Here is a 56,955-nt window from a genome sequence, read left to right as displayed (position 1 = left end):
CGCCAGGCGCTTGCGCAGATGGTCCGCCAGGGCCTCGGAGACGGTGATGTCCGGACCGGGGTTGATCTGTACCTGCATGAGCAACTCCCTCGCGCCTTGTGCTCGTGGACCTGCGGGCATTCGCATGCCCGCCGTCTTCTCGGGAAACGCTGAGCCATTCCCTAATGGACATGGCGGGTCCGGGAGCGTGTTTCAAGGGCGGCCGGGGCCCCCGGCGCCGGCGCGCCGGGGGCGAGCTGCTCAGGCGTTCGCGGCGCGCCGGTCGTCGGCCTGCCCGTGGGGCGGCAGGGCGTCCGAGCCGAAGTACTCCTCCGGCGTGAACACGTCCACCTCGATGGCCTCGGCCGCTGCGTCCCGCGCCTGCTGGAGCTGCTGCAGCTCGGATTGCGTGACGATGCCGGCGCGGTGGGCCTCGTCCATGATCTCGTAGGCGTGCCCCCGCGCCAGCGTGCCCTTCTTCTGCGCCCGGCGGATCTTGTCCGCGACGGGCGCCGCTTCCTGGTGTAGCCGGAATGCCCGCAGCAGCCGGCCTGCGCCCGGCGCGTCCTCGTCCGGGCGGACGATGCCGTCGGTGATGCGCCGGTAGGTGTCGCCCAGGCTCTGGATGCTTGCCGCGGTGGGCGCGGTCAGCCGGTCGCCGGGCCCCTGGGACAGCGGGTTGATGCGCAGGAAGAACGCGGCCGGCTTGCGCAGCCACCAGCCCACCACCGGGGCGTCGAAGTTGGCATGGATGCCCTCGAACGCCTCCTGGATCCGGGCCAGCGCGTGCTCGCAGGCATACTGGACCAGCGGCAGGTCCTCCTCGCGGCGGCCTTCCGCCTCGAAGCGGCGCAGCGCCGACAGGGCCAGGACCTGCCAGGTCAGGGCATCGGCGAAGCGGCCGGTGAGATTTCCCCGCGCCTTGAGCTTGCCGCCGATGCAGAACATGGCCAGGTCGGTGAGCAGCGCGAACCGCGACGAGGCCCAGGCCAGGCGCCGGTAGTACGTGGCCGTGGGGCCCGGGACCGGGCTGCCGGCGCTGTAGCCGCGGGTGAGGCCGCGGACTTTGGTGCGCAGCCAGTTGGCCGCCGTGTGACCCAGCCAGCCGGTGAGATGGCGACGGAAGGCGTCGCTGTCGTCGTCCTCCACGGCCCGGATCAACGGCAGGGCGTACGGGTGGCAGCGGGTCGCCCCCTGGCCGAAGATGATCAGCGTCCGGGTCATGATGTTGGCGCCTTCCACGGTGATGCCCACCGGGGCGCCGTGGTAGCCCGAGGCCAGGATGTTGTTGGGCCCCTGCATGACGCCGGCGCCCGAGAAGACGTCCATGCCGTCGATGAGCAGCTTCTGCACGGTCTCGGTGCTGCTGGACTTGAGCAGCGCGGAGACGACCGGCGGCTGCTCGCCGCCGTCGATGGCGGAGCAGGAATATACCCGGGCGCCCTCGAACATGTAGGTGGTGGCGGCGATGCCCGCGACCTTCTCCTGGACGCCTTCCATGAGGCCGATGGGGAAGCCGAACTGCTCGCGGATCATGGAATAGGCGCCGGTGACCGCGGCCGTGGATTTCATGCCGCCGATGGCGCCGGCCGGCAGCGAGATGGCGCGGCCGCCGGCGAGCTGCTCCATGAGCATGCGCCAGCCCTGGCCGGCGTAGTCGCGGCCGCCGATGATCTGCTCCGGCGAGGCGATGACGTCCTCGCCGATGATGGGGCCGTTGTAGAAGCCTTCGCCCACGGGCATGTGGTGGTCGCCGTTGTGCAGGCCGGGGGTGCCCTTGTGCAGCATGATCACGGTGATGCCGGGGTGCTCGCCCTTGCCCAGCAGGTTGTCCGGGTCGTGCATGCGGAAGGCCAGCGAGATCAGGTTGGCCACGGGGGCCAGCGTGATGTAGCGCTTGCGGAAGTTCAGGCGGATCTTCACCTCGCCGTCGTCGTCGCGGAACACCACGCCTTCGGCCTTGATGGACGCGGCGTCGGAGCCGGCGGTGGGCTCCGTCAGGCCGAAGCAGGGCACGTACTCGCCGCTGGCCAGGCGCGGCAGGTAGTGGCTCTTCTGCTCGTCGGTGCCGTAGTGCTTGAGCAGCTCCGCCGCACCCAGGGAGTTGGGGATGACCACGAAGGTGCCCACGGTGGACGAGTAGCTGTTGACCTTGGCCATGACCGCGGAGATGGCCAGGGTGGAGAAGCCCTTGCCGCCGTACTCGCGCGGGATCAGCAGGCCCATGAAGCCGTTGTTCTTGATGAACTCCACCGCCTCGTCCGGCGCCCGGCGCGTGCGCGCGATCTCGTAGGTATCGAGCATGCGGCAGAGCTCGTCCGCCGGGCCGTCGAGGAACGCCTGCTCCTCGTCGGAGAGGCGGTTGTAGGGCTCGCGCAGGAGCTCGCCGAAATCCGGGTTGCCGGAGAAGATCTGGCCGTCGATCCAGACGGTTCCGGCTTCCAGGGCCTGGCGCTCGGTATCGGAAATGCGCGGCAGGAGGTTGTTGGTGCGCATGAAGCGCATGAGGCTCGTAAACATGTCCATTCTCCCTGTCATACGGCGCGGGCCACCGCGCGTGACATGACTGCTGACCCGCGAACCCTTCGCGGTCGGTTCCATGACGTGCGGTGCAGTGACGCAACGCATCACCGCCGTCAGGCCAGGGTCCGCACCGGGTGCGGGCGCCGGGTGCGTGAGCAGACCCTGGTCACACTTGTACCATACTGCACCGTATGGTGGAAGCCTGACGGACGCGGCTAGGCCGCGGCAGGGACGGGCCGTTCGTGCTGCTCACCGACGCGGCCGCGCAGATGATCGCGGAGGGCGTCCAGGGTGGTCGGCGTGCCGACGACGACGGCGGCCGTCTGCCACCGGTCCTGGGCCGCGCGGCTGCGCAGCCATTCGTCCACCAGCGACGCCAGCGGCCCCTCGCGGCAGCCGGGCAACGGCTCGTCGTGGGCGATGCGGCTGGCAACGCCGGCGTCCTCCAGTACGCCGATGCCGGCAATGGCGCCGGCGGCGAGGCCCGGGACCATGTACCGGGACGGCCGCAACCGGAACGGCGCAGGGTCTGCGCCCAGGCCGACCAGCGCCAGGTGGATCGCCAGGTTCCGGCAGGCAAACAGCAGGGCCGGCAGGCCCGCCGTGTCGGCGATGATCACCAGCTCGCGTCCGGCCGGGGCGGCGGGGATCGTGTCACCGAAGGGGCCCGCCGGGCGGCAGCCGGTTCCACGGCCCCAGGCGGCGGTCACGGACGGGGCGCGGAAGGCCAGCCAGCCTTCCGCCGGCGAGTGGTCCAGCACCGGCAGCTCCAGATCCCGGTCCGGCCCCTGCAGCCGATACCACTGCCCGGCTGCGGGGGAGGCGCCGCCGTCCGCCGCCACGCGCAGGAGCCGGCTGGCATCGGGCAGCTCCGTGTTGCCCAGGACTCGGGTCACGCCGGCGCGGTCTCCTCCGGGTAGACCGGGGTGCCGTCCACCAGGGTGTGGCGGACGCGCCCGGTCAGCTCCCATCCCCCGAACGGTGTGTTACGGCCGCGGCTGAACAGCGCTTCCGGCGTAACCCACCAGGGGGCCCGGGGATCGACCAGGCAGATATCCGCCGGGGCACCGGGCCGCAGGGTGCCGCCGGGCAGCCCCAGCAGCGCTGCTGGGCCGCTGGTGACCCGTTCCACGGCGGTGAGCAGGGGCAGGGCCCCCTCGTCCTCCAGGCGCAGCGCCAGGGCCAGCAGGGTGTCCAGGCCCGAGACACCGGGCTCTGCCGCGACGAAGGGGACGGCCTTGGCATCGGCGTCGTGGGGCTGATGGTCCGAGCACACGGCCTGGATCACGCCGTCGGCCACGGCCTGGCGCAGGGCCGCGCGGTCACGCTCGCCGCGCAGCGGCGGCAGGACGTTGGCCGTCGTGCTGTAGCCGCTGGCGTCCATCTCCGTTAGAAACAGCTGGTGCATGGCCACGTCCGCGCTCACCGGCAGGCCGTCCCGCCGGGCCCGGGCCACCAGTTCGGCGCCGCGGGTCGAGGACAGGCGCATGAAATGCACCCGGGCGCCGGTTTCCTCGACCAGGGCCAGGGTGCGTGCCAGGGCCACGGTTTCCGCCGCCACGGGGATGCCCGCGATGCCCAGCCGGGTCGCCATCCAGCCCTCGTGCATGCTGCTGCCCCGGGTGAGATCGGGGTCCTGGGGCGTGACCATCACCGGCAGATCGTGGGTGGCCGCGTACTCCAGCGCACGCCGCAGGACCAGCGTGTTCGCCACCGGCTGGCCGCCGTCGCTGACGGCGACACAGCCGGCCCGCTTGAGGGCGGCCATCTGGCTGAGGTGCTCGCCGTCCAGGCCCGCCGTGAGCGCCCCCAGGGGGACCAGCCGGCTGGCGCCGGCCTTGTGCGCCTGGCCTTGGACCAGCTCCAGGACCGCCGTGTTGTCCACGGCGGGGCGCGTCGCCGGCGACGCACAGACCGTGGTGATGCCGCTCGCCGCGGCGGCGCGGAGCTCGCTGACGATGTCGGCCTTGTGCCGCGCGCCCGGCTCGCGCAGGTTGGTGCCCAGATCCACCAGGCCGGGCAGGACCAGCAGGCCGCGGGCGTCCAGGGTGCGCCCGGCATGGAAACCCTCGGGCGGCTCACCCAGGGCCAGGATGCGGCCGTCGCCGACGAATACGTCGGTGCTGCGGTCGATGCCCTGGGCCGGGCACAGTACGCGCCCGCCCCGGATGTGCACGCTGGCGCTCATTCGTCCTCCTCGGCGCGGCTGCCGCGGCCTTCCAGGCACATGGACATGACCGCCATGCGCACGGCGATGCCGTTGGTGACCTGGTTGAGAATCACGGAATGGGGCCCGTCCGCCACGGCGGACTCGATCTCGACGCCCCGGTTGATGGGGCCCGGGTGCATGACGATGGCGTCCGGGGCCGCCAGCGCCAGCCGCTCCCGGCTGATGCCGTAGAGCTGGTAGTACTCCTGCTCGCTGGGCAGCAGGGCGCCCTGCATGCGCTCGCGCTGCAGCCGCAGGGTGATGACCACGTCCACGTCCCGCAGCCCGGCCTCGATCTCGTGGTAGACGTGCACGCCGAGGCGCTCGACATCCCGCGGCAGCAGCGTGCGCGGCGCCACTACCCGGACCTCGCCGGCGCCCAGGCCGTTGAGTGCGTGGATCTGGGAGCGGGCGACCCGCGAGTGCAGGATGTCGCCGACGATGGCCACGCGCAGGGGCTCGAAGTCGCCCTTGTGGCGGCGGATGGTGTACATGTCCAGCATCGCCTGGGTGGGGTGGGCGTGCCGGCCGTCGCCGGCGTTGACCACGGCCACGTCGTCACCCACGTGCTCGGCGATGAAGTGCGCTGCGCCGCTGTCGGCGTGCCGCACCACGAACATGTCGCACTGCATCGCCTCCAGGTTGCGCAGGGTGTCCAGCAGGCTCTCCCCCTTGACCGCGGACGAGCTGCCCATGTCCAGGTTGAGCACGTCCGCCGACAGGCGCTTGGCGGCGAGCTCGAAGGTGGTGCGGGTGCGCGTGCTGGCCTCGAAGAAGAGGTTCATGACGGTGCGCCCACGCAGCAGCGGGACCGTCTTGATGGACTTCTCGATGACCCCGGTGAACGAGGCCGCGGTGTCGAGAATGCGCTCGAGCAGGTCCCGGGGCAGCCCTTCGGTGGTCAGGAAATGGCGCAGGCGGCCCTGGTCGTCAAGCTGGATGTCCCGTCGGCTCATGCGGCGTCCTGAATGGTCAGCTCCAGGGGGTCCGGGCCGTGCAGCTTGACGCGCTGGCCCTGGTCGAGAGTGATGCGCGTGCCGACGACGTCGGCGGCGATGGGTAGCTCCCGTTCGCCGCGGTCCACCAGCACGGCCAGCAGAACCCGCCGGGGGCGCCCGAAATCGAAGATCTCGTTGAGCGCGGCGCGGACGGTGCGGCCGCTGTAGAGGACGTCGTCCACCAAGACGATGTCGCGGTCGTCCACGGCGAACGGCAGGTTGGACGGCCGGACCTGCGGATGCACGCCGCGCGTGCCCACGTCGTCGCGGTAGAAGGCGATATCCAGCGTGCCCAGGGGGGTGCCGACGTCGAGGCGGCGGTGCAGCTCGTGGGCCACCCAGGCGCCGCCGGAGTGGATGCCGATCATGGCCGGGTCGTGGATGCCGCGCCGGTGCAGCAGGGCCTGCAGGTCGTCGCGCATGCGATCGAGCAGGGAAGGGACCGGGGCGAGCTCACTCATGGGGATCATCCGCTAGCCAGGTTTCCAGAATGACACAAGCGGCCATGCTATCAAGGGCGTCACCGCTGCCGCGAGCCGGCCTGCGCCGGCCGCGCGCGGCCAGCCGCTGCTCCGCCTCGCGGGAGCTGAGGCGCTCGTCCACCAGGTGCACGGTGATACCGAAACGGCCCTCGAGCTGGCGGGCGAAGCGTTCCGCGCCCAGGGTGACCGCGTTCGCCGTGCCGTCGGCGTGTTCCGGGCGGCCGACCACCATCGCCCCGGGCTGCCATTCGCGGATGATCGCCTCGATGGCGTGCCAGTCGGGCTTGCCCTCGGCGGCGCAGGGCAGCGTGGTCAGGGGGCGGGCACCCCCGGTGACAGTCTCGCCGACGGCGACGCCGATCCGGCGACGCCCGTAGTCGAAGCCGAGCAGCGTGCTAGTGTCCCGACTGGCCGTCACGCGTGCCCGGCGTCGGACGACAGCAGGGTCATGTCGACGCCGAGCAGTGCCGCGGCGGCCTGCCAGCGTTCGCCGCTGTCGCGCTCGAAAATGATATCCGGGTCGGCGGGGCCGTTGAGCCAGGCGTTCTGCGCCAGCTCCTGCTCCAGCTGGCCCGCCTCCCAGCCCGCGTAGCCGAGCGCCACCAGGTAGCGCCGGGGGCCTTCGCCGCGGGCGATGGCGGCGAGAATGTCCCGGGACGTCGTGACGCTGACGTGATCCGAGACCTGCAGGCTCGAGTCCCATTCGCTGTCCGGGCTGTGCAGCACGAAGCCGCGCTCGCGCTGCACCGGCCCGCCCATGTAGACGGTCTGGCCGGCGATCGCTGCGGACACCGGCTCGATCTCCAAGTGCTCCAGCAGCTCCCCCAGGGTGACGTCGGTGGGGCGGTTGATGATGATGCCCAGTCCCCCCTCGGCGTTGTGCTCGCACAGGTAGGCCACGGCCTGGTGGAAGTTGGGGTCTTCCAGCGTCGGCATGGCGATGAGGAAATGATTGGTCAGGGAAGCTTGTTCGTCCATGGGTCACAGTATCCGTCAGTGCATGGCGGCGGCTCAATAGCGGTTACTCGACAGCCGCCGCGCCCGGAGGTACGGCGGCGGCGCGCAGGAGCACGCGGGAACCCGTCGTCCTTAACGTGCCTGCAGCTCGCCGTCGCTCTCGAACTGCCAGGTCCGGGTGATGACCAGCTGGTCCTTGCCGTCGAGGACGTCCTCGGGAATGGACGGAAAGGGCCCGGCCAGCTCCACCACGCGCCGGGCCGCCTGATCCAGGACGGCATGGGCGGATTTCTCCAGGATCTTGATCTCGACGACCTCGCCGTCGGGAGCCAGCGTCACCTCCACGATGAGCCGGCCGGAGAGCTGCCGGCGGCGCGCCTCGTCCGGGTAGTTGAGATTGCCCACCTGCTCGATGCGCTCGATCCACCCCTGCATGTAGGCCGCTGCGTCGTGGGCGCGGGTGCGGGCGTTGATGCGGCGCTTGGAGGGGTAGCGCGCGTCCCAGTCGATGCGCTGGCTGGTGTCGGCGATGTCCCGGGCGACTTGCTCGTTCGCCTGGATCATGTCGCGGTTGGGCGAGTGCTCCGGCTGCGGCTCGTTGACCTCCGGATCCGGTACCTGCTCGTCGGCCTCGTCCGTGGTGACGGTGCGACTGTCGTCGGCGGCGGGATCCGGCTGGCGCTCCGGCGCCGCGGAGACGGCATCGCTCATGTCCCGGGGGTCGGGGAGCAGCGAGCTCGGCTCCGACGGGCGCATGGCCTCCTCGGCGGTGCCGCCGCCCTGCTGGTCGTCCGGTGCCAGGAAGTCGTAGTCCTCGGGGGCTTCCTCGGAAGGGGACTGCGCCAGGGTGATCTCGATGAGCGGCGGCGTGTCCGGCCGGCCCGGGGCGATGGTGAAGCCCACGCCCAGGATGACCGCGCCGTGGAGGGCAGCGGCCATGAACAGGGTCATGCCGAGGCGGTCGCCGGGGTTGATGCGCGGCTTGCTCATGTGGGTCGTCGGGGGTCCCTGCCGTCACTGTCGAGCCGCCGCAGCAGACTCGCCGCTATCATACCATTGACACAGCCGGTGGCGATCGCAGCGGTGAGCAGCACCGGCAGAATTACCGGCAGCGACGGGTGGGGCACCAGCCACTGCCAGGCCAGGAGGAACTGGCCGCTGACGTGGGCGAGGCTTGCCAGCAGGCTCAGGCCCACCGTGCCGATCCCCGGGATGCGGCATGCCGCGGCGAGCGTGGCGGCGGCCGCGCCGGCGCCGGTGAGGCTGAGCAGGAACGTGGGCGCGAGAAAGGTGCCCAGCAGCAGCCCCCCGGCCACGACCCGCAGCAGGGCCACCCAGGCCGCGGTGCCTGCGCCGAAGCGCTGCAGCACCACGACCACGACGATGTTGGCCAGCCCCGGGCGGACGCCCGGGATCGGGCTGGGGATGACGGCCTCCGCCACGTGGATGGCCACGGCCAGCGCCGCCAGGTGCGCCACCCGGAGGTCCGAGCGCTCCGGGGTCAGTGTCCGCGACAGCCGCGCGGGCGCTGCCGGATGCCTACCAGGTAATGCCATCCAGTTCCGTCTCCGTGGTGCCGGGGATGGCGACGACGACCCGGTTGGGCAGGCAGACCGTCGCGGCCCCGGGGCGGTCCAGCCAGCCGTCGCGGACACAGATCCTGCGCCGGCCCGGGGAGTCGGTGACGCGGACCCGGCCCTCGCTGACCTGGATGCGTGTGGTGCCCAGGGGGCCCTCCACGGCGTGGACCCCGTCCCGGCGGAGGTCGATGCGCAGCACGGTCTCGTCCTCGACCCGGACCGTGGCGTACCGGGCCGCGCTGCCCCCGGGCTGCCACAGCGCCATGTACAGCGTTGCCGTGCCGGCCATCGCCAGGACCAGGATGGCGATGTCCACGCGGGTCATGGCAGCTCGACGGTCTCGAACGTCATGTCGGCCTCCCGGTCGGGGTCCAGCCGCCGCGCCATGGCTGGTGTCGCCCGGACCCGCTGTTGCGGCGTGATCACCAGCACGTGGTCGAGCTCCAGCTCCGCCGCCACGCGCCGCCAGTCATCGGGGCCGGCCACCATGAGCGCCGTGGCCGCCGCGTCGGCCAGGGCCGGATCCTCGTGGATGACCGTCACCGCCCGCAGCCCCCGCGCCGGCCGCCCGGTGTCCGGATCGAGAATGTGATGGTAGCGATTGCCTTCGTGCTCGAAGCGGCGCTCGTAGTCGCCGGAGGTGAACACTGCCTCGTCGGCGTCGACGCTTAGGGTGCCGACCACGCCCTCGGCCTCGGGATGACGTATGCCGATGCGCCAGCGGCGCTGCCCCGGCTGCCGGATGGTCACCAGGTCGCCCCCGGCATTGACGATGCCGGCATCCACCTCCGTCGCCGCCAGCTGCTCGTGGACCTCCGCCAGGGCGATGCCCTTGGCGACGGCACCGAAATCCAGGCGCATGTCGCGGGTATCGGTGGTCACCATGTCGCCGTCGCGCTCCAGGTCCGCGGCGCTGTGGGGGTGCGCGCGCCAGTCCCGCAGGAACGCATCGGACGGCGGCTGTGCCTCGCCGGAGAGGTCGCCGTGGAACCCCCAGGCCCGGGCCAGTGCGCCGATGCCCGGGTCGAAGCGGTAACCGGTGCGCCGGGCCAGGGGCAGACCCTGGTCGAAAAGCGGGCGCAGGGGGCCGTGGATGCGGGCCCGCCCCTCCTTCCGGAGCTGCTCGTTGAAACGGGTCAGGGCGCTGTCCTCCCACGCGTGCCAGGCGTCATGGCGCTGCCGCAGGTGCGCCTCCATCTCGGCCAGCAGCGGCTCCGCCCGGTCGTCGGGAAGCCCGTAGAGGCTGATGTCCACCATGGTTCCGAACACCAGCATGCGCCGGTGATGGACATCGGGTTCGCCGCTGCACGCCGCCAGGACAGCGGCCGCCAGGCCGAGGGCCAGCAGGCGGCGCCCGGCGCGGCGTATCCGCTGCCCCGGGGTCATGGATCGGCAGCGAGGCGATCCAGGAGATCGCCGCCGATATCGCTTCCGTTCAGGGCATCCAGCTCCCGCACGCAGGTGGGGCTGGTGACGTTGATCTCGGTGAGGAACTCGCCGATGACGTCCAGGCCGACGAAGCGCAGGCCCCGGGCGACCAGCGCCGGAGCGACCTGGCGGCAGATCCACCGGTCACGCTCGCTCAGGGGGACGCTCTCGCCGCGCCCGCCGGCGGCGAGATTGCCCCGGGTCTCCCCGGCGGCGGGGAAGCGCGCCAGCGCGGTGGCCACCGGCTCGCCGTCGATGACCAGGATGCGCTTGTCGCCGTCGCGGATCTCCGGCAGGTAGCGCTGGGCCATGATGTACTGGCTGCCGCCCTCGGTGAGCGTATCGATGATCACCGAGGTGTTGGGGTCGCCGTCGGCCACCACGAAGATGGAACGCCCGCCCATGCCGTCCAGTGGCTTGAGCACGGCCTTGCCCTGCTCGCTGATGAACGCCCGCAGGCGTTGCGGCGCGCTGTCCACCAGGGTCGGTGCACAGCATTCCGGGAAATGGGCGGTGAACAGCTTCTCGTTGGCGTCCCGCAGTGCGGCCGGCCGGTTGACCACGCGTGCGCCGGCGGCCTCGGCACGTTCCAGCAGGTGGGTGGCGTAGGTGAACGCCGCGTCCACCGGCGGGTCCTTGCGCATGAGGATGATGTCCAGATCGCCCAGGGGCAGCGATGCCCCGGGACCGAGCTCGTACCAGTCCGTCCTGCGGTCGCGCACGGTCACCGGGCGCGTATGGCCCCAGGCCTCGCCGTCACGCAGGAACAGGTCGCCCAGCTCCAGGTAGTGGAGTTCCCAGCCGCGGGCCTGGGCGGCGAGCAGCAGCGCGAACGTGGTGTCCTTCCAGGGCTTGATGTGGTCGATGGGGTCCATGACGACCCCGAGGCGAACGCTCATGGGACGGGAGCTCCGTGTCGTGTTTCCGGTGGGCCGTGCGGTACCCGCATGACGGACCAGTGGGCAGCGGTGCGTGAACGCGTGTTCTGCAAGCGACAGTGTTCACAGTTTTGCTCTGTCGGCTCTGGTAGCGTCGACTTCCAGTGGTTCGCCGGACCGGTGCGCAGGGCGGGCTGCAGCCCGTGGCGAATTGCGGGGACGTGCCGCCAGCCGACGATCTGGCGCGCGCCAGGGCCATATGTTACACAGGGCAGTACGGCTATGGAACGGATGCCGCTCGGTGCCGCCACACGCGGCAGGGTACAACGAGTTTGAGTCGGGGGAGCCGGTGGATAACGAAAGCTCACAGGAAGGACTCTCGGGCCTCAAGGTCATGGTCATTGACGACAGCAAGACCATCCGGCGAACGGCCGAAACGCTGCTGAAGAAGGAAGGCTGCGAAGTCATTACCGCCAACGACGGCTTCGAAGCCCTTGCCAAGATTGCCGACCTGAAGCCGAGCATCATTTTCGTGGACATCATGATGCCGCGGCTGGACGGCTATCAGACCTGCGCGCTGATCAAGCACAACCAGATGTTCCGGGATACGCCCGTGATCATGCTCTCGAGCAAGGACGGCCTGTTCGACCGGGCACGGGGGCGGATCGTCGGTTCGCAGCAGTATCTGACCAAGCCGTTCACGCGGGAAGAGCTTCTTGGCGCCATCAAGCGCCACATCAATCAGGCGGCATGACACGCCTGCCAGGAGGGCGGATGCCCCGGTGCGCAATGCAGGCGTGCCCCACGGGGTGCGTGCGCCGGAGCCATCCGGACAGAGAAAGACGGAACGGGAGACAGTCTGAATGACCCGGGTTCTCATTGTTGATGATTCGCCGACGGAAACCCATGTGCTGCGGGAGATGCTGGAAAAGCACGACTACCAGGTCTCGGTGGCCGACAACGGCGAAGACGGTATCAAGCTGGCCCAGAACGCGGCTCCGGACGTCATCCTCATGGATATCGTCATGCCCGGCGTCAACGGCTTTCAGGCCACCCGCAAGCTGACCAAGGATCCGGCCACTGCCGGCATCCCCATCGTGATCATCAGTACCAAGGACCAGGACACCGATCGCATCTGGGGCATGCGCCAGGGGGCGCGGGACTACATCAGCAAGCCGGTGACCGAGCAGGAGCTGCTGGAGAAGATCGAGGGTGCCCTCAAGGGCTGATCACGGGATGGCGGCCTCGGCTTTTGACGCACTGCTGGAACTGGAACGCCTGGGCCGTGAGCACGGCGCGGACCTGCCTGCCCGGGAGGAGCCCGGTGAGGACTGGGTCGGGGTGGGTTTCCGGCTCGGCGGGCAACGCTTTGTCGCACCCATGGCGGAGGTCGCGGAGCTGCTGAAGTATCCGGACCTGGCTCCGATCCCGCGCACGAAGTCGTGGGTTCGCGGCATGGCCAACGTGCGGGGGACGCTGCTGCCGGTGATGGATCTCAACGGCTATCTCGGTGAGCACGTCTCCAGCCTGACCCGTCTCAGCCGGGTACTGGTGATGCCGATCGAGAATGCCTACACGGGGGTCCTGGTGGATGAGGTCTTCGGCATGCGGCATTTCCCGAAAGAGAACGTGGGCGCGGCACCGGAGGGTGTCGAGGCCCGCTACGCCCCGTATGTCACGGGGCAGGTGGAGGATCAGGGGGAGCGCTGGCTGGTGTTCAGCATGCGGGCGCTGGCGGAGGACCCGCAGTTCCTGATGGTGGCCAGCTAACACTCCCGGACGCGGTGCGGCCGCTTGCCCGGGGCAGGATTGCTTTGGAGGGACGATAACCATGAAAGGGGCGCAAAACCCGGCATCGGCCGAGGGGATTCGCAAGGCGGTCACGGCGCTCAGTGCGCTGGTGATCGTGGCCATCATCCTGATGGTGGCGAGCTTCGGCTATTCTGCCTATTACGCGCGGTTCGACGCCGAGTACCTGGAGCGCGCGGAAGCCGTCCGGGTGCTCTCGCAGACACTGGCCAAGAACGCCTCGGAGGCGGCCAACGGCAACACCGACGCGTTCTTCATGCTCGATGACGCCCGCGGCCAGCTGGGCGAGCACATCGCCATCCTCGCGGAGGGCAATCCCGAGACGGGGCTGCCGGCGACCGAGGAGATCAGCGGTGAGGCCGCCGACGCTCTGACCATGGTCCAGCGGCCGTGGAACCTGATCGACGAGGACACGGACGCCATTCTCAACCGCCAGGACATGGTGGTGCGGGTCAACGAGCTCGCCGAGCGGTTCCGTGTGGCCGTGCCCCGGATCCAGCGATCCGCCGAGGGTCTCGCCAGCAGTCTCGCGGAGGCCAACGCCCCCGCCTCCCAGAGCTACCAGGCCGGCCAGATCGCGCTGCACGCCGAGCGTATCGGCCGCAATACCGGCGAGATGCTGCGCGGCGGCATCGGCAACGTGACCGCCGCCGACCGCCTGGAGCGAAGCAAGGAAGACCTGCGCACCGTGCTCAACTCCCTCCAGGGCGACGGAGCGTTGTCGGTGCCCGCGATCAGCGGCGGCCAGGCCGCCGAGACGCTGAGCGAGATCGACGCCCGGTTCAGCGAGCTCGAGGCCCAGGTCGAGGAGATCCTGGCGGGGTCGCCGGACCTCTACGAGGTGCGCGACGCCTCCGAGCGGATCTTCGTCAACTCGGACCGCCTCGAGGCGACCACCGACCATCTCCTGGGTGTGTACCGTGGCCTGTCCGATCAGCGGCCGCTGCAGGAGTGGTACGGGTTCGCCTTCGGCGGCGTGGCCCTTGTCCTGCTCGTGGGCCGCGGCTTCCTCACCCGCGTCCAGGCCCGCCGGGAGCTGGCCGCGGCCGAGGAGGAAAAGCGCCGCACCGACGAGCAGTCCAAGCAGAACCAGCAGGCCATTCTCGATCTCCTGGACGAGATCCAGGGGCTGTCCGAGGGTGACCTTACCGTGCAGGCCTCGGTGGGCGAGGCGTTCACGGGCGCCATCGGGGACGCCTTCAACGACGCCATCGACGCCCTGCGAAGCCTGGTGACCACCATCAACGACACCTCCGTCCAGGTCTCCTCGGCGGCCCAGCAGACCCAGGCGACGGCCATGCACCTGGCCGAGGCCTCGGACCACCAGGCGCACCAGATCACGGCGGCCTCGGCGGCCATCAACGAGATGGCGGTGTCCATCGACCAGGTGTCCAAGAACTCCGAGGAGTCGGCGGAAGTGGCGCAGCGCTCGGTGGAGCTGGCCACCAAGGGCGGCGAGACCGTGCGCCGGACCATCAACGAGATGGACTCCATCCGCGAGCAGATCCAGGAGACCTCCAAGCGCATCAAGCGCCTGGGCGAGTCCTCCCAGGAGATCGGCAACATCGTCGAGCTCATCAACGACATCGCGGACCAGACCAACATCCTGGCCCTGAACGCCTCCATCCAGGCCGCCATGGCCGGCGAGGCCGGCCGCGGCTTCGCGGTGGTGGCCGACGAGGTGCAGCGCCTGGCGGAGCGTTCCGGTAACGCGACCAAGCAGATCGAGGCGCTGGTCAAGACCATCCAGACCGATACCAACGAGGCGGTCATCTCCATGGAGCAGTCCACCGCCGGGGTGGTCAGCGGCGCTCACCAGGCCGAGGAGGCGGGCGAGGCGCTGCGCGAGATCGAGTCCACCTCCCAGCAGCTGGCCGGGCTCATCCAGAACATTTCCGAGGCGGCCCGGCAGCAGGCGGAGGCCGCGTCGAACATCTCGGACACCATGAACGTCATCCAGGAGATCACCTCCCAGACGTCGGCGGGCACCAACGAGACGGCCACCTCCATCGGCAACCTCGCGGATCTCGCCAACGAGCTGCGTGAGTCCGTGGCCGGGTTCAAGCTGCCCGAGCAGCAAAGCTGAGCGGGCGCACTGGCATGGCCGTCGCTGATCAGCAACTTGCACAATCCTGGCAGGGCCTCGGGGCCCTGCCGGAGATGGATGATCAGCAGTTTGCCCGCTGGGTGGACCTCCTGGAGCGGCGCACGGGCATGGCGATGCCCAGCGAGCGCAAGTCGTTCCTGGTCACCAGCGTCGGCCTGCGGATGCGCGAGATCGGGTTCGACGACTTCGACGCCTACTACCGGCACCTGGTCTCCGGGGTCGCCGGCAATCTCGAGTGGGCGGCCCTGGTTGACCGGCTGACGGTGCACGAGACGCGCTTCTTCCGGGATCCGTGCGCCGTGGCGTACGTCGTGGACCAGGTCCTGCCGCGGCTGGTGGCCGCCGGCAGCCGTGAGCTCAACCTCTGGAGCGTGGGCTGCGCCACCGGCGAGGAGGTCTACACGCTGGCCATGGCCGTCGCTGACGCGGTGAGCACCTACCCGGAGCCGCCGCATTTCGGCGTCACCGGCACGGACATCAGCCTGCACGCGCTGAGCGTCGGGCGGCACGGAACCTATGCCAGGCGGCGCATGCATGATATTCCGCAGGACAAGCGGGAGGCGTACTGCGAGGAGCTTCCCGGGGGGAATCGCTTCCGGGTCACGGGGGCGTTGCGGCGGCGCGTCGGGTTCGCGCAGATGAATGTCCTGGATGCGCCGCGTGCGCCCAGCCTGCGCATGGATGTGATCTATTGCCAGAACCTTCTCATCTATTTCGACCAGGAGCGGCGCCGGGCCATCGTGGACGGGCTGGCGCGGCATCTGCGGCCCGAGGGGACGCTTGTTCTGGGTGCCGGCGAGCTTGTTCGCGGGCCGCCCGAAGGGCTTGTACGGGCCCGGGAAGCGGGTGATGTGCTCGCCTTCCGGCGCCCCGTCCAGTGAACGTGGGTGCGACGAATGACCAGTGAGCGGTACAACGACACGAGCACCCTGGGATGGGTCCGCAAGGAGCTGGAGGAGACGCTCCAGCAGTCCGCCCAGGCACTCGAGGAATACGCCGAGGACCGCAGTGATCGCACGCAGCTGCGGTTCTGCATGACCTATCTGCACCAGGTCTACGGCACGTTGCAGATGCTCGAGCTCTACGGGCTGTCCATGCTCGTCGAGGAGATGGAGCACGTCCTCGACGGCCTGGTGAACGGCGATCTGGCGCAGCCGGGCGAGGGTGAAGAGACCCTGATGCGCGGCATTCTGTCCGTGTCCGACTACCTGGAGCGCATCCAGCAGGGCGAGCAGGACAGCGGCCTGCTGGTCCTGCCCCTTCTCAACGACCTGCGCGCCGCGCGCGGCGAGCCCCTGCTCACCGAGAGCACGCTGTTCGCGCCGAACCTCGACGCCGCCCAGCCCCGGCCGCGGCACGAGCGCAGCGAGGCCTCCATCGCGGGGCTGGCACGGCAGCACCGGCACCTGTACCAGCGCGCCCTGCTGGCCTATCTGCGCGGCCAGGCGGTGGAGCGCAGCCTCGAGCGCATGCAGACCGTTCTCGATCAGCTCGACGCCGCGGCCGGGGATGATCGCACCGGCGATCTCTGGTGGATTGCAGCCGGGGTCGTGGACGGTCTGCGCAACGGCGACCTGGAGGCCACGGCGGCGGTGAAGAGCCTGCTTGGCCAGGTGGACCGCCAGCTCAAGCAGGTGATCGATCACGGCGAGCAGGTGCTTGCCGAGAGCCCGCCCCGGGATCTGCTCAAGAACATGCTGTACTACGTCGGGCAGTCCGGGGCGAGTACCGAGCGCCTCGGTGCCATCCAGGAGCGTTTCTCCCTGGGGGCGTTGCTGCCCGATGCCGGCGAGCGGGCCCGCAACCAGGAAAACGGCGGCTACCGGCCGGGCTCGGACATCCTGCGCAGCGTCTCCGATGCCCTGCGCGAGGACATCACCGCGATCAAGGACGCCCTGGATCTCTACGTCCGCAGCGAGCAGCAGGAACCGGAGCGGCTCGGCGGCGTGGGCGACATGCTGCGGCGGGTCGCCGACACGCTGGGCATGCTGGGGCTCGGCGTCCCGCGCCGCGTAGTGCGGGAGCAGGTGGAGCGCGTCGAGCGGCTCGCCGGTGGTGGCGCCGCGGACGAGCAGGAGCTCATGGACTTCGCCCGGGCCCTGCTGTACGTGGAGTCCGCGCTGGAGGGGCTGACGGAGACCAACGAGCCCTCCGTGGGCGAAGCCGGCACCATGGAGCTGGGCGAGGAGACGGTGGCACTCCAGGACGACGACCTGTTCGACCTGGAATACCGGGCCGTCTACCAGACGGCGATCCGGGAGGCCGTCGCCGATATCGGCACCATCAAGGAAGCCCTGGTGGCGCTGATGGAACAGCGCGGCGAGGAGCCGCTCGCCGGCATGGAAACGCTTCTCCGTCGCCTCCAGGGTGCCCTGGAGATGCTGGACCTGCAGCGCGCCGGCGGACTGCTGGAAGCGGCCGGCCGCTGCATCCGCGAAGAGGTCATGGCGTCGCCGGAGCTGCCGGCCGAGGAGCGCATGGATGCCCTGGCGGATGCCATTACCAGCCTCGAGTACTACCTGGAGGCGGTGCTGGAGAACCGCAGCGGCCGCGAGACCATTCTCGATGTCGCCGAGAACAGCGTTCGCGTCCTCGGATATGACGGGGAAACCCCCGCGGAGGACCGGGCATCCACCGCCGACGCGGACGGGAACTCGACGTCGGAGACCGGCGACGGCGATGTCGCCGCCGACGACGCCTCGCGGGATGCCGAAGCCCGGGAACCGGATGCGGAGACGGGTTCGGCGGAGGACGGGCACGGCGGCGAGGCCTCGCCGGCTCCTGCCGCCGCGGAGGGCACGCCCGCTCCCGCCGCGCCGGGGCGCACCGGCGCGAGCGGCGGCGTGGACCTGCAGGTTCCGGTGGCGGCGGACGAGCTGGACCCGGAGATCCTCGAGATCTTCCTGGAAGAAGTCGACGAATGCCTGGAGACCATCCACGACGCGTATCCGCGCTGGCGGGCCAACCCCGAGGAGCAGGAGCCGCTGATCACGGTCCGGCGGATGTTCCACACCCTCAAGGGCAGCGGGCGGCTGGCGGGCGCCCTGTTGCTCGGCGAGCTCGCCTGGTCGGTAGAGCGGCTTCTCAACCGGATCATCGACGGCCACGTGACCCCGGTTTCCGACGTGTTCACCCTCATGGACGACACGCTGGCCGCTATCCCGCAGCTCGTGCGCGAGCTCCAGGGCGGCGAGCCGCCGGTTGCCGACGTGCGCGGGCTCATGCGCGAGGCGGTGCGCCTGGCGGACGGGCAGCCGGCGCCCGATCCGGAGCCTCCCCCGGAACCGGATCAGGACCCGTCCGAGGCCTCCGGAGCCGGGGCGGCGGACGACCACGGCGATGCCGCGACCGAGGCCTCCGGGGGCGAGCCCCCGGAGGCCTCGGTGGACTCGGTGCTCCCGACGGCGGACATGGAAGGGACAACGGAACCCGGCGCCGTGCCGGAGACCGCAGAAGAGGAGATCCCTGACGAGGCGGCGGTAGCGGAGTCCGACACCGGTGCCGAGGCTGCGGACCTCGGGCCCGCCCCGGTCGGTGCGCCGGAAGAAGACGCCGACGATGACGACGGGGAACGATCCTGGCGCGGGGAGACCGCCCAGGACGAGGACGAAGCCGGGGCGCCGTCGCCGGGAATGGATCCCACCCTCTACGAGATCTTCCGCAACGAGACCGACGACCATCTGCGGACGGTGCACGCGTTCCTGGCGCATGCCGAGGCCAGCGGCGACGGCACCGTGACCGACGATCTCCTGCGCGGGCTCCATACCCTGAGCGGCAGCGCACGGATGGCCGATGTCCAGGCCGTGGCCGCACTGGCGCGGGACCTGGAGCTGCTCGCCGCAAGCCGGCGCGACGAGGATCGCCCCCTGGAGGCACGGGAGCGCGATGTCGTCGCCCGCGGCGCCGAGCAGCTGGAGGCCATGGTGCAGGCGCTGGGGGAGGGGACGGCGCTGCCGGATGCCGACGGGCTTCACGGCGAAATTGCCGAGCTGGCGGAGCTCGGCGACAGCGCCCCGGACACCACCTCCGGCGGCGCCGAGCCCGATGCGCCGGAGGATACGGCGGCGGACCGGGGGGCCGGGGAGGCGAGCCAGGAAGCCGAGATCGACCCGGATCTGGTCGAGCTGTTCCTGGAGGAGGCCGACGATATCCTGCGCTTCATGGACGAGACCATGGAGCGCCTGGAGGACGATCCGGCGCACGAAGGGGCGCTGGCCGAGATGCAGCGCTCCCTGCACACCCTGAAGGGCGGTGCCCGGCTGGCGCGCTTCGACGGCGTTGCCGGTGTCTGCCACGCCCTGGAACAGCGGGTGGCCGACCTGGAGCATGGCCAGCTCGCGGCGGACGACGAGGTCCTCGCCGCCGTGCGCGACGGTTACGACCAGCTTCAGGGCATGGTGGCCCTTGCCCGGGAGCAGGGCGACAGCGGCGACGCCGCGGCGACCGTGGAGCGGTTGCAGGCACTGCGGCCGGAATCCGGTCATCCGGCGCCCGCGGCCGCCGAGGCGGACCCCCCGGAAGAGGGCGACAGCGAGCTTCGCGAGGTCTTCGTCGACGAGGCGGCGGAGCTCCTCCAGAACATCGAGGCCGCCCAGCAGGCCTGGGTGGATGCCCCGGAAGAGACCGACCGGATCCATGACCTGGAGCGGGCCCTGCACACGCTCAAGGGCGGCGCCCGCATGGCCGGGTACACGCCGGTGGCCAATCTGAGCCACGCCCTGGAGAGCCTGCTGGTGCAGCTCCGCGATGCCGGCACGGTGCCGGACGCCGGCCTGTTCGAGCTCCTGGAGCGCTGCCACGACCGGCTGCATCTCATGCGCGAGCATGCCGTACAGGGCCAGCGCCTGGCCGAGGCCGAGGACCTGCTGGCAGCGCTGCGGCAATGGCAGCAGGGGGAGGCGCCGGGGGCACCGGATACCGGCGACACGGATTCCGCCCCGGCCGAGCGTCCCGCCGACGGCGCCGCCGGCGACCAGCCGGGCGCGGCCGCGAGCGAGACCGCCTCGCCGAGCGGCGGCGACCAGATCCGGGTGCGGGCCGACCTGCTGGACAACCTCGTCAACTATGCCGGCGAGGTCAGCATCTACCGGGCCCGGCTGGACCAGCAGGTGGGGGCCTTCCGGTTCAACCTCACCGAGCTGGACCAGACCGTGCAGCGACTGCGCGACCAGTTGCGGACCCTGGAGATCGAGACCGAGGCCCAGATTCTCTATCGTCACGAGCGCGCCGCCGAGGACGGCGGGGTCTCCGCAGCGGACGCCCCGGATGGCGACGAGCAGTTCGATCCGCTGGAGCTGGACCGGTATTCCCGCATGCAGGAGCTCTCCCGGGGCCTGGGGGAGTCCGTGAACGACCTGGCCAGCATCGAGTCGCTGCTGGACAACCTGGCGCGGGAGTCGGAGACATTGCTGCTGCAGCAGTCGCGGGTCAACACCGAGCTCCAGGACGGGCTCATGCGCACCCGCATGGTTCCCTTCGCCAGCCTCGTCCCGCGGCTGCGCCGGGTGGTCCGGCAGACGGCCGCCGAGCTCGGCCGCGAGGCGCGTATCCGGGTGCACGGCGCCCAGGGCGAGATGGACCGGACCGTGCTCGACCGCATCGTTGCGCCCCTGGAGCACATGCTGCGCAACGCCGTGGCGCACGGGATCGAGACGCCGGAGCAGCGGCGCGCGGCCGGCAAGCCCGACGCGGGGCAGATCGAGCTGACCCTGGATCGCGAAGGCGCCGACATCGTGCTGCGCGTCTCCGACGACGGCAGCGGCATGGACCTGGATGCCATCCGGCGCAAGGCCCGGGAGCGCGGCCTCCTCCGGGACGAGCGCGAGCCCACGGACCGCGAGGTCATGCAGTTCGTCATGGAGCAGGGCTTCAGCACGGCCCATGAGGTGACCCAGGTCGCCGGCCGCGGCGTGGGCATGGACGTGGTCAACGCCGAGATCAAGCAGCTGGGCGGCTCCCTGGACATCGATTCCGAGCGCGGCCGCGGCACGCGCTTCGTGGTGCGGCTGCCCTTTACGCTGGCCATGAACCAGGCGCTGCTGTGCACCGCCGGCGACCAGGCGTACGCCATCCCCCTGACCAGCATCGACGGCGTGGTCCGCATCACCCGCGACCAGATGGAGACCTACCTGGCGCGGGAGGACGAAGCCCTGTACCACTATGCCGGCCAGGACTACGAGATCACGTCGCTGTCGGTGATCCTCGGCGAGGGCGAGCCCAACCTGGCCGGGCAGGGCACCCGGGTACCCCTGGTGCTGCTGCAGAGCGGCGATCACCGCCTGGCGCTGCAGGTCGACGGCCTGATCGGCTCCCGGGAGATCGTGGTGAAGTCCGTCGGGCCGCAGATCAGCAATGTCCCCGGGATCTACGGCGCCACCATCCTGGCCGACGGGCGCGTGGTGTTCATCCTGGAGATGAGCGCCCTGATGCGCCAGGGCGTCGCGGAGGCCGCCCCGGGCGACGAGGCCCTGCCCGCGGCCGCGGCGGACGAGGACGCCGAGCAGGCCCAGCCCGAGCCCCTGGTCATGGTGGTGGATGACTCCATCACCATGCGCAAGGTCGCCTCGCGGCTGCTGGAGCGCAACCACATGCAGGTCATCACCGCGAACGACGGTGTCGACGCCGTGGCCAAGCTCCAGGAGCATGTCCCGGACGCCATGCTGCTGGATATCGAAATGCCGCGCATGGACGGTTATGAGCTCGCTACGCACATGCGCAACGACGAACGCCTGCAGCATGTGCCGATCATCATGATTACCTCGCGCACGGGCGAGAAGCACCGGGCGCGGGCGCTGGATATCGGCGTGGACCGCTACCTGGGCAAGCCGTACCAGGAGTCGGAGCTGCTGGGCAACCTGGACGAGGTGCTGACGCAGGGTCATGGGGGCCACTGACACATCCGCCCAAACCCGTCGGGCCCCCGTTCGCGTGGGACTGATCGGTACCCCGGGGCCGTCCCGGCAGGCGCTGCGGGACGGCCTGGAGAGGTACGGGCTTGCGGTCGCCGTCGAGGATGACCTGCACGGCTTTCTGGGCGCCGGCGGCCGGGAGCCCGTACAGGTCATGCTCGTGGACCTGCACGCCATGGACGACCACGGGCTGGATGCCCTGCCGGATCTTCTCGCCCTGGAGGGACTGCCCCCGGTGCTGTTCAACGAGGATGCACCGGCGGAGCACGAGAACGTCTGGATGCGGCGCCTGGCGGGCAAGCTGGCCGCCATTGCGACCCCCGATGCCGGCGGTGTCGAGCCCGCGGAGCCGGAGCCGCCGCAGGCGCCCGACTACTGGGTCCTGGGGGCTTCGTTCGGCGGGCCCGAGGCGGTGAAGCGGTTCCTGGAATCGATCCCGGAGGTGCCGGACGCCGCGTTCCTCCTGGTCCAGCATATCGGTGACGGCTTCGTGGATCTGCTCTCGGCGCAGCTCAACCGGTCGACGCCGTTCCAGGTCCTGCCCCTGGTCTCCGGCGCGATCCTGCGCCCGGGGCACGTCCACGTCATGCCCGTTGACCGGAGGCTCCGGCTGACCGAGGATCACCGTGTCATGCTGGAGCCGGATCCGGTGGGCGATCGCTCGTACAGCCCCTGCATCGACGCGGCCATGGCGGAGATGGCCCGGGGGTTCGGGCCGCGCGCGGCGGCGATCGTTTTCAGCGGCATGGGCGACGACGGTGCCGAGGGAGCGCGGGCCATCGCCGACGCCGGCGGCGAGGTCTGGGCCCAGGACGCCGGCAGCTGCGCCATCAGCAGCATGCCGGACAGTGCGGCGGAAACCGGTGTTGTCAGCCGCCGCGGCAGCCCGGAAGAGCTGGCCCGGGCCATGGTGCAGTACCTGCGCGCTGCGGCCCCGCTGTAGAACGGGGCGCGAAGCCCGCCGCGGCGCGGGCGAAGACCATCAACGAGGACGAAGCGGTATGCCGGAACAAGAGGACGCCATCCGTAGCCTGTTGCTGCCCCTGGAGGACGACAATCTCCTCCTGCCCGGGACCGTGGTCGCCGAGGTGGTGGGGTATGTCCCGCCGGAACCGGCGGGTGACGGCGCCCCGGACTGGCTGCTGGGCTCCATCGACTGGCGCGGCCAGCGGGTGCCGTGCGTCGCCTTTGAATCCCTGGACGGACAGTCCCTGCCGGAGGGCGCCGGTGCGCGGGCCCGGCTGGTCGTGCTCAAGGCCGTGGGCGAGGACCCGACCTTGCCGTACATCGCCGTGCGTACCCGGAGTATCCCGCGGCTGATCAATGTCGAGCGGGAAGGGCTGGAGATCAGGGACGAGGAAGCGCCGCCGCAAGGGATCCAGCAGGCGGTTCTGGCCCACGGCGAGCCGGCGCTGATCCCCGATCTGGCCGCGGTGGAGGGCTGGATCCGCGGTGCCCTGCACCACTGACAGCCGCTGTGCGCATCCCCCGCATTCACCTCCCCGGGCCGCTCGCGGAAGGGGCGGAATATACCCTGGAAGGGGCGGCCGCGAACCATCTCCGGGTGCTGCGCCTGCGGCCCGGCCACGAGCTGGTGATCTTCGACGGTGCCGGCACCAGCTACCGCGCCGTGCTGGTGGCGCTGGAGCGGCGCCGCGGGACGGTGCGCCTGGAGGCGCCGGTGAGCGAGGGCGCGGAATCCCCCCTGCGGACGACCCTGGTCCAGGGCATCAGCAAGGGCGACCGCATGGACTGGACCATCCAGAAGGCCGTGGAGCTCGGCGTCCAGGCCATCGTGCCGGTGATCACCGCACGCAGCGTGGTCAATACCGAGCCCGGACGGCTGCGCAAGAAGCTCGGGCACTGGCACGGCGTCGCCGTCAGCGCGTGTGAGCAATGCGGACGCAACGTCATCCCCGAGCTCCGCGAGCCGGTGTCCCTGGGCCAGTGCTGGGCTGCCCTGCCCGAGGGGCCGCGTCTTTTCCTGGACCCGGAGGGCGGCGAGCGCATCCGCGCGCTGCAGTTGCCGGAGGCGGCCGCATGCACGCTGCTGGTCGGCCCGGAAGGCGGTCTCAACAGTGACGAGGTGACGGCCGCGCGTGCACACGGCTTCCAGCCCGTGCGCATGGGGCCGCGCGTGCTGCGCACGGAAACCGCCGGCATTGTCGCCCTGACCGCCCTGCAGACACTCCGGGGCGATCTCGGCTAGAAACGGAATCGCCCCCGGGAGCCGGGCTCCGCGGGGGCGATGGTTGCAACGGCGCGGCGGCTCAGTCCGCCTGCGCCATCTTCTGGCTGAGCCCCAGGTTGTTCCAGATGGCCTCGGACGCCTTGGCCTGGTTCAGCGTATAGAAGTGCAGGCCGGGCGCGCCGGCGTCCAGGAGCTCGGAGCACATCTGCGTGACCACGTCCACGCCGAAGGCCTGCATGGACTCCTTGTCGCCGTTGGCGTCGTAGGCCTCCAGGCGCTTGCGCAGCCAGCGCGGGATGTCGGCCCCGCACATGTCGGAGAAGCGCGCCAGCTGCTGGAAGTTCACGATGGGCATGATGCCCGGCACGATGGGAATGTTTACCCCCATCTTCTCGCAGCTCTCCACGAACCGGTAGTACCCTTCCGGCGCAAAGAAGTACTGGGTCATGGCGCTGTCGGCACCGGCCTCGACCTTGCGCTTGAAGTTCTCCAGATCCGCGAAGGCGTTCCGGGCTTCCGGGTGGATTTCCGGGTAGCAGCCCACCTCGATGTGGAAATGGTCACCGTGCTCCTGGCGGATGAATTCCACCAGCTCGTTGGCGTACTTGAAGTGGCCCGGCCCGCCGCCGGTGCCGGACGGCATGTCGCCGCGCAGCGCGACGATGTTGCGGATGCCGTTGTCGCGGTAGCGGCCCAGCAGCTCGCGGATGCTGTCCGGCGTCGCGTCGATGCAGGACAGGTGCGGCGCGACGTCGATGCCGGAACGCTTCTGGATGTCGACGACGGTCTCGAAGGTCCGCTCGCGCGTGGAACCACCCGCGCCGAACGTCACCGAGAACAGGCGCGGACCCAGCGCCTGCAGGCGCTCCCGGGTCTTGCGCAGCCGCTCCTCCCCCTCCTCGTTCTTGGGCGGGAAGAACTCGAAACTGAAAACCGGCGAGTGTTTCTTCTGGGATTCCATAATCACCCCCGTATCGCGGGAATCGCCGGTGGGCGCGGCCGGTCGCCGGCCCACCGGGACGGGTCGCGCCGGCGGGCCCGGAGGCCCGCCCGTGCAACCCGGGGACTGAAAGGCGTCGCTCAGTACCGGTAGGTATCCGGCTTGAACGGGCCGTTCACGTCCAGGCCGAGATAGTCGGCCTGCTCCTGGGTCAGCTGGGTGAGCTTGGCGCCCAGCTTCTTCAGGTGCAGCTCGGCGACCTTCTCGTCCAGATGCTTCGGCAGTACGTAGACCTTCTTCTCGTACTTGTCGAGGTTCTGGGCGAGCTCGATCTGGGCGAGCACCTGGTTGGTGAACGAGTTGGACATCACGAAGCTCGGATGGCCCGTGGCGCAGCCCAGGTTGATCAGGCGGCCCTCGGCCAGCAGCAGGATCTTGTTGCCGCTGGGCAGGGTGATGTGATCGACCTGGGGCTTGATGTTGTCCCACTCGTACTTGCGCAGGCTGGCGACATCGATCTCGTTGTCGAAGTGGCCGATGTTGCACACGATGGTGTTGTGCTTCATGCGCACCATGTGGTCATGGGTGATGACCTGGTAGTTGCCGGTGGCGGTGACGAAGATGTCCGCCTTGTCGGCCGCATCGTCCATGGTGACCACCTGGTAGCCTTCCATCATGGCCTGCAGGGCGCAGATCGGATCGATCTCGGTGATCCACACCGTGGCGCCCATGGCCTTGAGGCTCTGGGCGGAGCCCTTGCCGACGTCGCCGAAGCCGCAGACCACGGCGATCTTGCCGGCGATCATGACGTCGGTGGCGCGCTTGAGGCCGTCCACCAGGGACTCGCGGCAGCCGTACAGATTGTCGAACTTCGACTTGGTCACCGAGTCGTTGACGTTGATGGCCGGGAACGGCAGCGAGCCTTCCTTTTCCATCTTCAGCAGGCTGGCGACGCCGGTGGTGGTCTCCTCGGAGACGCCACGGATCTGCTCCAGCTGCTTGGTGTACCAGCCGTGGTTGGACTCCAGCCGCGCCTTGATGGCCGTGAACAGCGCCTTTTCCTCCTCGCTGCCCGGGCTGTCCAGGAAGGACGGATCCTTCTCGGCCTTGGAGCCGACGGTCAGCAGCGTGGTCGCGTCGCCGCCGTCATCGAGGATGGTGTTGGCACCGCCGTCGAAATCGAAGATGCGGTGGATGTACTCCCAGTACTCGTCCAGGGTCTCGCCCTTGTAGGCGAACACCGGCACGCCGCGCTTGGCGATGGCCGCGGCGGCATGGTCCTGGGTGGAGTAGATGTTGCAGGAGGCCCAGCGCACCTCGGCGCCCAGCTCCACCAGTGCCTCGATGAGCACGGCGGTCTGGATGGTCATGTGCAGGGAACCCGCGATGCGCATGCCCTTGAGGGGCTGCTTGGCGCGGTATTCCTCGCGCACGGACATCAGGCCCGGCATTTCCGTTTCCGCGATCTCGATCTCCTTGCGACCCCAGTCGGCAAGGCCGATATCACGGACGATATAATCGTTCTGACTCTCTACGACAGCATTCATTGGTGCTGGCTCCGATTGTTTCCATAGCGCCGTTGGTATGAGTAGGCATCCGGCTGAGCCTGGCAGGCGCAGTGCCTGTTGCAGCGCTCCTCAGCCGGACGGCCGGCCGCACGGCGGCCGGCGACCCCTGGCGATGCCTGCCGGGCACCGCCGCATGGCATGGTGCCGATCACGGGGACGCACGCGAGCAGCGTTTCGTTCCCCGCGACCAGCGGACCGCGTCGGCTCAGAGGCCGGCGGCGTCCTTCAGGGCCGCGGCCTTGTCGGTCCGCTCCCAGGTGAAGTCCGCATCCTCGCGGCCGAAGTGGCCGTAGGCCGCGGTCTTGGAGTAGATCGGGCGCAGCAGGTCCAGCGTGTTGACGATGCCGAACGGACGCAGGTCGAACTGGTCGCGCACGATCTTCTCGATCTTGGACTCCTCGATCTTGGCCGTGCCGAAGGTCTCCACCATCACGGAGGTGGGCTCGGCCACGCCGATGGCGTAGGACAGCTGCACCTCGCACTTGCTCGCTAGGCCGGCCGCGACCACGTTCTTGGCCACGTAGCGCGCGGCGTAGGCGGCGGAACGGTCCACCTTGGACGGGTCCTTGCCGGAGAAGGCACCGCCGCCGTGGCGGGCCATGCCGCCGTAGGTGTCGACGATGATCTTGCGCCCGGTCAGGCCGCAGTCGCCCATCGGCCCGCCGACCACGAAGCGCCCGGTCGGGTTGATGTGGAACTTGGTGTTGTTGTCGATCCACTGGCTCGGCAGCACCGGCTTGATGATCTCTTCCATCACCGCCTCGTGGATCTCGTTGTCACTGACGTCGTCGGAGTGCTGGGTGGACAGCACCACGGCATCCACGCCCACGGCGCGGTCGTCCTCGTAGCGCAGGGTGACCTGGCTCTTGGCGTCCGGCCGCAGCCACTTGAGCTTGCCGTTGGCCAGCAGGTTGGCCTGCTGCTCCACCAGGCGGTGGGCATAGTTGATGGCCGCCGGCATGTAGACATCGGTCTCGTCGCAGGCGTAGCCGAACATGATGCCCTGGTCGCCGGCGCCCTGCTCCTCGGGGAGCTTGCGCTCGACGCCCTGGTTGATGTCCGGGGACTGCTTGCCCAGCGCGTTGATGAACGCGCAGGTGTCGGCGTCGAAGCCCATGTCGGAGGACGTGTAGCCGATGCGCTTGGTGGTGGCGCGGGCGATGTCCTCGAACGGCACGTTGGCCGTGGTCTTGAGCTCGCCGGCGAGCATGATCATGCCGGTGGTGGTCAGCGTCTCGCAGGCCACCTTGGCCTTGGGATCCTGCTCCAGGATGGCGTCCAGCACCGCGTCGGAAATCTGGTCCGCCATCTTGTCCGGATGGCCGGCGGAGACGGACTCCGAGGTAAACATGTAGGACTTGCTCATGGGTACTCCTTTTTTCGTGTCGAGATTCAGGAAGCCGGTTGCCGATCGCGTGCCCGCCGTGCCGGCGGCACGCGATCCATCCGGCGCTGATCAGGCCTTGCGGAAGCGGAAGATGCCCCAGGCCAGGTAGCCATTGTTGCCGCCATTGACCCAGTGCTGAAGCCCCTGCTTCATGCGCTCGATGTACTCGCGGGAGATGATGCCTTCAAGGCTGTCCTCGCGCGACTTGGTCTCCTCGAGCACACGGCCGTAATGGCGCGGCAGCTGATGGGAGTGATCCTCGAACCCGATCTCCTCCAGCCCGGCCTCCTTGGTGGTGCGCCGGTAGAACCCCGGGGACCCGAGGGTCTCCAGGTGGATGCGGTCGAGGATGGGCTGCAGCACGCCCTCCGGGCAGTCGTCGGTCTGCATGGGATCGGTGAAGATCAGCACGCCGCCGGGCTTGAGCACCCGCGCCGCCTCGTGGATGACCTTCTCGCGATCGCCGCTGTGCAGGAACGAGTCCTGGGACCAGACCACGTCGAAGTGGTTGTCCGGGTACGGCACCTCCTCGAAGCTGGCGTCCAGCACCTCGATGAGGTGGTCCAGGTTGACCGCCTTGTTCATCTCGCGGTCGCGCTCGTTCTCCACCTCGGAGAGGTTCAGCGCCACCACCGGGCAGCCGAACGTCTGCGCCAGGTAGCGGGCGGTACCGCCGTAGCCCGCACCCAGGTCCAGGATCCGGTGCTCCGGGGTGAGCTCGCCGAGCAGGTCCGCCATGTGGGCGACCGTGCGGCGGCTGGCATCGGCGATGGGCTCCTCGTCGCTCTCGTAGAGGCCCACGTGGATGTCCTCGCCGCCCCAGACCGTGTGGTAGAAGCGATCCGCGTCGTCGCTGTTGTAGTACTCGCGCGCCGTGGCGACGGCGCCGGTGTAGTTGGTGTTACTCATTCGTCCGCCTCCTGGTAGCTCTTCTCGGCGATGTGGATGAAGAAGTCCGGCTCGGTCTCCCGGAACGTCTCCTTGAAGTCGCCGTAGGTCTCGATGTGCTGGAAGCCCACCTCCCGCATGAGCCGGCGCGTGTAGGCCTTGCGCAGCGGGAACATGTTCAGGTGGTACACGGACTTGTCCGGGAACTCGTAGCGGAAACGGGTCAGGCCCGGGTCCACGTACTCCGGATACACCGAGATGTCATCACCGCAATAATAGTAGGTATGCTTGCTGGAGTAGCCGTGATCCAGGATCGAGTCGTAGTTGCGCTGGTCCAGGATCAGGATGCCGTCGTGGTTGAGGGCGGAGTAGAACTCGGCCAGCGCCTTGCGGCGATCGTTCTCGTTGAAAAGGTGGGTGAAGGAGTTGCCGAGACAGATCACGGCGTCGTAGCGGCCGTGGATGTCCCGGTTCAGCCAGCGCCAGTCGGCCAGGGCGGTGCGCAGGACATGATCGCGCTGGTAGCCGTTCTCGAACGCCTTGGCCAGCATCTCGGCGCTGCCGTCGGTGCTGACCACGTCGAAGCCGGCCTCGATCAGGCGTACCGAGTGGAACCCCGTGCCGCAGGCCACGTCCAGGATCCGCTTGACGCCGCGCTCCTTGAGCGTCTGGATGAAGAAGTCACCCTCGCTCTCGGCCCGGCTGTCCCAGTCGATCAGCTCGTCCCACTTGTCAACGAAACCCTGGTTGTACTCGTTCACGTAGTGATCGGTGTCGCGGCATTCCTCGGGTCGGCTCCCGAACGCCTGGTCTGTTGCTGTCGAAGACATAATCGTACCTCCCACCGTCCAGTATTCGTGCAGCCCGGCGCCCGGATCGGCCGCCACAGAATGCACGCCTCTCCGGTTTGCCCCCGGAAAGGATGCACGTCTGCGACGCGCGACCCTGGGTCGACGCCGGACAGCTGCACTGTCGCAATGCAGAATGCACTGGTGGTGTGCAGTCTGCTGCCTGTCTGCGGGGCTCCGCGTTACTGAAGCCAACCGCACTCGAAAACTATTGCTTTTTTGGCTGCAGAGAAGGATGAGGAAACCTGGTGATGCAGGTCATCCAGCTCCAGCAGCCCGAAGGAGACGCAACGTCGCTGCCTTGCCAGCGCGGTGCGTGAATTCCCGCGTACGGGTCGTCCGGTCGATCGTTATGACGAGCGCCTGTACGCGGCGAAGGGCGATCTTATTGGTCCAGTTCCTTTCGGTCTGGCTCTCCGTGAACAACTACGACCCTACAAGCTACCGTGTTCTGACAAGATTTCAACCGTTGATCGGTTCCGTTCACGGAATCGTCATGGCGGCGAGGCCGTCGCGGCCGGCGCCGGCGCCGGCCGCGTCGCCTTGCCCGCATGCGCATATTTCGAGACAATTCACGGCTTTCAGGCTGGCCGGAATCGCCGCGCCGGTTTTCATCGCATGCAATCCGGAGACCACCATCGATGCCATCCCGTCGTGAACGAGCCAACGCCCTCCGCGCCCTGAGCATGGACGCCGTGCAGCAGGCAAAGTCGGGCCATCCGGGTGCACCCATGGGCATGGCGGATATCGCCGAGGTCCTCTGGAACGACTACATGCGCCACAACCCGGCCAACCCGGGGTGGTGGAACCGTGACCGGTTCGTGCTCTCCAACGGGCACGGCTCCATGCTGCTGTACGGGCTGCTGCACCTGACGGGCTACGACATGCAGGTCGACGATCTGCGCAACTTCCGGCAGCTGCACTCGCGCACGCCGGGGCACCCGGAGTACGGCTACACGCCGGGGGTGGAGACCACCACCGGCCCCCTGGGCCAGGGGCTGGCCAATGCCGTGGGCATGGCCCTGGCGGAGAAGGTGCTGGCCGCGCAGTTCAACCGGCCCGGCCATACCCTGGTGGATCACCATACCTACTGCTTCGTCGGCGACGGCTGCCTCATGGAGGGGATCTCCCACGAGGCGTGCTCCCTGGCCGGTACCCTCGGCCTGGGCAAGCTGGTGGTGTTCTATGATGACAACGGCATCTCCATCGACGGCAAGGTGGAAGGCTGGTTCACCGACGACACGCCGGCGCGCTTCCGGGCCTACGGCTGGCACGTGGTCGCCGATGTCGACGGCCACGACAGCGCGGCGGTGGACGCCGCCATCCGCGAAGCCCGCGACGTCACCGACCGGCCCACGCTGATCTGCTGCAAGACGGTGATCGGCTTCGGCGCCCCGAACGCCTGCGGCACCCATGGTGTCCACGGCGCGCCGCTGGGCGAGGACGAGATCCGCGCCACCCGCGAGTTTCTCAAGTGGGATCATGCCCCCTTCGAGCTGCCGCCGGCCGTCTATCATGACTGGGACGCCCGCGATCGCGGTGCCGCCGCCGAGGCGCAGTGGCAGGAGGCGCTGGCGGACTACCGCCGCGCCCATCCGGAGCTGGCCGAGGAGTTCGAGCGCCGCATGCGCGGCGACCTGCCGGCGACCTTCGCCGAGCACGCCGACGAGCTGCTGCACAAGGCCGCGGCCGCGGGCGACGAGGTGGCCAGCCGCAAGGCCTCGCAGCAGGCCCTGGAGGGCTTCGGCCCGTACCTGCCCGAGCTCATCGGCGGCTCCGCGGACCTCACCGGCTCGAACAACACCAAGTGGTCCGGTTCCACGCCGGTCACCGCCGAGGACGGCGACGGCAACTACATCTTCTACGGCGTGCGCGAGTTCGCCATGACCGCCATCCAGAGCGGGCTGGCCCTGCACGGCGGTTTCGTCCCCTACGGCGGCACCTTCCTGGTGTTCTCCGACTACGCCCGCAACGCGGTGCGCATGGCGTCGCTGATGGGGCAGCGGAACATCCTCGTCTACACCCACGACTCCATCGGGCTGGGCGAGGACGGCCCCACCCACCAGCCGGTGGAGCAGCTGCCGAGCCTGCGCATGATCCCCGGGTTCAGCCTCTGGCGGCCGTGCGATGCCGTGGAGACCGTGGCCGCCTGGCGCGCCGCCATCGAGCGCCGCGACGGGCCGACGGCCCTGGTGCTGAGCCGCCAGGGCCTCCCGCACCAGGAGCGCGACGGCGAGCAGCTCGCCGCCATCCGGCGCGGCGGCTATATCCTGCGCGACTGCGACGGTGAGCCGGAGCTGATCCTCATCGCCACCGGCGCGGAGGTGGCCCTGGCCACGGGCGCCTGGGAGCAGCTGCGCGCCGACGGTGTCGCCGCCCGGGTGGTGTCGATGCCGTCCGTGGACGTGTTCGAGCAGCAGGATGCCGGCTACCAGGAAGCGGTGCTGCCGCCGGCGTGCACGCGCCGGGTCGCCGTCGAGGCCGCGGCAGCGGAGTACTGGTACCGCTTCGTCGGGCCGCGCGGACGCGTGATCGGCATGACCGGCTTCGGCGAATCGGCGCCGGCCGGGGACCTGTTCCGGCACTTCGGCTTTACCGTCGACAACGTGCTCGCCGAGGCACGACGCGTGCTCGAGGGCTGACATGCCGCGCCTCGCCATCAACGGCTACGGCCGCATCGGCCGGTGCGTCCTGCGGGCCCTGTACGAGCGGGGCCTGGATGCGGACATGCCGGTGGTCGCGATCAACGAGCCGGCGAGCCTTGAGGGCATGGCCCACCTCACGCGCTTCGATTCCACCCACGGGATCTTTCCCGGCACCGTGGCCGCCGCGGACGGTGAGCTGCGGATCAACGAGCAGCCCATCGCGGTCACCCATGCATCGGATCCGGCCGCGCTGGACTGGCGCAAGCAACGGGTGGACCTGGTGCTGGACTGCTCGGGCCGTTTTTCCCGCCGTTCCGAAGCCGAGGCGCACCTGACGGCGGGGGCGCCCCGGGTACTGATGTCCCACCCCATGGCCGATGCCTCGGACGTGGACCTGACCGTCATCCTCGGCGTCAACCATGAGGACCTCGGCGCGGAGCAGCGGCTGGTGTCCAATGCGTCCTGCAGTACCAACTGCCTGCTGCCGGTGCTGCAGCAGGTGCACGGGCGCTACGGCATCGAGGCGGCCAGCGTGACCACGATCCACTCGGTGATGAACGATCAGCCCCTGGTGGACGGCTACCACGACGCGGACCTGCGCCGCACGCGCTCGGCGCTGACGTCCATGGTTCCCGTGGCCACCGGGCTGGCCCGGGGAATCGAGCGCTTCATGCCGGAGATGAGCGGCCGGCTGCACGCGCAGCACGTGCGGGTGCCGACACTCAACGTCTCCGCCATGGACGTCAACGTCCAGCTCCGCGAGCCGGCGACCGCCGATGCCGTCAACCGCCTGCTGGCCGCGGCGTGCGAACGCGAGCTGGCGGGCATTCTCGGCTACAGCGAGGAGGCCCACGCCTCCTGTGATTTCAACCACGATCCCCGCTCCGGTATCGTCGACGGCACCCAGACGCGGGTCAGCGGCCGGCTGGCGCACCTGATGCTGTGGTTCGACAACGAGTGGGGGTTCGCCAACCGCATGGTGGACGTCGCCGCCCGCTGGCTCGGCCGCGCGGCGTGATGCCGGGGGGGAGCGCCCGGCGCGGCGCGTCAGGACGAGGCAATGAAGAGGAGCTGACAATGGCCGTTGAGCGCATGACGGACCTGGATCTGGCCGGCAAGCGGGTGCTGATCCGCCAGGATCTCAACGTCCCGGTGGATGACCAGGGCCGGGTGACCGATGACACGCGGCTGCGCGCGTCCCTGGAGACCCTGCGCACGGCGCTGGCCGCCGGCGCGCGGGTGATGGTGATGAGCCACCTGGGACGGCCGCAGGAGGGCGTGCCGGATCCGGCGTCGTCGCTGGCGCCGGTGGCCGAGCGGCTGGGCGAGCTGCTGGGCCAGCCGGTGCGCCTGGAGGCCGACTGGCTCGACGGCGTGACGCTGCACGACGGCGAGCTGGTGCTGTGCGAGAACGTGCGCTTCAACGCCGGCGAGACCGCCGACGACGAGGCCCTGGCGCGGCGCATGGCCGCCCTGTGCGACGTCTTCGTCATGGACGCCTTCGGTACCGCCCACCGGGCCCAGGCGTCCACCCACGGCGTGGCGCGGTTCGCGCCGGTGGCCTGCGCCGGGCCGCTGCTGGCGGCGGAGCTGGACGCCCTGAGCAAGGCGCTGGAAGCCCCCGACCGGCCCATGACCGCCATCGTGGGCGGCTCCAAGGTTTCCACCAAGCTGACCGTGCTGGAGTCGCTGAGCGGCGTCGTGGACCAGCTCATCGTCGGCGGCGGCATCGCCAACACGTTCATCGCGGCGGCGGGCCATCCCGTGGGGGCGTCGCTGTACGAGGCGGATCTGGTGGACGAGGCGAAGCGGCTCATGGACGCCGCGCGCTCCAAGGGTGCCGAGATCCCGGTGCCCACGGACGTGGTGACCGCCCCGCGCTTCGCCGGGGACGCCGAGGCCACCACCAAGCGCGTCGAGGAGGTCGGACCCGAGGACCTGATCCTGGACATCGGCCCCGAGACGGCGGCGCGCTATGCAGAGTTGCTGGAGCAGGCCGGCACCATCGTCTGGAACGGGCCCGTGGGCGTGTTCGAGTTCGAGCAGTTCGGTGCCGGCACGCGCCGCGTCGCTGAGGCCATCGCCGCCAGCGACGCCTTCTCCATCGCCGGCGGCGGCGACACCCTGGCCGCCGTGGCCCGCTACGGCGTGGCCGATCGCCTGTCCTACATCTCCACCGGCGGCGGCGCATTCCTGGAGTTCCTGGAAGGCAGGACCCTGCCGGCGGTGGCCATTCTGGAACAGCGGGCCCGGGGCTGAGCGCTGTAGGAGCAACGTGAGTTGCGACGTTCCAGAGAGCCCGACGCCCTGCAAGATCGCGGCTGAAGCCGCTCCTACACGGCTTCGGTGAGGCAAGCTGCAAGATCCTGTGGGAGAGGCTTCAGCCTCGACTTTCCAGAGCATCAGGTTCTCTAAAAGGTCGCGACTCACGTCGCTCCTACCGGCTGTCTTCGGGGCGTTGCCGCGGCTGCCAGGGAATTCCCTAGGACACCAGCAGGCGCTCGGCTTCCCGGTACTTGTCCGCGGTGCGCCGGATGACGGTCTCCGGCAGGTGCGGTCCCGGGGCCGTCTTGTCCCAGTCCAGGGTCTCCAGGTAGTCCCGCACGTACTGCTTGTCGAAGCTCGGCGGTGATGTGCCCACGCGGTATTCCGCGGCCGGCCAGAAGCGTGACGAGTCCGGCGTGAGCGCCTCGTCGATGAGGGTCAGCCGGTCGTCGGCGTCCAGGCCGAACTCGAACTTGGTATCCGCGATGATGATGCCCCGGGGGGCCGCGTAGGCGGCGGCGCGCCGGTAAAGCTCCAGCGCCGTGTCGCGTACCTGCGCGGCCAGGTCGTGACCGAGGCTCGCCGCGGTGGCCTCGAAGGCGACGTTCTCGTCGTGATCGCCGACCTCCGCCTTGGTGGACGGGGTGTAGATGGGTTCCGGGAGCTGCTCGGCCTGTTGCAGCCCCGTGGGCAGCGGAATGCCGCACACGGCACCGTTGTTCCGGTAGTCCTGCCAGCCCGAGCCGCTCAGGTACCCCCGGACGATGGCCTCCACCGGCAGGGCCCGGAGCCGCCGCACCACCGTGGCGCGCCCGGCGATCTGGGCCCGGTCGTCGGCGTCCGGCACAGCGCGCTCCAGCGGCATGGCGGCGACGTGGTTGGCGATGACATCGCCCAGGTGCCGGAACCAGAAATCGGACACGCGGGTCAGGACCTCGCCCTTGCCGGGCACGGGATCCGGCAGCACCACGTCGAAGGCGGACAGGCGGTCGGTGGTGACGATGAGCAGGTGATCGTCGTCCACGGCATAGATGTCGCGCACCTTGCCGCGCTGGACCAGCGGCAGGCTCGTCAGCTCGCTCTGGTAGAGGCTCGCGGGGGGCTGGGTCATGGCGCCGATTCCTTCAATGATCGAAGGCCGACGATCATACCGGAAGGCCCTTCCCGGGTGGTAAGGGGCGTGCCCTCAGCGGATGGCCTGGTAGGCCTTCAGCGCCTCCTTCCGGGTGGCGGCGAGATCCACCACGGGCTCCGGGTAGGTGCGGCCGGGCTGCACCCCGGCCTCACGGAGCTCGGCCGCCGGCGTCCGCCACGGGGCATGGATGTGCTTAGCGGGCAGGGCCGCCAGCTCCGGGACCCAGTGCCGCACGTAGGCGCCGTCCGGGTCGAAACGCTCGCCCTGGCGTACCGGATTGAAGATGCGGAAGTACGGGGCGGCGTCGGCGCCGCAGCCCTGGATCCACTGCCAGCCCATGCTGTTGCTGGCCAGGTCGGCGTCCACCAGCGTGTCCCAGAACCAGCGCTCGCCCTCCTGCCAGGGAATGCGCAGGTTCTTGGTGAGCAGCGAGCCCACCACCATGCGCAGCCGATTGTGCATCCAGCCGGTGGTCCACAGCTCGCGCATGCCCGCGTCGACGATGGGGATGCCGGTGCGCCCGGCCTGCCAGGCACGCAGGAGGTCGGCTTGATCCGCGCGCCAGGGGAACGCCCGGAAACGGGTGTCCAGCGGCTCGTCCGGCATCGACGGGCAGTGGAACAGCAGGTGGTGGGCGAACTCCCGCCAGGCGATCTCGCCCAGGAATGCTCCGGCGCCGTCGTCGTGGATGCGCCCGCGCACGGCGGCGTGGATCTGCCGCGGGCCGACCTCGCCGAAGTGCAGCGGTGCGGACAGGCCGGACGTCCCGCTTTGCGCCGGCACGTCCCGGTTTTCGGCATACGCTTCCAGGCGCTCGCCGACGAACTGCTCCAGGCGGCGCCGGGCGCCTTCTTCACCCGGTGTCCAGCGCGCGCGCAGGCCCCGGTCCCAGGGCACTGCGGGGAGCAGGCCGAGGTCGTCGACGGTCGCGGACCGCGGGATCGTGTGGGCCGGCTCCAGGTGCGGAATGTCCAGCGGCGCCGGGGGATCGCCCGCGCCCTCCAGAGCCCGGTGGAAGGGGGTGAAGGCCCTGTAGTGGCCGCCGTCGCGCTTGCGGATCTCCCAGGGCTCGAAGAGCAGCGCGGCGTTGTAGCTCTCCGCGGCGACACCGTCCGCGCGCAGGGCCTGCTTGATGGTCCGGTCCCGGGTGATCACGGCGGGCTCGTAGAGCCGGTTCCAGACGATGCGCCGGGCGCCGGTGTCGGCGACGAGGCCACGCAGGGCGGCCAGTGTCGCCTCCGCCTGGATGACGATCAGCGGCAGGCCCCGCGCGCGCAGGCGGGCCGCGAGGGCGTGGAGGCTGTGATGAAGCCACCAGCGGCTCGCCGCTCCGGGCTGCCAGGGGGCTTCCTCGTGGGGGGCGTGGATGTAGACCGGCAGCACCGGGCCGCCCTCGGCCGCCGCGGCCAGCGCCGGGTTGTCCGCCAGGCGCAGGTCCCGACGGAACCAGACCAGCGTCGGCCTCATGCAGTGGCCCACCCCGGGGCGTGATAGCGGGTGTCCACGCCCGTGAGGATGTCGCGGCTGTCTCCGGGTACGGGGATGAACGGGCCCGTCTGCCCGTCCGGGGAGCGGGCGGCGGGGCCCGCCAGGAAGATCGGGAACTCGGTGCTGTCCGGCGCGGCCGCGACGGCTTCCTCGGCCGCCTGTCCACTCCACAGGAGGATCGCCTCGGCCCCGCTGTCCCGCGCCGCCGCCTCCAGCTGCTGCACGGGCAGATCGCCCAGCAGCAGGGTGACCCGGTAGTCGCGATCGACGGCCTCGCAGGCCAGCAGCAGAAGGGCAACGGGGTCCGGCGCTGCGCCCAGGGACGCCAGGAGCAGCCGAGGGCCGGACGTACGCGGGCTGCGATGGCGCAGCCGGGTGCCGAGGACGGTGCTCAGCCAGCCGCTCAGGAAGGCGTCCTGGGCGGTCCGGGCATCCGGCTCGCGGGAGCCGGCGAACTGGCGGTACAGCGGCTCGATCAGGTGGTGGCGGACCCGGGATGCGGGGAACAGCGAGTGCGCTTCCTGGAGGACGTCGTCGAGGCCGTGCTCGTCGAAGACGCTGGCCGAGGTGCGCATGCGTGCCAGAAAGCTGCTCCAGACGCTGTCATCCGGTTCCGCCCGGGCCGGCTCCGCGGCGCCGGACTGCGCTCCGGGCTCGCCCTCGTCGAGCACCTGGCGGGCCTGGCTGATGGGGATGCCGCGCTCCAGCAGGACCAGGACCTGGCGGATGCGGTCGATGTCGCGCTCCGTGTACAGGCGGTGCCCCTTGGGGGTGCGCTGGGGCCGGATGATGCCGTAGCGGCGCTCCCATGCACGCAGTGTCACCGGGTTGACGCCGGTCATGGCCGCAATGGTTCGTATTGGATACAGACCCTTGCTCAAGGCTTGCACTCCCTTGGGTCGCCGCCGTGGTGGCCGTTGTATAGTTATTGTATCAGTTTATCATCGCTGGATTCCCGGGCCGGTTCAACAAGGCTCCGGGCATCGTTCCAGGGTCTGGTAGCAAAGCGCGTACGGGGTCCCTTCCCCCGGGGGCTGGCGCTGCTCGTCCGCGACGCGCCAGGCGGCCGTGTCGTAGGCGGGGAAATGGGTATCCCCGGTGAGATCCGTCTCCACCCAGGTCAGGTACATGCGCTGTGCTCGGGGAAGGAACAGCCGGTAGATCTCGGCGCCGCCGATGACCATGATCTCGCCGGCGTCGCCGGCGGCCTCCACGGCGGCTTCGGGCGTGTCGACCACCCGGCACCCCGGGGCCTCGAAGTCCTGGCTGCGGCTCAGCACGATGTTGGTGCGCTCCGGCAGCGGCCGGCCGATGGAGAGGTAGTTCCGCCGTCCCATGATGACCGGCTTGCCCCGGGTCAGGCGCTTGAAGTGGCGCAGGTCGTCGGGGATGTGCCAGGGGAGCCCGTTGTCGCGGCCGATGACGCGGTCGGGGGTGAGGGCGGCGATGAGTGCGATCATTACGGGGCTCACTAGGTTTCTGCTTCGCGGTTGAACCTGGGTCGATGGTATCGAGCCCGGGCACAGCACGAGGCGGGCCGTTCGGTTCCGGACCGTCTGCGGCCAGGACGGCCGCAGTCGAGCCTACAGGGACGTATTCACGGCGTGTCCGGAACCGAACGGCCCGCCTCGTGCCCCGGACTCTCCCTCTTGTCCCGGGAGCTTCGGGCGGGGAGACCGGTCACGGACACGCTGTAAATACATCCATGTACGCTCGACACCGGCCATCCATGGCCGGTGACGGTCCGTGACCGGTCACCCCGCCCGAAGCTTGTGCCCTCGTCCGCGTCCGCTGCATTCTTCAGCTCCCTCTACACCGCCACCGGCGCCTTGATATGGGGCTCCGGGTCGTAGCCCTCCAGCCGGAAATCCTCGTAGCGGAACGCGAACAGGTCGTCCACGTCCGGGTTGAGGTGCATGGTGGGCAGCGGATGCGGGGTCCGCGCCAGCTGCGTGTCCGCCTGCTCCAGGTGATTCAGGTACAGGTGGGTGTCGCCCAGCGTGTGGATGAACTCGCCCGGCCGCAGGTTCGTGACCTGGGCGACCATCAGCGTCAGCAGCGCGTAGGAGGCGATGTTGAACGGCACGCCCAGGAACAGGTCGGCGCTGCGCTGGTAGAGCTGGCAGGACAGGCGCCCGTCGGCGACGTAGAACTGGAACAGCGTGTGGCACGGCGGCAAGGCCATGTCCTCCACCTCGGCCGGGTTCCAGGCGGAGACGATCAGGCGGCGGGAGTCGGGGTTGCGGCGGATCTGCTCCAGCAGCCGGCTGATCTGGTCGATGCGCTCGCCGTTGGGTGCCGGCCAGGAACGCCACTGGACGCCGTACACCGGACCCAGGTCGCCGTTGTCGTCGGCCCAGGCGTCCCAGATGCTGACCCCGTGCTGCTTGAGGTAGCCGATGTTGCTGTCACCGCTGAGGAACCACAGCAGCTCGTGGATCACCGACTTGAGGTGGATGCGCTTGGTGGTAACCAGCGGGAAGCCCTGCGCCAGGTCGAAACGCATCTGGTGGCCGAATACCGACAGGGTGCCCGTGCCGGTGCGGTCCTCCTTGCGGACCCCGTGGTCGCGCACGTAGCGCATGAGATCGAGATACTGCTTCACGTCTGCGCTCCGTCGGGCTTGGGGACGCGATAGGCGAGCGCCAGCAGGACGACGCCCAGGGCGATCATGGGCGCCGACAGCAGCTGCCCCATGGTGAGCCAGTCGAATGCCAGGTAGCCCAGGTGCTCGTCGGGCAGGCGCACGAACTCCACCAGGAAGCGGAAGCCGCCGTAGAGCACCAGGAACAGCCCGGATACCGCCATGGTCGGCCGCGGCCGGCTGGAGAACAGCCACAGGGCGGCGAACAGGACCACGCCCTCCAGCGCGAACTCGTAGAGCTGCGAGGGGTGGCGCGGCTCCGGCCCCATGGGCGGGTAGACCATGGCCCAGGGGAGATCGCTGGTCTTGCCCCAGAGCTCGCCGTTGATGAAATTGCCCAGGCGCCCGGCGCCGAGGCCGATGGGGATCAGCGGTGCGGCGAAATCCGTCAGGCGGAAGAAGCCGGCCCCGATGCGCCGCCCGTAGAGCCACAGCGCCGCCAGGACGCCCAGGAAGCCGCCGTGGAAGCTCATGCCGCCTTCCCATACGCGCACGATGGCCAGCGGGTCGCGGGCGAGGATGCCCGGGTCGTAGAAGATGATGTAGCCGATCCGGCCGCCGGCGATGACGCCGATGGCGACGTAGACCAGCATGTCCTCCATCTGCGCCGGGCGAATGGGGCTGTCGGCGCGCTGCGCCCGCCAGCGGCCCAGCAGCCAGCCGCCCAGGAAGCCCACAAGGTACATGAGGCCGTACCAGTGGATGGCGACGGGGCCCAGCTCGATGGCAACGGGGTCGATGTCAGGGTATGTCAGCATGACCGGGGATGGTACCTGTACCGAGGGAATGACGCAGCACCTTGATGGCTTTCCGTGGAGAGGCGGGCGGCGCGGGTGCGGGGGATTCCGGTTCGGGCGACTTGCGCAGCGCCGGAGCGCAGGCCGTCCGGCCCCGAAGGGGTGGCGGCAGGGATGCCGCCACCGGCTGTCAGCACAGGGATGTGCTGTCAGCCGGCCAGGCCGGAGCGGAGGATAGGCCCCTGCTTCCACCGAAGCAGGGGCCGTAAGCGGAGCTCCGGAGCCCGAACCGGAATCCCCCGCACCCGCGCCGCCCGCCTCCGACGGAGCCGTCCTACGGCGTGCTCCACGCCGGCGCCACGCGCGTGAACAGCGCCTTCAGGTAGCGGGTCTCCGGGATGGCCGGGTGTTCCGGATGGTCCGGCGCCTGCCCGCCGCGGGCGACCACCTGCAGTGTCCGGTCCACGTGCCGGGCGGCGCCCAGGACCTCGTCCAGCAGGGCGCGTTCGTCCACGTGCGCCGAGCACGACGCCGTGATCAGGTTGCCGTCCTTTTCCAGTACCTGCAGCGCCAGCTGATTCAGCCGGCGGTAGCCCGCCAGCCCGGCCTTGATGTCCTTGCGGCGCTTGACGAAGGCCGGCGGGTCGAGAATGACCACGTCGAAGCGATGGCGCTCCTGGCGCAGGGCCTGGAGCACCTCGAAGGCATCGCCCTCGACGGTGGTGACCCGGTCGCCCAGGCCGTTGGCGTCGGCATTGGCCTGGAGCGTATCCAGGGCGGCGCCGGAGCTGTCCACCGCGGTGACCGAGGCCGCCCCCGCACGCAGCGCCTGCAGCCCCCAGGCACCGGCATAGCTGAAGACATCCAGCACGTGCAGCCCCTGCACATAGGGGGCCAGCCGGGCGCGGTTGGCGCGATGATCGAAATACCAGCCGGTCTTCTGCCCGGTGGTGGCCGGCACCTGGAACCGCAGGCCGTTCTCCTCCACCGTCAGCGTGTCCGGCCCGGGCGTTCCGTGCCAGCGCGTGTACTGCTCCAGCCCCTCCAGCTCGCGCAGGGGGCTGTCCGCCCGGATGAGGATGTGCGCCGGGGCGATCACGCGCTCCAGGGCCCGGGTGACGGCGTCGAGCGCATGGTCCATGCCGGCGGTGTTGGGCTGGACCACGCAGACATCGCCGTACCGGTCGATGACCAGGCCGGAGAGGCCGTCGCCGTCGCCGTGGACGAGGCGGTAATGGGGTGTGTCGAAATGCTGCTCGCGCAGGGCCAGGGCCCGGTTGAGGCGATGTACCAGCAGGGACTCGTCCAGGCTGCGCTCCGGGTCGCGGCTGACCAGCCGCGCGCAGATCAGCGAGTGCGGGTTGGCCGTCGCCGCGCCGATGGCCTGGCCGCCGTGGTCGCGCAGCAGTACCTGCTCCCCGGGGGCGAAATCGCGCAGGGGCGAGCGCCCGGTGTCCACCTCGTTGCTGAACACCCACAGGTGTCCGGCGCGCAGGCGTCGCTCCTCGCCGCGCTTGAGGAACAGGGAAGGGCGCGTCTCCGCCATGGTCGCCTCCGGATCGGGTGTGTTCGAGGGCGGGGATTCTACTACAGCGGGCCCGGCCATTGGGGCCGGGTGATGTCGTGCCGGGTTCCTGCGGTGTATATTGACCGGCCGGCGTCCGCGCGGAAGCCGGGACTTCCGGTCATGGTGCGGCTGTCGCCCGTGGGCGTCACCGTGACGGCCCGGCGGTTGCTACTAGAATACGCGCTTCCATGCGCGGGTCGCGCCCTTGTTGCTTCTGGAGATTGTGCCGTGAGTTCTGCCGTCCGGTGGATTGCCGTTGCGCTGCTCGTCCTCTGCCTGCTGCCGGCGGGTGCACTCGCGCAGGAGCGATACATCAGCGATGATCTTGCCCTGGACCTGCGCGCGGGTCCGGGCAACCAGTACCGCATTGAGCGCATGGTTCCCGCCGGGACGCAGGTCCAGGTGCTGGAAGAGGACAGCGGCTGGACGCGGGTGCGCCTGCCGGACGGCCTGGAGGGCTGGGTTCTCACGCGGTTGCTGTCGGATCAGCCCAGCGCCCAGGCACGCCTGAGCCGGGCCCAGAGCACCCTGGAGCAGGTGCAGCAGGAGAACAGCCGGCTGAGCGAGGAGCTGGAGGCGGCCCGGGCCCGGGTCGAGGAGCTGGAGTCGCGCCTGGCCGAGAGCGAGAGCCGGCGGCAGACCCTGGAGCAGCGCATGGAGCGGGCCGAGCAGGGGCTGGACCTGTACGAGGAGAATGAATCCCTGAAGAAGGAGGTCATCGACCTGGAGCGCGAGATCCAGGATCTGGAGCAGGAGCGCGACCGGTTGCGGGGGCGGGACGAGCAGCGCTGGTTCGTCGTCGGAGCCGCCGTGCTGTTCGTCGGCATTCTCGCCGGGCTGATCCTGCCGCGGCTGCGCTGGCGGCGCTCCTCCGGCTGGAGCGGCGGCGGGCTCTGACACTCCGCGCGCTCGCCGCCCCGGCGGCGCCTCGTGTTGCCCAGACGCCGGCGTTTCGCCAGAATCCGACTCGGGATACCGGAGCCATTGCTGCACAATGGCGCAACCGGAACCCCGCAGCCGGGCCTGCGTGGCCGGGGGGTCGACCAGCACAAGGGGATTCACCATGGCCCAGCAGCCGCCCTCGCTGATACAGATGCTCCGCGAGCTCATTGCCATCCCGTCGGTGAGCAGCGCCAATCCGGCGCTGGACCAGGGCAACCGCGCCGTGGTGGACCGCCTTGCCGGCTGGCTGGAGGACCTGGGGTTCGCGGTGGAGATCCAGCCCGTCCCCGGCGGCGACGACAAGGCCAATCTCATCGCAACGCTGGGGCGCGGCGAGGGCGGCCTGGTGCTCGCCGGGCACACCGACACGGTACCGTTCGACGACACCGGCTGGAGCGCGGATCCGTTCACGCTCACCGAGCGCGACGGGCGCCTGTACGGTCTCGGCACCAGCGACATGAAATCCTTTCTCGCCCTGATGCTGGAGGCGGTACGGGACCTGCGCGCCGGCGACCTGAACGCGCCGCTGGTGGTGCTGGCCACGGCCGACGAGGAGAGCGGCATGGCCGGTGCCCGCGCCCTGGTGGACGCCGAGCGGCGCCTGGGCCGGCACGCCGTCATCGGCGAGCCCACCGGCCTGCAGCCGGTGCACGTGCACAAGGGCGTGCTCGCCGAGGCCATCCGGGTGCGCGGACACTCGGGGCATTCCAGTGATCCTGCGCTGGGCAACAGCGCGCTGGAAGGCATGCACCGGGTGCTCAGCGACATCCTCGCGTGGCGTCAGCAGCTGCAGTCGCGGAACGTGGATCGGCGTTTCCAGGTCCCCGTGCCCACGGTGAATCTGGGCTTCATCCACGGCGGCGACAATCCCAACCGCATCTGCGCGCACTGCGAGTTGCACATCGACATCCGGCCGCTGCCGGGGATGAGCCTGGAGGATCTGCGCGGCGTGCTCGCCCAGCGCTTGCCCCGGGTCCTGGGCGAGACCGGCCTGAGCGTGACCATGGAATCGCTCTCGCCCGGGCTGCCCGCGCTGGAGACGCACCGCGACGCCGCCATCGTGCGCGCGGCGGAAGCCCTGACGGGATCGCAGGCGCGCGCGGTTGCCTTCGGCACGGAGGCGCCGTATCTGCGGCAGCTGGGGATGGATGTCGTCATCCTCGGGCCCGGCGATATCGCCCAGGCCCATCAGCCCGACGAATACCTGGATGCCGGGCGCCTGGCACCCACCGTGTCCCTGCTCCAGGGCCTGATCCGGCGGTTCTGCATCGAGGGCGGGGGTATCCGGCATGACGCGTGACGATGCCGCCTACGTCCAGTGGTTCCGCCGCAGCTCGCCCTACATCAACGCGCACCGCGGGCGCACCCTGGTGGTCAGCGTCGGCGGCGAGGCCCTGCGCGGGCCGCAGGCGGCGGCGCTGCTGCAGGATATCGCCCTGCTCAACAGCCTGGGCCTGCGGGTCGTGCTCGTGCCCGGGGCCCGGCCCCAGGTCGAAGAGCGGCTGCAGGCGCGCGGCGCCGAGATGCGCTATCACCAGGGCTCGCGCATCACCGATCCGGCGGCCCTGGAGTGCGTCAAGGAGGCGGTGGGCGCGCTGCGCGTGGACATCGAGGCGCTGCTGTCCATGGGCCTGGCCAACTCGCCCATGGCCGGGTTCCGCCTGCGGGTGGCCTCCGGCAACTTCGTCACCGCGCGCCCCCTGGGCGTGCGCGACGGCGTGGACTACCAGCACACCGGCGAGGTCCGCCGCGTGGACACCGCCGGCATCCAGGAGCGCCTCGCCGCCGGCAACGTCGTGCTGGTCTCGCCGCTGGGCTACTCGCCCACGGGCGAGGTGTTCAACATGGTGGCCGAGGACGTCGCCCTGGCTGCGGCAACGGCGCTGGAGGCGGACAAGCTCGTCTATCTCACCGAGGGCGAGACTCTCCGGGACGACGACGGCGAGCTGGTGCGGGACCTGGGCCTGCAGCAGGCGAGCCGCTACCTGGACGGCCTGCGGGCGGCGCCGGAGTCAGGGCCGGCGCGGCTGCTGGACGCCGCCGTGCGGGCCTGCCGCCACGGTGTCCACCGCGTCCACCTGGTGGACCGCCGGCACGACGGCGGCCTGCTGCTGGAGCTGTTCACCCGGGACGGGGTCGGCACCCTGATCACCGGCGATCCCTACGAGACCCTGCGTCCGGCCACGGTGGACGACGTCGGCGGCATCCTGGAGCTGATCGAGCCGCTGGAGCGCGACGGCGTCCTGGTGCGGCGCTCGCGGGAAGAGCTGGAGACGCGCATCGGCGACTACCTGGTGGTGGAGCGCGACGGCATGATCATCGCCACGGCCGCGCTGTCACCCCACCACAGCGCCGGCATGGCCGAGCTGGAGTGTTTCGTCATCCACCCGGAGTACCGCGGCGGCAACCGCGGCGACGGCCTGCTCCGTCACATCGAGCGCGAGGCCCGGGCGCACGGCCTGGAGCGGCTGTTCGTGCTCACCACCCGGACCGCCCACTGGTTCCGCGAGCGGGGCTTCGAGCCGGCGCGGCTGGATGATCTGCCGGTGGCCCGCCAGGCCCTCTACAACCTCAAGCGGCGCTCCCAGGTGCTGATCAAGGCCATCGGCCGGAAGGACTAGGGAAACGCTGAACAATTCGCGCGAGCCTCTGGCCGAGCAGCGCGGGCGCAGGCAAGGCGCGTTGCGCCGCGCTGTACTGGCGGTACAGTCAAGCAACGCAACGCCGGCTGCGCTCGCGCTGCTCGGCCCCGAAGGGCGCCCCACAGCGGCGTTGTGGACTGCGTTGGCCTTCTTGTAAAGGGCGACGGCCATTCACGGCGAATGCCGCCTTGCCACAACGCCGCTGTGGCGCGCAGAGGCACGCGGGAATTATTCAGCGTTTCACCTAGTGTCCCGGAACCGAAACAGATAACCCTCGGCCTTCCACTGCGCACTGTGCCGGGAACGGCACAATCGCGTCTGCCTGAAATTCCTTTCCTTCCGCAAGGCCCTCTCAGTCAACGGATTTGTAGCGAGTGGCACGGTCCGTGCCCGCTCTCAGGGCGGGCACCGACACCGAAGTCGGGGCTCGCAACGAAAACAATGGTTGTTCTGGAGGAGTCATCATGGGTTACGAAAAGCCCGGCGAACCCGGTTCGCTGATCAACTTCAAGTCCCGCTACGCGAACTTCATCAACGGCGAATGGACGCCCCCCGTCGAAGGGAAATACTTCGACAACGTCAGCCCGGTGGATGGTGCAGCATTCTGCGAGATCCCGCGATCCACGGCGGCGGACGTCGACAAGGCCCTGGATGCCGCGCACGCGGCCAAGGACGGTTGGGCGCGGGCATCGTATGCGGAGCGCGCCAACGTCCTGCTGAAGATCGCCGACCGCATCGAGCAGAACCTGGAAATGCTCGCCGTGGCGGAAACCTGGGACAACGGCAAACCGGTCCGGGAGGCCCTGGCCGCGGACATTCCCCTGTGCGTGGACCACTACCGCTACTTTGCGGGAGCCATTCGTGCCCAGGAAGGCGGGATCAGCCAGATTGACGACAATACGGTGGCGTATCACTTCCAGGAGCCGCTGGGGGTTGTCGGGCAGATCATCCCGTGGAATTTCCCGTTGCTGATGGCGACATGGAAGCTGGCTCCGGCTCTGGCCACCGGCAACTGTGTCGTGCTCAAGCCTGCGGAACAGACCCCGGTCTCCATCCTGGTGTTGCTGGAGCTGATCGAGGATCTGCTGCCGGCGGGCGTTCTCAACGTGGTCAATGGTTTCGGCCTGGAAGCCGGCAAGCCCCTGGCGTCGAGCAGCCGCGTCGCCAAGATGGCGTTCACCGGCGAGACCACGACGGGGCGACTGATCATGCAGTACGCCACGGAGAATCTGATTCCGGTGACCCTGGAGCTCGGCGGAAAGTCACCCAACATCTTCTTCGACGACGTCATGTCCGAGGACGATGCCTTCCTCGACAAGTGTGTCGAAGGCTTCCTGATGACCGCGCTGAACCAGGGTGAAGTCTGCACCTGCCCGTCCCGTGCCTTGATCCAGGAATCCATTTACGAGCGGTTCATGGACCGCGTTCTCGCGCGCTGGCAGCAGATCCGGCAGGGGAATCCGCTTGATCCCTCGACCATGATCGGTGCGCAGGTGTCCACCGAGCAGCTCGACAAGATCCTGAGCTACATCGACATCGGCCGGCAGGAGGGTGCCGAGCTTCTCGCAGGCGGGCGGCGACAGACGGTCAGCGGCCTGGAAAACGGCTACTACGTCGAGCCGACGGTCTTCAAGGGGCACAACCGAATGCGTGTGTTCCAGGAGGAGATCTTCGGTCCGGTGGTTTCAGTGACCACGTTCAAGGATGATGCCGAGGCGCTGGACATGGCCAATGACACGCTCTACGGGCTCGGCGCCGGTGTCTGGACCCGGGACGCCAATCGCTCCTACCGCATGGGGCGTGGCATTCAGGCCGGCCGCGTCTGGACCAACTGCTACCACCTCTATCCCGCGCATGCGGCGTTCGGCGGCTACAAGCAATCCGGCATCGGCCGCGAGAACCACCGCATGATGCTGGATCACTACCAGCAGACCAAGAACATGCTGGTGAGCTACGACCCGAACCCGATGGGGCTCTTCTAGAAAGGGAAGTCAGAGAATACGGAGGAGGATGATTGCCATGAGCAAGACCATGAAGGCCGCAGTGATCCGTGAGTTCGGCGCCCCCGCTCGGATCGACGAAGTGCCCGTCCCGGAGCCCGGACCCGGCGATATCCAGGTGCGCATTCAGGCATCCGGGGTCTGCCACACCGATCTGCATGCCGCCGAGGGCGACTGGCCCGTGAAACCGAACCTGCCGCTGATCCCCGGGCACGAGGGCGTGGGGTTCGTTTCCGGCGTGGGAGCCGGTGTCAAGCACCTCAAGGAGGGTGATCGGGTCGGCGTGCCCTGGCTCTATACCGCGTGCGGCTATTGCCAGCATTGTCTCGGGGGTTGGGAGACTCTGTGCGAATCGCAGCAGAATACCGGTTATTCGGTAAACGGGGGCTATGCCGACTACGTGGTTGCTGATGCCCATTACGTTGGCCGCCTGCCCGACAACGTCGGGTTCAACGAGCTGGCCCCCATCCTGTGTGCCGGCGTGACAACCTACAAGGGCCTCAAGGTCACCGATACCAAGCCCGGACAGTGGGTGGCGATCTCGGGGATTGGTGGTCTGGGGCATGTCGCCGTCCAGTATGCGCGCGCCATGGGCATGCATGTGGCGGCCGTGGACATCTCCGATGACAAACTCGCCCTGGCCGAACGCCTCGGTGCCGAGCTGACCGTCAATGCCGCCGAGGAGGACCCGGCAGGCCGGCTGCACAAGGACATCGGCGGCGCCCATGGGGTTCTGGTCACCGCGGTCTCCAATGCCGCATTCTCGCAGGCGCTGGGAATGGTAAGGCGCGGCGGCACCGTGGCCTTGAACGGCCTGCCGCCGGGTGATTTTCCGCTGCCCATCTTTGACGTCGTTCTCAATGGCATCACGGTGCGCGGGTCCATTGTGGGTACACGGCTGGATCTGCAGGAGTCCCTGGACTTTGCGAAGGAGGGGCTTGTCAGTCCGACGGTTCGCACGGCGCGGCTGGAAGATATTAACGGCGTCCTCCAGGAGATGCGGGACGGCAAGATCGACGGTCGCGTCGTGCTCGATCTGGCAAGCGGATAGACCCCGCCTTCCCTTCATTCCGGCCTGCACTCTCCAGGCCGGAATGGCCTGAAACGCCTGTTGCAAGGAGGAGCGTGATGGTGGATCAACCGGTGGCAAGAGTGGTTGCGACGGACGCGGCCCTGGAGCTCATCGAACAGCTGCGGGCGGAGCACGGACCGCTGATGTTTCACCAGTCGGGAGGCTGCTGCGACGGCAGCTCGCCGATGTGTTATCCGCAAGGCGAGCTCCGGGTCGGGAGCTCCGATGTGAAGCTCGGTGAAATCGGCGACTCTCCCTTTTACATGAGCCGGTCGCAGTTCGAGTACTGGGCCCATACCCAGTTGATCATCGATGTCGTTCCGGGGCGCGGAGGAATGTTCTCGCTGGAAGGGCCGGAAGGGGTTCGCTTCCTGACGCGCTCGCGGCTGTTTTCCGAGCAGGAGCAGGAGCAACTTGAGCGACAGCCAGTTGCCTCGGGTGATCGGTGATTCCTGGTCGGCTCCTCCAGGATGACAGTAGCGTGGGGGGCTGCTAGCTTGGAACGATAATCAGGGCGCCGGAACGCGCCAGAGGAGGAGAGACACCATGCCGCGCGTGCAACGTGGTGCGCTTCCGGAGGCACCAGCGAGTTCACGGATTGCCACCGGACGAGGCGTCCCGCGGCCGCAGCAAGTCAACCAGTCCATGATCCTCCGGTCCTGGGGCCGGTGTGACGAGCAGTACGGGATTGATCGTGGTGAACGCTCGCAGCCGACGGTGGTAGAGAATGCCACACTTTCCGAGCGCGTGGATGAGTACGGCGAATTCGTCCGGTTGGCCCGCGCGGAGATAAGCACTCTCTATCAGCAAATCGCGGGTTCCGGTTACGCCCTTCTTCTGACGTCCGCGGACGGATTGATTCTCGACTCGGTCAGCGACCCCAACCTGAAGCGCGATTTTCGCGCGGCGGGATTATGGCTTGGTGCGGTCTGGGACGAGCGTACCGAGGGGACGAACGGAGTGGGGACTTGCATCGTCGAACGTCAGCCGGTGACCGTTCACCGGGACCAGCACTTCCGCAGTCGTCACCATGCCCTGAGCTGCTCCGGCGCTCCGATTCTGGATCCTCGGGGAGAGCTTCTCGGCGTGCTGGATGCATCTTCCGTCAATGCCCGGGATACCCCGGAGAGCCAACTCCATACGTTGGCTCTGGTGACCATGTCGGCGCAACATATTGCCAAGTGCTACTTTGTCCGGAACTTCCCGGACGCCCTTCTGCTTCGGTTCCATGCGCGCCCCGAGTACGTGGGTCTGATCAATGATGCCGCTATGGCGGTGAGTGAGCAGGGCCTGATTCTTGCGGTGGATCAGAACGCTCTCAACTATCTGGGCGTCGCTGACCGCAATGCGCTCGTCGGCTCCCGCGTCGACCAGGTGTTCGATCTGGACCTGGCGCAACTGGACCAGCTGGCGGGGGCCCGGCAGATTCGTCTGCGACCCATCCGCTCGCTGAATCACGGCACGCAGTACTTTGCGAGTGCCGAGCACGGCCGCGATATGGGCGTGCCCGGAGACCGGGCGAGAGAGGCAAGAAATGCGCTAGGCATAACATCGGCGAGGCGTAACGCGGGTGGCCAGGCATCCCTGGGCAAGGATGACAACGTGCAGCGGCAAGCAGAGCGTGCCCGGCGCGTAATGACCAGGGGTATACCGATTCTGCTCCAGGGTGAGACCGGCACCGGTAAGGAGTGGTTTGCGCGGGCGCTGCATGATGGGTGTGCCGGCCGTGATCAACCCTTCGTTGCCGTGAACTGTGCCGCCATCCCGGAGCACCTCATAGAGAGCGAGCTGTTCGGCTATGAGGCCGGTGCGTTCACTGGGGCGCAAAAGGGCGGAAGAAGAGGGAAGATCGCCCAGGCTGACGGTGGGACGTTGTTCCTCGACGAGATCGGAGATATGCCCCTGGAGCTGCAGAGCCGGCTTCTCCGCGTACTGGAGCAGCGCGAGGTGATCCCGCTGGGAGGGGACCGTGCCATCCCCGTCGATATCCATCTGGTCAGCGCGACCCACTGCGACCTCCAGGCACGGGTGGGCCAGGGACAGTTCCGCCAGGATCTTTTCTACCGCCTTAAGGGCCTGCAAGTCGAGCTGCCGGCGCTCCGGGACCGGAGTGATCTCGATGATCTGATCGACAGAATTCTCCGCGAGGAGGGTGGTCCGGAGCTGCATCTTGGTGAGCAGGCCCGCGCCCGTCTGTTGAACTATCACTGGCCGGGCAATCTGCGGGAACTCCGGAACGAGTTGCGTACCGCAGCAGCGCTGTCTGACGCCGGGGTCATTCATGCGGAAGACTTGAGCACCGGAATCGCTGAAATCCCGCAGGCCAATGGATCGCGGCCGCGGGTACGGCCCACGGAAGCGACCCGTCTTGCCAACGCGGAACGCGATGTGCTCATCGACTGCCTGCGCCGCCACGACTGGAACGTGACGCGTACGGCCGAAGCGCTCAGCTTGGGCCGCAGCACCCTCTACCGGAGGATGCGCCGCCACGGAATCGATCGGCGAAGCGGTGGATTGCCTGCCGGATCCTGACGGGGTCGTGACCAATACGACGTCGTGGGTCGCTTTGGCCGCCGCCGTGCTGCGGTGCTCCAGCCCCGAGGGGCGGAGACGCTGGACGGGTGGTCATGGCGCATTGTCGATCCCCGGGTATGCTGAACCAGGATCCACAGCGCCTCCATGGGGTTGCCAATGCCGCAAAGCCGGCGTTCGTCGGCGTGTCTCCGCGGGCAACGTTGTCGACAGAGCCCGGTTAGCTCAGCCTGGTGGCCAGCGTGACGCCGTCGCCGATGGGGATGACGCTGACGTCGACCCGGGCGTCGTCCCGCAGCCGCCGGTTGAACGCCCGCAGCGCTTCGGTGCTCGCCCGCGTGTCCTCCGGGTCGGCCACCGCGCCGGACCACAGGACATTGTCCACGGCGATGACGCCGCCGGGCCGGATCAGCTCCAGGGCGCACTCGTAGTAGTGGTGGTAGCGTTCCTTGTCGGCGTCGATGAACGCCAGATCGAACGTTCCCGCCCGGTGCTCGTCCATCAGTGCCTGCAGCGACTCGGCGGCATCCCCCAGGCGCAGCTCGATGCGGTCGGCGACCCCGGCCTGCTCCCAGAACCCGCGCGCCTCGGCCGTGCTCTCCGGGTCATGGTCCAGCGTCACCAGGCGGCCGTCGGGCGGCAGGGCCTGGGCCATGGCCAGGGCGGAGTAGCCGGTGAACGTGCCGATCTCCAGCACCCGCCGAGCCGCCATTGCCCGGGCGAGAACGCGCATGAAGCGCGCCTGCTCCAGGCCGATGCGCATCTGCGGGGCGGCGTACTCCGCGGTACGCCGTCGCAGGCGGGCCTCCACGTCGCTCTCCGGCGGCAGGATGTCCAGCAGGTAGTCGTGAAGGCGTGTGTCGAGGTTGAGCGTCTTTTCGGTCATGGCACTTCCGGCGGATGGGGTCCGGATGCAGACCGGACCCGTGAAATGTGACGGCCACAACAGAAACAAGGGTTTGTTCACGCAAGACTCGTCATCATATCAGTGCCTGGGAAGGGCATCATCCAGAGGCCATGGCGCGTATGCATTTAGCCGACTTGCCGCGGGGGCGGACCCTGCGGGTGCTGCAGATCACGGATACGCACCTGTACGGCGACAGCGGGCGGCTGGCCGGTGTTGATACCGAGGCCACCTGCGACGCCGTCGTCGACGAGGTGCGCCGCCGCTGGGACCGGGCCGACCTGCTGCTGCTCACCGGCGACCTGGTCCATGACGGCGCCCGTGACCGCGAGTCCGCCTATCGCGAGGCCAAGCGGCGTTTCGATGCCCTGGGCATGCCCGGGCTGGTGATTCCGGGGAACCACGACGATGCCGACGCCATGGCGCGCGTGTTCCACACCGGCCCGGTGCAGCGTACCGCGCACCTCGTCGCCGGCGACTGGCTGTTCATCATGCTGGACTCCACGATTCCCGGAGCCACGGGCGGCCACCTCTCCGACGAGCAGCTCCAGTGGCTGGATGACTGCCTCGGGGCCAATCCCGATCGCCATGTGCTCGTCGGGCTGCACCACCATCCGGTGTCCGTCGGCTGCCGCTGGATCGATCGCATCGGAGTGGACAACGGCGATGCCCTGTTCCGCATCCTCGATCGTCACGACACTGTTCGCGCGGTGATCTGGGGGCATATCCACCAGGAATACGATGACTGGCACGGGCCGGTCCGGCTGCTGGCGAGCCCGAGCACCTGCATCCAGTTCTCGCCCAGCAGCGACGATTTCAGTATCGACCCGCAGCCTCCGGGGTATCGCTGGCTGGAGCTGGGGCCGGGCGGCACGGTGGCAACGGGGGTCGAGCGCCTGACCCGGGTCCCGGCGGGGCTCGACCTGGATCTCGCCGGCTACTGACCCGCCCGCGTGACGGCGGCGGCAGGGCGGTTGCAGCACGCCCGCGGCGAGCAGGCCCCGGCAAGAAGGGTCGCGACGCAGGAGTTAAGGAGGGCACATGGCGGCACAGGAAGCCCGACGGCAGGACGGCGGCAGCGAGGTCGAGCGCCTCAAGCGCGAGCTCGCGGCGGTGCGGCAGCGGCTGCACGACGAGGTCGCCTACTACCAGGCGGAGACGGAGACCACGCGCCAGAGGGTGGAGGCGGAACAGCTCCGCATTCATGCCCAGGAGGTTGCCCGCCGGCGCGAGGTCGAGGACCAGCTCGCCCGGACCCAGACCGAGCTGCGCGAGATCCGCGAGCACGCCGATCGCCTCCAGCGCCGCTACGACGAGCTCAATCGCCAGTATCTCCAGCAGGAAGAGAACGCGCGCCTCAACGCCGAGGAGCAGGTGGCGCAGACCCGGGCCGCCGCCCGTGCCGCCTGGCAGAGCGCGGAAGAAGAGCTGGGCAGCATGGAGAAGGCCCTCAACGAGGCCCGGCGCGAGCTCCAGCAGGCCCAGGAGCGCAATCGCCAGCTCGAGGAGACCCTCAGCAGCCTCCAGGGGCTGGAAGGCGCCAGTGACGAGGACCGCGAGGCGGCGCTCCTGGAGGAGGTGACCACGCTGCGCAAGGCGCTGAACCTCTCGGAGCGGGGCCGCGGCCAGGCGAATCAGCGGGCCGTGCGTCTGGCCGAGAAGCTGGTGGCGCTGCAGGCCGGCCAGGAGCGCGACGGATCCGCGCGGCAGGCCGAAACGCCGACCGCGTCAGCGCCCGGGCAGGCCCCCGCCCGCAGCGGTGCCGGCAATCCGGTGCCGGTGGACCTGACCGAGGCCAACGCGGTGCTCCGCGCGGCCCACGGCGACAGCGGGAATGACGGCGCTGGTGCCGCCGACGAGAACACCCTGTCCCTGGGAGCGGAGCTGGCCGACGAATTCCAGCTGATCCAGGCGGATACGTCCCTGGACCGGGAAAAGCTGCGGCGCCTGCAGGAGCAGGTGGAACGCGAGGACGAGCGCGAGGCGGATCGTCGCCGCGAACGCGATGCACAGCGGCGTTCCGGGGCGTTCGCGACGCCCTCGCCCGCCCGGGCAACCGGCAGCCCGTCCGGCTCGGCGGCGCCATCGGCGCAGCGGGACGCGGAGCCTGCGCCGGCGCCTGCCGCCGATGACGAACAGCGCAGCCGGACCCGCTGGCCGACGGTGGCGGCTCTGGTGCTGCTGCTGGCCGGGTTGTCGGGTGCGGCGTTCTGGTTCCTGGGCGGGCTGGCCTGATACGGCGGCTACCGGGGCCGGTTCAGATCTCGATCATCTCGAAGTCTTCCTTGCCGGCGCCGCATTCCGGGCAGGTAAAGCTGTCCGGGATGTCCTCCCAGCGCGTACCCGGCGCGATCCCTTCTTCCGGCAGGCCGTCCTCCTCTTCGTAGATCCACCCGCAGACCACGCACATGTACGACTTGTATTCCATGGTTTCCGCCCTGATGCCTGTTGTGCAGGCGCGATACTCTACCTGCTCGGCCCCGGCGGTCCAAACCGGGGGATGCAACACGGGAGGAGCAACATGCCGGCTGGGCAATCGGTGCGCGGCCTCTACGCCGTAACGGACACCACCCGCCATCGGGGCGAGACCCTGCTGGCGCAGGTCGAGGCCGTGCTGCGCGGCGGCGCGGCCGTCATCCAGTATCGCGACAAGAGCGACGACGCCCCCCGGCGCCGGCAGGAAGCCTCGGCACTGCTGCGGCTGTGCCGGGAGCACGGGGCGCTGTTCGTGGTCAACGACGACGTCGAGCTGGCGGCGGCGGTGGCCGCGCCGGCCGTCCACCTGGGGCGGGAGGACCCGGACCTCGCCACCGCCCGGCAGCGCCTGGGCGCCGGCGTGATGCTGGGGGTGTCGTGCTACGGCTCGCTGGAGCGCGCCGATGCTCTGGCCGCCGCCGGCGCCGACTACCTGGCGTTCGGCCGCGTCTATCCCTCGCCCACCAAGCCCGACGCCCCGCCGGTGGCCTGGCAGACCCTGGAGGCGGCCGTGGCGCGGTACCGCCAGCCGGTGGTGGCCATCGGCGGCATTACCGCCGACAACGCGGCGCCCCTGGCGGCGCTCGGTGTCGACGCCGTGGCCGTGATCAGCGGCGTGTTCGCGGTCGACGACCCCGAGGCCGCCGCGGCGCGGATCGCGGCCCTGTACGCGCAAGGCTGATACACTGGCCGACCCAGAGGACCGAACTTTCCTTCGGAGGAGCGCAATTCCATGAAACACTCCGAAACCCTGTTCGAGGCTGCTTGCCAGCACATCCCCGGGGGCGTGAACTCGCCGGTGCGCGCCTTCCGCGGCGTGGGCGGCACGCCCGTGTTCATGCGCCGGGCGCAGGGGCCGTATCTCTACGACGAGGACTACCAGCGCTATGTGGACTACGTCTGCTCCTGGGGGCCGATGATCCTCGGCCACGCTCACCCGGAGGTGGTGGAGGCGGTGCAGCAGGCGGCGGCGCAGGGGCTGAGCTTCGGTGCGCCCACCGAGGCCGAGACCCGCATGGCGCAGCAGATCAAGGCCCACGTGCCGTCCATGGAGATGCTGCGCCTGGTGAGCTCCGGCACCGAGGCCACCATGAGCGCGCTGCGGCTGGCGCGCGGGTACACCGGGCGCAACAAGATCATCAAGTTCCAGGGCAACTACCACGGCCACGTGGATGCCCTGCTGGTGAAGGCGGGCTCCGGGGCGCTGACGCTGGGCAACCCCACCTCGCCCGGGGTGCCGGAAGCGGTGGTGGCGGACACCATCACGCTGACCTACAACGATCTGGACGGCGTGCGCGAGGCTTTTCACCAGTACGGCGAGGAGATCGCCGGCGTGATCCTGGAGCCGGTGGCCGGCAACATGAACCTGGTCCCCGCCGACGCGGAGTTCCTGCAGGGACTGCGGGAGCTGTGCACGCAGCACGGCAGCGTGCTGATCTTCGACGAGGTCATGTCCGGGTTCCGGGTGCACATGGGCGGCGCCCAGGCCCGCTACGGGGTGACGCCGGACCTTACCTGCCTCGGCAAGGTGGTGGGCGGCGGCATGCCGGTGGGTGCCTTCGGCGGCCGGCGCGAGATCATGGAGCAGCTCGCGCCCCTGGGGGCGATCTACCAGGCCGGGACCCTGGCGGGGAATCCGGTGGCCATGGCGGCGGGGCTCAAGACCCTGGAGGTGCTCTCCCGGCCCGGCACGTTCGAGGCGCTGGAGAAGAGTACGCGCACGCTGGCGGACGGGTTGCGCGAGCGCGCCGAGCAGGCGGGCGTGCCGCTGCAGGTCAACCAGATGGGCAGCATGATGGGGCTTTTCTTCACCGAGGACGGCCCGGTACGCACCTACCAGCAGGTGGTGGACAGCAATACCGAGCGCTACGGCAGGTTCTTCCACGGCATGTTGGAAAACGGCGTCTACTTCGCCCCGGCGGCGTTCGAGGCGAGCTTCGTTTCCACCGCCCACGATGACGCGGTCATCGAGCTGACCCTGGATATGGCCGCGCGGGTGCTGCAGCGGCTGTAGCATCGCGGGCGGGTATCCGGGGCGCGTTGGCGGGGATCCCGGTTCCGGACCGTCTGCGGCCAGGACGGCCGCAGTCGAGCCTACATGGGTGAGGCCGATTCAGCGGGAGCGCCAGTGGCGCTCCCGCCGGCCGAACGGGCTCGCCAGGGATGGCGAGCCCAGGGCCTGCAAGCGGAGCAGGACAGCGAAGCGCAGCAGGTATTCACGGCGTGT

At 69.4% G+C, this 56,955-nt stretch carries 51 protein-coding genes and 1 riboswitch (1 of these 52 running past the window's edge); of the genes, 23 read left to right on the top strand and 28 right to left on the bottom strand.

Translation table 11 applies throughout. The annotated features are described in order from the left end of the window. The 13 genes from QWY84_RS00705 to gshB form a co-directional block, all read right to left on the bottom strand. A protein-coding gene (locus tag QWY84_RS00705) for an HPF/RaiA family ribosome-associated protein (protein WP_290200473.1) crosses the window boundary here: on the bottom strand, nt 1–78 show its start. The gene continues 240 nt to the left of window position 1, outside the view; the window shows 78 of its 318 coding nt (coding positions 1–78); the start codon lies at nt 76–78; the stop codon falls past the left edge of the window. Between the two features lie 162 nt (nt 79–240). Continuing rightward, nucleotides 241–2,499, bottom strand: a complete 2,259-nt coding sequence (locus QWY84_RS00700; RefSeq protein WP_290200471.1) for an acyl-CoA dehydrogenase — start codon at nt 2,497–2,499, stop codon at nt 241–243. Between the two features lie 218 nt (nt 2,500–2,717). Beyond that, nucleotides 2,718–3,398 (bottom strand): ferredoxin reductase domain-containing protein, encoded by a 681-nt coding sequence (locus QWY84_RS00695; RefSeq protein ID WP_290200470.1) that lies wholly within the window; start codon nt 3,396–3,398, stop codon nt 2,718–2,720. Next, entirely contained in the window at nt 3,395–4,690 is a 1,296-nt protein-coding gene (locus QWY84_RS00690; protein WP_290200469.1) for a dihydroorotase, read from the bottom strand. Before QWY84_RS00690 ends, QWY84_RS00695 begins: the two co-directional genes overlap by 4 nt. Further along, complete coding sequence (locus QWY84_RS00685; RefSeq protein ID WP_290200468.1) at nt 4,687–5,667, bottom strand: aspartate carbamoyltransferase catalytic subunit; 981 nt, start codon at nt 5,665–5,667, stop codon at nt 4,687–4,689. The genes QWY84_RS00690 and QWY84_RS00685 overlap by 4 nt, the downstream gene beginning before the upstream one ends. Further along, complete coding sequence (pyrR, locus tag QWY84_RS00680) at nt 5,664–6,170, bottom strand: bifunctional pyr operon transcriptional regulator/uracil phosphoribosyltransferase PyrR (protein ID WP_290200467.1); 507 nt, start codon at nt 6,168–6,170, stop codon at nt 5,664–5,666. The genes QWY84_RS00685 and pyrR overlap by 4 nt, the downstream gene beginning before the upstream one ends. Next, the gene (gene ruvX, locus QWY84_RS00675; RefSeq protein ID WP_290200466.1) at nt 6,163–6,609 is read right to left on the bottom strand and encodes a Holliday junction resolvase RuvX; all 447 of its coding nucleotides are present in this window, start codon (nt 6,607–6,609) and stop codon (nt 6,163–6,165) included. The genes pyrR and ruvX overlap by 8 nt, the downstream gene beginning before the upstream one ends. Further along, entirely contained in the window at nt 6,606–7,169 is a 564-nt protein-coding gene (locus QWY84_RS00670) for a YqgE/AlgH family protein (protein WP_290200465.1), read from the bottom strand. The genes ruvX and QWY84_RS00670 overlap by 4 nt, the downstream gene beginning before the upstream one ends. Nucleotides 7,170–7,280: 111 nt before the next feature. Next, entirely contained in the window at nt 7,281–8,138 is an 858-nt protein-coding gene (locus QWY84_RS00665) for an energy transducer TonB (RefSeq protein WP_290200464.1), read from the bottom strand. Beyond that, the gene (locus tag QWY84_RS00660; RefSeq protein ID WP_290200463.1) at nt 8,135–8,704 is read right to left on the bottom strand and encodes a Gx transporter family protein; all 570 of its coding nucleotides are present in this window, start codon (nt 8,702–8,704) and stop codon (nt 8,135–8,137) included. The genes QWY84_RS00665 and QWY84_RS00660 overlap by 4 nt, the downstream gene beginning before the upstream one ends. Next, on the bottom strand, nt 8,688–9,053 hold the full coding sequence (locus QWY84_RS00655) for a NusG domain II-containing protein (protein WP_290200462.1): 366 nt from the start codon (nt 9,051–9,053) through the stop codon (nt 8,688–8,690). The genes QWY84_RS00660 and QWY84_RS00655 overlap by 17 nt, the downstream gene beginning before the upstream one ends. Continuing rightward, entirely contained in the window at nt 9,050–10,114 is a 1,065-nt protein-coding gene (locus QWY84_RS00650) for an FAD:protein FMN transferase (protein WP_290200461.1), read from the bottom strand. Before QWY84_RS00650 ends, QWY84_RS00655 begins: the two co-directional genes overlap by 4 nt. Continuing rightward, the gene (gene gshB, locus QWY84_RS00645; RefSeq protein ID WP_290200460.1) at nt 10,111–11,055 is read right to left on the bottom strand and encodes a glutathione synthase; all 945 of its coding nucleotides are present in this window, start codon (nt 11,053–11,055) and stop codon (nt 10,111–10,113) included. Before gshB ends, QWY84_RS00650 begins: the two co-directional genes overlap by 4 nt. A gap of 373 nt (nt 11,056–11,428) precedes the next feature. Here gshB and QWY84_RS00640 point away from each other — a divergent pair, with 373 nt between their 5' ends. The 9 genes from QWY84_RS00640 (at nt 11,429) to QWY84_RS00600 (ending at nt 24,067) form a co-directional block, all read left to right on the top strand. Then, complete coding sequence (locus QWY84_RS00640) at nt 11,429–11,788, top strand: response regulator (protein WP_290202656.1); 360 nt, start codon at nt 11,429–11,431, stop codon at nt 11,786–11,788. 109 nt (nt 11,789–11,897) lie between these two features. After that, on the top strand, nt 11,898–12,263 hold the full coding sequence (locus QWY84_RS00635) for a response regulator (RefSeq protein WP_290200459.1): 366 nt from the start codon (nt 11,898–11,900) through the stop codon (nt 12,261–12,263). Next, a complete protein-coding gene (locus QWY84_RS00630; RefSeq protein WP_290200457.1) occupies nt 12,247–12,804 on the top strand; it encodes a chemotaxis protein CheW in 558 nt (185 codons plus the stop codon). Before QWY84_RS00635 ends, QWY84_RS00630 begins: the two co-directional genes overlap by 17 nt. Nucleotides 12,805–12,865: 61 nt before the next feature. Next, nucleotides 12,866–14,929, top strand: coding sequence for a methyl-accepting chemotaxis protein (locus QWY84_RS00625; protein WP_290200456.1), 2,064 nt, complete (start codon nt 12,866–12,868; stop codon nt 14,927–14,929). Nucleotides 14,930–14,943: 14 nt separating this feature from the next. Beyond that, complete coding sequence (locus QWY84_RS00620) at nt 14,944–15,831, top strand: CheR family methyltransferase (RefSeq protein ID WP_290200453.1); 888 nt, start codon at nt 14,944–14,946, stop codon at nt 15,829–15,831. 15 nt (nt 15,832–15,846) lie between these two features. Continuing rightward, the gene (locus QWY84_RS00615; RefSeq protein WP_290200452.1) at nt 15,847–21,843 is read left to right on the top strand and encodes an Hpt domain-containing protein; all 5,997 of its coding nucleotides are present in this window, start codon (nt 15,847–15,849) and stop codon (nt 21,841–21,843) included. 34 nt (nt 21,844–21,877) lie between these two features. Next, nucleotides 21,878–22,801 carry a chemotaxis protein CheB gene (locus tag QWY84_RS00610; protein WP_290200451.1) on the top strand — a complete coding sequence of 308 codons (924 nt, stop codon included), beginning with the start codon at nt 21,878–21,880 and terminating at the stop codon, nt 22,799–22,801. A gap of 58 nt (nt 22,802–22,859) precedes the next feature. Continuing rightward, nucleotides 22,860–23,327 (top strand): chemotaxis protein CheW, encoded by a 468-nt coding sequence (locus QWY84_RS00605; protein WP_290200450.1) that lies wholly within the window; start codon nt 22,860–22,862, stop codon nt 23,325–23,327. A gap of 8 nt (nt 23,328–23,335) precedes the next feature. After that, on the top strand, nt 23,336–24,067 hold the full coding sequence (locus QWY84_RS00600) for a 16S rRNA (uracil(1498)-N(3))-methyltransferase (protein ID WP_290200449.1): 732 nt from the start codon (nt 23,336–23,338) through the stop codon (nt 24,065–24,067). Nucleotides 24,068–24,128: 61 nt separating this feature from the next. Here the strand turns inward: QWY84_RS00600 and metF are convergent, their stop codons facing one another. The 6 genes from metF to QWY84_RS00570 all read right to left on the bottom strand — a co-directional run bounded on the left by metF (nt 24,129) and on the right by QWY84_RS00570 (nt 30,319). Continuing rightward, nucleotides 24,129–25,010, bottom strand: a complete 882-nt coding sequence (gene metF, locus QWY84_RS00595) for a methylenetetrahydrofolate reductase [NAD(P)H] (RefSeq protein ID WP_290200448.1) — start codon at nt 25,008–25,010, stop codon at nt 24,129–24,131. Nucleotides 25,011–25,129: 119 nt separating this feature from the next. Beyond that, nucleotides 25,130–26,536 (bottom strand): adenosylhomocysteinase, encoded by a 1,407-nt coding sequence (gene ahcY, locus QWY84_RS00590; RefSeq protein ID WP_290200446.1) that lies wholly within the window; start codon nt 26,534–26,536, stop codon nt 25,130–25,132. Between the two features lie 17 nt (nt 26,537–26,553). After that, nucleotides 26,554–26,634, bottom strand: a riboswitch (S-adenosyl-L-homocysteine riboswitch). Between the two features lie 128 nt (nt 26,635–26,762). Further along, nucleotides 26,763–27,923, bottom strand: a complete 1,161-nt coding sequence (gene metK, locus QWY84_RS00585) for a methionine adenosyltransferase (RefSeq protein ID WP_290200445.1) — start codon at nt 27,921–27,923, stop codon at nt 26,763–26,765. Between the two features lie 90 nt (nt 27,924–28,013). After that, entirely contained in the window at nt 28,014–28,853 is an 840-nt protein-coding gene (locus tag QWY84_RS00580; protein WP_290200444.1) for an SAM-dependent methyltransferase, read from the bottom strand. Further along, a complete protein-coding gene (locus QWY84_RS00575) occupies nt 28,850–29,662 on the bottom strand; it encodes a glycine/sarcosine N-methyltransferase (RefSeq protein WP_290200443.1) in 813 nt (270 codons plus the stop codon). Before QWY84_RS00575 ends, QWY84_RS00580 begins: the two co-directional genes overlap by 4 nt. 501 nt (nt 29,663–30,163) lie before the next feature. Next, nucleotides 30,164–30,319 carry a hypothetical protein gene (locus tag QWY84_RS00570; protein WP_290200442.1) on the bottom strand — a complete coding sequence of 52 codons (156 nt, stop codon included), beginning with the start codon at nt 30,317–30,319 and terminating at the stop codon, nt 30,164–30,166. A 2-nt stretch (nt 30,320–30,321) separates the two neighbouring features. Between QWY84_RS00570 and tkt the strand changes: the two genes are divergently transcribed. Genes tkt through QWY84_RS00555 form a run of 3 tightly spaced genes read left to right on the top strand, consistent with a single transcriptional unit; the run spans nt 30,322 to nt 34,584 of the window. Next, nucleotides 30,322–32,322: a transketolase gene (gene tkt / locus QWY84_RS00565; protein ID WP_290200441.1), complete on the top strand. Its 2,001-nt coding sequence runs from the start codon at nt 30,322–30,324 to the stop codon at nt 32,320–32,322. 1 nt (nt 32,323) lies between these two features. Continuing rightward, nucleotides 32,324–33,343 (top strand): type I glyceraldehyde-3-phosphate dehydrogenase, encoded by a 1,020-nt coding sequence (locus QWY84_RS00560; RefSeq protein WP_290200440.1) that lies wholly within the window; start codon nt 32,324–32,326, stop codon nt 33,341–33,343. Nucleotides 33,344–33,402: 59 nt separating this feature from the next. Beyond that, on the top strand, nt 33,403–34,584 hold the full coding sequence (locus tag QWY84_RS00555; protein WP_290200439.1) for a phosphoglycerate kinase: 1,182 nt from the start codon (nt 33,403–33,405) through the stop codon (nt 34,582–34,584). Nucleotides 34,585–34,807: 223 nt separating this feature from the next. Here QWY84_RS00555 and QWY84_RS00550 read toward each other — a convergent pair whose 3' ends face one another. The 7 genes from QWY84_RS00550 to QWY84_RS00520 form a co-directional block, all read right to left on the bottom strand. Beyond that, a complete protein-coding gene (locus QWY84_RS00550; RefSeq protein WP_290200438.1) occupies nt 34,808–35,701 on the bottom strand; it encodes a phosphoribosylaminoimidazolesuccinocarboxamide synthase in 894 nt (297 codons plus the stop codon). Nucleotides 35,702–35,776: 75 nt separating this feature from the next. Beyond that, the gene (locus QWY84_RS00545; protein ID WP_290200436.1) at nt 35,777–37,192 is read right to left on the bottom strand and encodes a cryptochrome/photolyase family protein; all 1,416 of its coding nucleotides are present in this window, start codon (nt 37,190–37,192) and stop codon (nt 35,777–35,779) included. After that, a complete protein-coding gene (locus tag QWY84_RS00540) occupies nt 37,189–38,094 on the bottom strand; it encodes a MerR family transcriptional regulator (protein ID WP_290200434.1) in 906 nt (301 codons plus the stop codon). Before QWY84_RS00540 ends, QWY84_RS00545 begins: the two co-directional genes overlap by 4 nt. Nucleotides 38,095–38,178: 84 nt before the next feature. Then, nucleotides 38,179–38,673, bottom strand: coding sequence for a dihydrofolate reductase (locus QWY84_RS00535; RefSeq protein WP_290200433.1), 495 nt, complete (start codon nt 38,671–38,673; stop codon nt 38,179–38,181). Nucleotides 38,674–39,023: 350 nt separating this feature from the next. Then, complete coding sequence (locus tag QWY84_RS00530; protein WP_290200431.1) at nt 39,024–39,818, bottom strand: thymidylate synthase; 795 nt, start codon at nt 39,816–39,818, stop codon at nt 39,024–39,026. After that, a complete protein-coding gene (gene lgt, locus QWY84_RS00525) occupies nt 39,815–40,615 on the bottom strand; it encodes a prolipoprotein diacylglyceryl transferase (RefSeq protein ID WP_290200430.1) in 801 nt (266 codons plus the stop codon). The genes QWY84_RS00530 and lgt overlap by 4 nt, the downstream gene beginning before the upstream one ends. Nucleotides 40,616–40,928: 313 nt before the next feature. After that, the gene (locus QWY84_RS00520) at nt 40,929–42,140 is read right to left on the bottom strand and encodes a class I SAM-dependent rRNA methyltransferase (RefSeq protein WP_290200429.1); all 1,212 of its coding nucleotides are present in this window, start codon (nt 42,138–42,140) and stop codon (nt 40,929–40,931) included. Nucleotides 42,141–42,389: 249 nt separating this feature from the next. Here QWY84_RS00520 and QWY84_RS00515 point away from each other — a divergent pair, with 249 nt between their 5' ends. From QWY84_RS00515 to QWY84_RS00485, 7 genes are all read left to right on the top strand, one after another. After that, nucleotides 42,390–43,058, top strand: a complete 669-nt coding sequence (locus QWY84_RS00515; RefSeq protein WP_290200428.1) for a TIGR04211 family SH3 domain-containing protein — start codon at nt 42,390–42,392, stop codon at nt 43,056–43,058. A gap of 166 nt (nt 43,059–43,224) precedes the next feature. Then, nucleotides 43,225–44,403 (top strand): acetylornithine deacetylase, encoded by a 1,179-nt coding sequence (gene argE / locus QWY84_RS00510; RefSeq protein WP_290200427.1) that lies wholly within the window; start codon nt 43,225–43,227, stop codon nt 44,401–44,403. Beyond that, nucleotides 44,393–45,724, top strand: coding sequence for an amino-acid N-acetyltransferase (argA, locus tag QWY84_RS00505; protein ID WP_290200425.1), 1,332 nt, complete (start codon nt 44,393–44,395; stop codon nt 45,722–45,724). Before argE ends, argA begins: the two co-directional genes overlap by 11 nt. A gap of 485 nt (nt 45,725–46,209) precedes the next feature. Next, a complete protein-coding gene (exaC, locus tag QWY84_RS00500; RefSeq protein ID WP_290200424.1) occupies nt 46,210–47,727 on the top strand; it encodes an acetaldehyde dehydrogenase ExaC in 1,518 nt (505 codons plus the stop codon). A 37-nt stretch (nt 47,728–47,764) separates the two neighbouring features. Continuing rightward, entirely contained in the window at nt 47,765–48,796 is a 1,032-nt protein-coding gene (gene adhP, locus QWY84_RS00495) for an alcohol dehydrogenase AdhP (RefSeq protein ID WP_290200423.1), read from the top strand. A 77-nt stretch (nt 48,797–48,873) separates the two neighbouring features. Then, nucleotides 48,874–49,266 (top strand): DUF779 domain-containing protein, encoded by a 393-nt coding sequence (locus QWY84_RS00490; RefSeq protein WP_290200422.1) that lies wholly within the window; start codon nt 48,874–48,876, stop codon nt 49,264–49,266. A 97-nt stretch (nt 49,267–49,363) separates the two neighbouring features. Beyond that, nucleotides 49,364–51,349, top strand: coding sequence for a sigma-54-dependent Fis family transcriptional regulator (locus QWY84_RS00485; protein ID WP_290200420.1), 1,986 nt, complete (start codon nt 49,364–49,366; stop codon nt 51,347–51,349). Between the two features lie 220 nt (nt 51,350–51,569). Here QWY84_RS00485 and QWY84_RS00480 read toward each other — a convergent pair whose 3' ends face one another. Next, the gene (locus QWY84_RS00480) at nt 51,570–52,235 is read right to left on the bottom strand and encodes an O-methyltransferase (RefSeq protein ID WP_290200419.1); all 666 of its coding nucleotides are present in this window, start codon (nt 52,233–52,235) and stop codon (nt 51,570–51,572) included. A 140-nt stretch (nt 52,236–52,375) separates the two neighbouring features. On the opposite strand from QWY84_RS00480, the gene cpdA reads away from it, so the two are divergent. Next, on the top strand, nt 52,376–53,197 hold the full coding sequence (cpdA, locus tag QWY84_RS00475) for a 3',5'-cyclic-AMP phosphodiesterase (RefSeq protein WP_290200418.1): 822 nt from the start codon (nt 52,376–52,378) through the stop codon (nt 53,195–53,197). A gap of 97 nt (nt 53,198–53,294) precedes the next feature. Continuing rightward, nucleotides 53,295–54,488 (top strand): coiled-coil domain-containing protein, encoded by a 1,194-nt coding sequence (locus QWY84_RS00470; RefSeq protein WP_290200416.1) that lies wholly within the window; start codon nt 53,295–53,297, stop codon nt 54,486–54,488. 22 nt (nt 54,489–54,510) lie between these two features. Here QWY84_RS00470 and QWY84_RS00465 read toward each other — a convergent pair whose 3' ends face one another. Next, nucleotides 54,511–54,681, bottom strand: a complete 171-nt coding sequence (locus QWY84_RS00465; RefSeq protein ID WP_290200415.1) for a rubredoxin — start codon at nt 54,679–54,681, stop codon at nt 54,511–54,513. A 93-nt stretch (nt 54,682–54,774) separates the two neighbouring features. On the opposite strand from QWY84_RS00465, the gene thiE reads away from it, so the two are divergent. Next, nucleotides 54,775–55,410 (top strand): thiamine phosphate synthase, encoded by a 636-nt coding sequence (gene thiE, locus QWY84_RS00460; protein ID WP_290200414.1) that lies wholly within the window; start codon nt 54,775–54,777, stop codon nt 55,408–55,410. A gap of 51 nt (nt 55,411–55,461) precedes the next feature. After that, the gene (gene hemL / locus QWY84_RS00455; protein WP_290200413.1) at nt 55,462–56,742 is read left to right on the top strand and encodes a glutamate-1-semialdehyde 2,1-aminomutase; all 1,281 of its coding nucleotides are present in this window, start codon (nt 55,462–55,464) and stop codon (nt 56,740–56,742) included. Nucleotides 56,743–56,955 lie beyond the last annotated feature (213 nt).

Origin of the sequence: Aquisalimonas lutea (assembly GCF_030409225.1) — a bacterium.
Taxonomy (GTDB): Bacteria; Pseudomonadota; Gammaproteobacteria; order Nitrococcales; family Aquisalimonadaceae; genus Aquisalimonas; species Aquisalimonas lutea.
This window is presented reverse-complemented; position numbering and strand designations above follow the sequence as displayed.

Bases quoted from the DNA above. Each gene is read 5' to 3' on its own strand.
- QWY84_RS00650 (WP_290200461.1), bottom strand. From the start codon at position 10,114: ATGACCCCGGGGCAGCGGATACGCCGCGCCGGGCGCCGCCTGCTGGCC.
- QWY84_RS00545 (WP_290200436.1), bottom strand. From the start codon at position 37,192: ATGAGGCCGACGCTGGTCTGGTTCCGTCGGGACCTGCGCCTGGCGGAC.
- gshB (WP_290200460.1), bottom strand. From the start codon at position 11,055: ATGAGCGTTCGCCTCGGGGTCGTCATGGACCCCATCGACCACATCAAG.
- exaC (WP_290200424.1), top strand. From the start codon at position 46,210: ATGGGTTACGAAAAGCCCGGCGAACCCGGTTCGCTGATCAACTTCAAG.
- hemL (WP_290200413.1), top strand. From the start codon at position 55,462: ATGAAACACTCCGAAACCCTGTTCGAGGCTGCTTGCCAGCACATCCCC.
- QWY84_RS00670 (WP_290200465.1), bottom strand. From the start codon at position 7,169: ATGGACGAACAAGCTTCCCTGACCAATCATTTCCTCATCGCCATGCCG.
- argA (WP_290200425.1), top strand. From the start codon at position 44,393: ATGACGCGTGACGATGCCGCCTACGTCCAGTGGTTCCGCCGCAGCTCG.
- tkt (WP_290200441.1), top strand. From the start codon at position 30,322: ATGCCATCCCGTCGTGAACGAGCCAACGCCCTCCGCGCCCTGAGCATG.
- QWY84_RS00635 (WP_290200459.1), top strand. From the start codon at position 11,898: ATGACCCGGGTTCTCATTGTTGATGATTCGCCGACGGAAACCCATGTG.
- QWY84_RS00560 (WP_290200440.1), top strand. From the start codon at position 32,324: ATGCCGCGCCTCGCCATCAACGGCTACGGCCGCATCGGCCGGTGCGTC.
- QWY84_RS00605 (WP_290200450.1), top strand. From the start codon at position 22,860: ATGCCGGAACAAGAGGACGCCATCCGTAGCCTGTTGCTGCCCCTGGAG.
- QWY84_RS00640 (WP_290202656.1), top strand. From the start codon at position 11,429: ATGGTCATTGACGACAGCAAGACCATCCGGCGAACGGCCGAAACGCTG.
- QWY84_RS00685 (WP_290200468.1), bottom strand. From the start codon at position 5,667: ATGAGCCGACGGGACATCCAGCTTGACGACCAGGGCCGCCTGCGCCAT.
- cpdA (WP_290200418.1), top strand. From the start codon at position 52,376: ATGCATTTAGCCGACTTGCCGCGGGGGCGGACCCTGCGGGTGCTGCAG.
- QWY84_RS00620 (WP_290200453.1), top strand. From the start codon at position 14,944: ATGGCCGTCGCTGATCAGCAACTTGCACAATCCTGGCAGGGCCTCGGG.
- QWY84_RS00555 (WP_290200439.1), top strand. From the start codon at position 33,403: ATGGCCGTTGAGCGCATGACGGACCTGGATCTGGCCGGCAAGCGGGTG.
- QWY84_RS00470 (WP_290200416.1), top strand. From the start codon at position 53,295: ATGGCGGCACAGGAAGCCCGACGGCAGGACGGCGGCAGCGAGGTCGAG.
- metK (WP_290200445.1), bottom strand. From the start codon at position 27,923: ATGAGCAAGTCCTACATGTTTACCTCGGAGTCCGTCTCCGCCGGCCAT.
- pyrR (WP_290200467.1), bottom strand. From the start codon at position 6,170: ATGAGTGAGCTCGCCCCGGTCCCTTCCCTGCTCGATCGCATGCGCGAC.
- QWY84_RS00660 (WP_290200463.1), bottom strand. From the start codon at position 8,704: ATGGCATTACCTGGTAGGCATCCGGCAGCGCCCGCGCGGCTGTCGCGG.
- thiE (WP_290200414.1), top strand. From the start codon at position 54,775: ATGCCGGCTGGGCAATCGGTGCGCGGCCTCTACGCCGTAACGGACACC.
- QWY84_RS00580 (WP_290200444.1), bottom strand. From the start codon at position 28,853: ATGAGTAACACCAACTACACCGGCGCCGTCGCCACGGCGCGCGAGTAC.
- argE (WP_290200427.1), top strand. From the start codon at position 43,225: ATGGCCCAGCAGCCGCCCTCGCTGATACAGATGCTCCGCGAGCTCATT.
- lgt (WP_290200430.1), bottom strand. From the start codon at position 40,615: ATGCTGACATACCCTGACATCGACCCCGTTGCCATCGAGCTGGGCCCC.
- QWY84_RS00485 (WP_290200420.1), top strand. From the start codon at position 49,364: ATGCCGCGCGTGCAACGTGGTGCGCTTCCGGAGGCACCAGCGAGTTCA.
- ahcY (WP_290200446.1), bottom strand. From the start codon at position 26,536: ATGAATGCTGTCGTAGAGAGTCAGAACGATTATATCGTCCGTGATATC.
- adhP (WP_290200423.1), top strand. From the start codon at position 47,765: ATGAGCAAGACCATGAAGGCCGCAGTGATCCGTGAGTTCGGCGCCCCC.
- QWY84_RS00550 (WP_290200438.1), bottom strand. From the start codon at position 35,701: ATGACCCAGCCCCCCGCGAGCCTCTACCAGAGCGAGCTGACGAGCCTG.
- QWY84_RS00570 (WP_290200442.1), bottom strand. From the start codon at position 30,319: ATGGTGGTCTCCGGATTGCATGCGATGAAAACCGGCGCGGCGATTCCG.
- QWY84_RS00615 (WP_290200452.1), top strand. From the start codon at position 15,847: ATGACCAGTGAGCGGTACAACGACACGAGCACCCTGGGATGGGTCCGC.
- QWY84_RS00465 (WP_290200415.1), bottom strand. From the start codon at position 54,681: ATGGAATACAAGTCGTACATGTGCGTGGTCTGCGGGTGGATCTACGAA.
- QWY84_RS00655 (WP_290200462.1), bottom strand. From the start codon at position 9,053: ATGACCCGCGTGGACATCGCCATCCTGGTCCTGGCGATGGCCGGCACG.
- QWY84_RS00665 (WP_290200464.1), bottom strand. From the start codon at position 8,138: ATGAGCAAGCCGCGCATCAACCCCGGCGACCGCCTCGGCATGACCCTG.
- QWY84_RS00625 (WP_290200456.1), top strand. From the start codon at position 12,866: ATGAAAGGGGCGCAAAACCCGGCATCGGCCGAGGGGATTCGCAAGGCG.
- metF (WP_290200448.1), bottom strand. From the start codon at position 25,010: ATGGAATCCCAGAAGAAACACTCGCCGGTTTTCAGTTTCGAGTTCTTC.
- QWY84_RS00480 (WP_290200419.1), bottom strand. From the start codon at position 52,235: ATGACCGAAAAGACGCTCAACCTCGACACACGCCTTCACGACTACCTG.
- QWY84_RS00535 (WP_290200433.1), bottom strand. From the start codon at position 38,673: ATGATCGCACTCATCGCCGCCCTCACCCCCGACCGCGTCATCGGCCGC.
- QWY84_RS00700 (WP_290200471.1), bottom strand. From the start codon at position 2,499: ATGTTTACGAGCCTCATGCGCTTCATGCGCACCAACAACCTCCTGCCG.
- QWY84_RS00490 (WP_290200422.1), top strand. From the start codon at position 48,874: ATGGTGGATCAACCGGTGGCAAGAGTGGTTGCGACGGACGCGGCCCTG.
- QWY84_RS00520 (WP_290200429.1), bottom strand. From the start codon at position 42,140: ATGGCGGAGACGCGCCCTTCCCTGTTCCTCAAGCGCGGCGAGGAGCGA.
- QWY84_RS00690 (WP_290200469.1), bottom strand. From the start codon at position 4,690: ATGAGCGCCAGCGTGCACATCCGGGGCGGGCGCGTACTGTGCCCGGCC.
- QWY84_RS00575 (WP_290200443.1), bottom strand. From the start codon at position 29,662: ATGTCTTCGACAGCAACAGACCAGGCGTTCGGGAGCCGACCCGAGGAA.